Raw genomic sequence first — 45,036 nt, forward strand, 5'->3', positions numbered from 1 at the left:
GCGGGCCCCCGTCAATTCCTTTGAGTTTTAGCCTTGCGGCCGTACTCCCCAGGCGGGGTGCTTAATGCGTTAGCTACGGCACCGCAGGGGTCAAATCCCGCGACACCTAGCACCCATCGTTTACGGCGTGGACTACCAGGGTATCTAATCCTGTTTGCTCCCCACGCTTTCGCGTCTCAGCGTCAGTAACCGTCCAGAAGGCCGCCTTCGCCACAGGTGTTCCTCTCGATATCTACGAATTTCACCTCTACACCGAGAATTCCGCCTTCCTCTCCGGTACTCCAGCTTGGAAGTTTCGAATGCACTTCCTAGGTTGAGCCCAGGGCTTTCACATCCGACTTTCCAAGCAGCCTACACGCGCTTTACGCCCAGTAATTCCGAACAACGTTTGCACCCTCTGTCTTACCGCGGCTGCTGGCACAGAGTTAGCCGGTGCTTGCTAAAGAGGTACCGTCATCATGCCGTCTATTCGACGACACTTATTCGTCCCTCTCCACAGAGCTTTACAACCCGAAGGCCTTCATCACTCACGCGGCGTCGCTGCGTCAGGCTTTCGCCCATTGCGCAAGATTCCCCACTGCTGCCTCCCGTAGGAGTCTGGACCGTGTCTCAGTTCCAGTGTGGCTGATCATCCTCTCAGACCAGCTACCCGTCTTCGCCTTGGTGAGCCGTTACCTCACCAACTAGCTGATGGGCCGCAGGCCCATCCCCTGGTGCGAGCTTGCATGCAGAGGCCCGCTTTTACCCCTGCCTCTCGCGAGGCCGTGGTCTTATGCTGTATTAGCCCTCCTTTCGGAAGGTTATCCACCACCAGAGGGTAGGTTACCTACGTGTTACTCACCCGTGCGCCGCTTTACCGGGGCCGAAGCCCTTTCTCGCACGACTTGCATGTGTTAGGCGCGCCGCTAACGTTCGTTCTGAGCCAGGATCAAACTCTCCAGTTAAACTTGCTGGAGGTCACCTCGGTCCGGCTAAAGACCGGGTGACGGCTCATGCCTCATTGGCATGACGTGTTGCCTCGACCGTGCTTGCGCAGGTCAAAGGCGAGGGCCACGTCACCACACGTTAATGCGTGTTGCGTACAATCCAGTTTTCAAGGACCGAGCCGAGGTGCTTCGCAAAGCTCTCCTCGTTCGCTCGACCAAACGCCGCGCCCAAAGGGCCGACGTCGGCGGCAATCTCAGCAATTATCTCGCAAATTCTGCATATGCCTATGCGGAGCACTACGAGATGCCCACAAACCCAGGTAATCTCTTTCGAGATCCTTCAGGCTCGAGGACCTGCCGAGGACGGCACCTTGCGGCGCCCTGCGTCTCTCAGCGAGGGGCGGCTCTTTAAACCGCCTCATTCGCCTTGTCAACATCTTTTTTCCGAGGGCCGAGAATCTTTTCAGATTCTCTGGACCCTGGGTCCTCACCGAGGACGGCACCTTGCGGCGCCCTGCGTCTCTCAGCGAGGGGCGGCTCTTTAAACCGCCTCATTCACCTTGTCAACATCTTTCTTCCGAGGGCCGAGAATCTTTTCAGATTCTCTGGACCCTGGGTCCTCGCCGAAGACGGCACCTTGCGGCGCCCTCTGTCGCGACGAGGGGGCCGTGTCTATCCCCCCTCGGTCCTGTTGTCAACGGACAATGATCCGCGAAGGACGAAAATATTCTCCGTACCCTTCCATCCGCGGACCTGCCGAGGACGACACCTCGCGGCGCCCTCTGTCCCCCAGCGAAGTGTAGTCGTAACCACTTCCACCCTGGTGTCAACCACCCGACGATCTCGATGACGAGGGGCGGGGAGGCTGACGACGCTCCTCCGACTGTCAACAACGAGAGGAGAGAGGAGAGGACCTCGATCAACGAGGCTTCCGCTCGTCGTGCGGCGGAAGCGCGCCCTTCGGCTCTTGCGGTTCAGGGGCCTCCTCCGGCAGCCCCTGCTCCACGAACTGCTTTGCGATCGACGCGCCAACTTCACCGGCGCCCGTGGTCGATCGCTCCGGTGAGAGGGCCACGCCGCCTCGGCCCGATTCGTCGTACGAGCCACCGCCGAGCGAACCAGGCGGGCGTATCTCCGCGTCGGGCGGGTGCGGCCTGCCGAACGGGTAGATTCCTTTCGATTGATCGACCTCGTCCGTACGGCCTTTCCCCTGCGTGAGAGGGTTGTTCGTTTCATCGTCGCGCACCATCTCGTCCTCCACCGTGCACACGGGTTGCACCCGGCCTGCGCATCCAGTGCCCGGGGGCGGCGTGCATTCGATATGCCGGCAGTGGAATGCGCGCGAGCTCTTCCTTGACAAATGAGAATCGCTCGTATATCGTGGGCGCGGCTGCTGCGAAGTGCGCTTTCCTCGGGCGCGCTCCGGAGTTCAAACGAACCGGGGAAAGGGTCGCGGGTCGGCGATGGATCGTCGGCGTGCGAGCGTGAGGAGACGTGCGTCCTCTGGATTGGATGCGCTCCCAGGCTCGACGTCGCGGCGACGTACGACCTGCGCGATAGGGTTCGTTCGTTCGCAGGGCGCTCGCACGGCAGAACGTGCGCGCGTCTGGGAAAGCAGCCATGGGCAATCTCAGGTTGGATGCGGTCGTGCGCCGAGAGGACAGCGCGCTCGCCCGCATCGAAAGTCGTTTTGGTGTTCCGATCACGCTCATCGCGCGGCCCGATGTCTCCGTCGAGGCAGAGGGCATCGCGGAGCTTCTCGAATTCGTTTCGATTCAGGACACGCTCCTCTCCATCTGGGAAGAGGAGCGCAAAGGCCGCATCGCGCCCTTTTGGGGCGAAGGGCCGGGCCGTCTCGCGGCCGTGGTGCTCACGCCGGATTTCCACAAAGGATCCGGCATCCCCGTGGGCACGGTGGCCGACGCGCGTGGATTCGTCGTCCCACGCGCCGTGGGCAACGACGTCTGCTGCGGCATGCGCCTCGCAGTCACGGACGTGACCCACGACGAGCTCGTGCCACACATGGCCGCCTTGAAGAAGCGCCTGCGGGCCATCTTCTTTCAGGGCCAACGAAACATCCCCATGTCCCCCCGCCAGCGCGAGGCGCTGCTCCGGGACGGGCTCTGGGGGCTCGCCGAGACCGCAGCCGATAACCAAGGCACCGGGATCTGGCAGTACTACGACCCCGCGCGGGAGCTCCACGATCTCGAGCGGGTTCATTTCAACGGCGCGTTGCCCACCGAGGACACGTTCGCCTTCGCGAGCTTCATCCGCGCCTCGGGCGCCAAAGACGGCCGGGACATCCAGATCGGATCCGTCGGCGGCGGGAACCATTTCGTGGAGTTGCAGCGCGTGGACGAGATCGTAGACGGCCACGCGGCGCACACGTTCGGCCTCGGTCGCGGGGCCGTGACGATCATGGCGCACTCGGGCTCCGTCGGGCTCGGCCACGTGGTGGGCGGCCATTTCATGGCACGCGCCCACGAGCTGTACCCGAAAGGCCTACCCCACCCAGCGCACGGCTTTTACGTGATGCCGACCTGGGGGCCGCTCGCCGCGGAGGCGGCCGCGTACCTGTCCGCGATGCGCAACGCAGCGAACTTCGCCTTTGGAAACCGGCTCTTCCTCGTGCTGATGGCAGCGCGCGCGATGAGCGAGGTCCTCGGGCGAACAGTGGAGACGCGGCTCGTCTACGATGCGCCGCACAACCTCATCTGGGAGCCGGAGGGCAGGGCAGGGCGCTTTCTCCATCGCAAAGGCGCAACGCCCGCGCCGGGGCCCGATCCATTCGAGAGCCCATTCCAGTACACCGGGCATCCGGTGATCATCCCAGGCTCGATGGGTGACGCAAGCTGGGTGCTCGCAGGGCTCGGGAACGAGGCGCTGCTCGCGAGCGCCTGTCACGGCGCAGGTCGGAGCCTGACGCGCGGGCAGGCGAGCCACGTGAGCGACGACGTGTACCGGGAATCGACGGGGAAGCTCGACGTGGTGACCCCGATCGATCCGGACGCGCCGTCCCTCCGCGGGCGGCGCGACATCCTCGAGAAGTATCACCGCCGGATGAAGGAGGAGGCGCCCTATGCATACAAGGCCATCACGCCGGTCGTGCGATCCGTCGAGGATGCCGGCGTGGCACGGCGGGTCGTGCGGCTCGCGCCGATTGCAACGGTGAAGGGATGAGCCGTTGCGCCGGGGCGCTGCCCCGGACCCCGCGGGGGCTGTCCGCCCCTCGACCCGGACCAGGCACGGCCTGGACCGAAGGTGGAAGAACTGCGCGATGCGCAGTTCTTCCAGCGGGCCCGTGGCAAGACCGTGAAGGTGTGGTTCACGCTGGCAACGGGGACACCCGTGCCGATTGAAATGCCGGCGCTGCCGTCTTGGCCGGCAGCGTCGTTGCCCGTCTCGACGCGGCCTGTTCGATGAACTGCGCATCGCGCAGTTCATCGACCCCGGGTCCAGCGCTTGCGCTGGTCCGGGTCGAGGGGCGGACAGCCCCCGCGGGGTCTGGGGCAGCGCCCCAGCGAGGCGGCTTTGTTGGCCCGCGCGCCGTGGCCTTCGTAGCGTGCGCCCTAGGGCGCGATATGGAAAACGAAGCAGTGCGGAGCCCGGTCGCGGTGGGCGAGATCCTCGCGGGGAAGTATCGCGTCGAGCGTCTCCTCGGCATGGGCGGCATGGGCGTCGTGGTCGCTGCCACGCACCTCGAGCTCCGGGACGAGCGGGCCATCAAGCTGGTCCGGTCGGAGCTCACGCATCCGCAGATCATCGAGCGCTTCTTCCGCGAGGCGCGCGCCGTCGTGAAACTCCGGAGCGAACACGTCGCTCAGGTGTACGACATCGGCCGGCTGCCCTCGGGCGCCCCGTTCATGGTCATGGAGCTGCTCCACGGCGACGACCTCTCGGCGCTGCTCAAGAAAGGAGGGCCGCTGCCTGTGCACGAGGCCGTCCTTTACGTCATGCAGGCTTGCGACGCGCTTGCCGAGGCCCACGGGCGCGGGATCGTCCACCGTGATCTCAAGCCGGCGAACCTGTTCCTCACGCACCGCGAGGATGGCTCGCCGTGCATCAAGGTCCTCGATTTCGGCGTCTCGAAGCACGTCCCCGAGGATGGCGAGTCGGAGATGACGAGCAACGGCGACATCATGGGCTCGCCGCTGTACATGGCGCCCGAGCAGATGCGCGCGGCGCGGGAGGTCGACGCGCGGGCCGACATCTGGGCGCTCGGCGCGATTCTGTACAAGCTGCTCACGGGCCGCGCGCCGTTCCAGCGGGCCACGACGCCCGAGATCTGCATGGCCGTGCTCGGCAGCGAGATGGCGCCCCTCCCGTCGTCGATTCACGGAAGGATCCCCTCCGGGCTCGAGGCCGTCATCATGCGGTGCCTCTGCAAGGACGTCGACTCGCGCTTCCCGCGCGCCCTCGACCTCAAAGCCGCGCTCTCGCCCTACAGCGAACGCCGCGAAGGCTGGGCCGAGGACGAGCGGACCTCGCTCACCGACGATCCGCGCTCGTCGCGGGTCTCGAACAGCTCGCGCCCGATTCCCAAGAACATCGACGCCATTCTGCTCGGTTGTATCGGCAAGGATTCGGGCCGCCGCGCGGCGCGGGCGAAGGGGCGCCCGACCAAGTCGGATCCGTTCTTGAAGCGCGCGGAAGCCATCGAACCGAAAGCCCTTCCGGCCGTACCTGCGGAACCGCCTTGCGATATGCCCCGGGATCCCGAGCTCTCCTGCGCGGGTGGCGGAACCGTCCCGATGGGCAGCACCGATCTGCGCAAGGCCCGGGAAATGGGATTCGGAGGGCCCCCCCAGGCCTTGCAACCCGCGACGCCCGCCTTCGAGCCCGACGCGAAGCCGACGTCGACCCTCCTCGATCCCGAAGAGACCATCGACGAAGCGACCGCGCTCGCCCCGCCGCGGCTGCCGAGCTTCCCGACGCTCCCGCCTCCGTCGGTGCGCACGTCGCTCCCGTGCGTCCCCGTGCCGAGCGCGAGTGAACCCATGGGGAACAGCATGGCCCCCTGGGATTACGCGCCGGCTCTGCCCGCGCCTCGCCGCGCGAAATCGGTGGCGTTCGTCGCGAGCGCGACGACGGCCGTGTTCATCGTCGTCGCGCTCGTCATGGCCTTCACCACGGGGGGCGAAAAGAACATTGCTGAAGGCGCGGTGCGTGGCGCGGACATGCGCCCGGCGGCCGCCGGCATGCCCGCGGAGCCCGCGATCGAGCCGGAGCTCGAAGAGGCCGCCGCGCCCGCCATCAGCGCGTCTGCGGCGGCCGAAGCGCGCGTGACGCCCTAAGGCACGCAATACGCGACGGTCCTGCCTCCGAGCATGGCCGTCTCGCATCCGCCGAAGCCCTGCGCCTGGCAGTCGACCTTCGCGGGGGTGCCCAGGTTGCAGAACGACACCGTGCTGCCCTCGCACGATTCTGCGGCGCCGAGATCGCATGTCGGCTCGACGAACCCGCATGCCGCGCCCCCGGCGAAGGCTCCGCTCTGCACGAAGCCGCAGCTTTGGCCCTCGGGCGACAGCGCGGCGCAGTCTCGCCGGCCGATCTTCCCGCCTGCGCAGGTCTCCAGCACGTCGCCGTTACAGGCCTGCGAGAAGAAGGTGCAATCCTCGCCCTTGCCGATGCAGCCGATGTCGTTGCGTTGGGGATCGAAGCCGCAGGTCTCGCCGGCGATCGTGATCCGCTTCTCCTCATCCTGCCCGTTGATGTGCACCATGTTGTACTGCGTGCGGCAATCGATCCGCGTGAGAACGCCCGCCGCGGTGCATTCGACGAGTACGTCGGGATCGTCGGCGGCGCAGGCCGCCTTCGTCGTGCCGAAGGTGCAGGTTTCGGCGCCGCAGCCGGCCCAGATGTTCTTGTTGCAGGAGAGCCCCGCGGCTGCGCAGTCCATCGCGGCGGTCGGCTTGCCGTCGGGGTCGCAAAGAACCCAGGTCTGGCCCTCGCAGATGTCGTCGGCGGGGTGCGCGGCGCACGCGGTGGCGAAGGGGTCCTTGGGCGGCGTGCAGGCGCGGACGGTGGCGCAGTCCTTCGCGGCGAGCTTGCAATCGAGGCTCTGGATTTCGAGCCGCAGAGTGCCGGTGGCTGCCCACAGCCAGGGCTCGTCGAGGACGTGGCCGAGACACGCTTGCATGCCGATGGGCTGACCTCCCTCTGCATCGCAGGCGTTGATGCGCAGGCAGTCGGCGATCCGTGGATCGAGCTCCGGCGGCGGAGGCGGAGGGGCCGGCGTCGCGGGGTCGTTCCCGGCGCATGAGAGCAACAGCGTGGACAGGAGAAGCCAAGGAGGACGGATTTTGAGCATGCGCGCTCTCTAGCGCGCCGTTTGCTCCTCGCCGAGCGGCAGCACCAAAATGGCGACACACCCTTTCGTACCGGGCCGGTTTTCCAGCCGGAGTAGCCCCCCGTGCGCCTCGGCGATCTGCCGGCTCAAGAGCAGCCCGATGCCCGAGCCTTGTGGCTTCGTTGTGAAGAACGGCACGAACAGGTTCTCCGTTTGCGGCAGCCCCGGCCCCTCGTCCTCCACGAGCACTTCCACGCGCGCCCCGACCGCCCGCCACGACACGCGCACCCCTCCGCCCGTCTCCAGCGCCGCGTCGACCGCGTTGCGAACCAGGTTGATGAGGAGCTGATCGAGCTGATCACCGTCGCCCGGCGCGACGACTGCCGGCCCCTCGTCCACATGCACCGGCAGCCGTTTCTCCAGCGCTGCCACGCGCATAACCCAAGCTCCGACCTCGACCGGACCGATCGACGGCGACGGCAAACGTGCGACGCGCGCGTAGGCCGACATGAACCGACCGAGCGCTTCGGAGCGGCGCGCGATCACCGCGAGGCCGTCGCGCACGTCGTCCTCCCAGTCGTCGGGCCGCGGGGTAAGCGAGAGCAACTTGCGTTGTCCCTCGGCGATCGACTGGATCGGCGCGAGCGAGTTGTTGATCTCGTGGCTGATCACGCGGATGAGCCGCTGGAAGGCTTGCCGCTCCTCCTCGCGCAGCGCGCGCCGCAGATCCGTGAGCACGACCAGGTGATGCGGCCGGCCGCCCTGCCGGAACGTCGTGCGCCGGAGCTCGAACGGACCGCCGCTGCCCGCGAGGACGTCGTCGAGGCGGCAAGGCGCGGGCGCCGTGAGCCAAGCCGACACGCCGAGCGACGCCGCACGCCGGCCGAGCAAGCGCGGGGTGGGCAGGCCGAGCAGGCGCTCGCCCGCGGGGTTCACGAGCCGCAGGGTCTCGCCCTCGTCGAAGGCGAAGATCGCCACGTCGATCTGCTCCATCACAGTGCGGAGCAGCGCGCTCGCTTCGAGGGCCCCGAGCGTCTTTTCGCGCACGGCATCGCCGAGCGCGTTCGCTTCCAGCATCACCTCGCCCAGCGGATCCCCTCGCCGCGCGCCGCGTGCGCGCATCGACGTGTCGCCCGCGCGCAGCGCTTCGAGCACGTTCGCCAGCGTCTGGAGCGGCCGCACCACGCGCGCTTGCACTTCGGAGGCGACGCCGGCCCACGTGAGCACGACGATCGTGGTCAGCGTCCACTTCGCGGCCGCGCCTGCGTCGCTCCGCCAGAGCAGCACGAGCGCGAGGACGACCGCGGGCAGACCCGCGAGGAGCGTGAGGAGAAAAATCCCGCGATCGAACGGCAGTCGCGGCCGCTCGGCGTTCATCCGGAGCCCTTGAGCCCGAAGTGCTGCATTCGCCGGTAGAGCGCGCTGCGGCTGAGGCCAAGGGCGCGCGCCGCGTCGCTCACATTGCCGCCGGTGCGGGCGAGCGCCCGCGCGATGAGGTGCCCCTCGGCCTCTTCCAGCGTCATCTCTTCGAGCCGGTTCGGGGCCTGCGAAGGCCGCCGCAGCATGATGTCCTGGGCCCGGATGAGGCCACTCGGCGCGAGGAGAAGCGCGCGCTCGACCGCATGTTCGAGCTCGCGCACGTTGCCCGGGAACGGATGCGCGAGCAGCGCCTCGATCGCGCTCGGATCAAACGACGCGTTCTCGATCCGGTAGCGTTTCGCGTGCGACACGAGGAAATGCCCCGCGAGCGCCGGGATGTCCTCGCGCCGCTCCCGCAGCGGCGGCAGGTGGATCTCCACCGTGTTCAGCCGGTAGAGCAGATCCTCGCGGAAGCGCCCCGCGTGCACTTCCGCCCCGACGTCGACGTTCGTCGCGGAGAGGACACGCGCGTTCACCTTGCGCACCTTCGACGAGCCGACCGGGGAGAGCTCCCCGGTCTGCAGCACCCGCAAGAGCTTCGCCTGCTGGGCGAGCGGCATGTTCGCGATCTCGTCGAGGAAGAGCGTGCCCGCGTCGGCGAGCTCGAAGCAGCCGATCCGATCTTCGCGCGCGTCCGTGAACGCGCCCTTCACGTGGCCGAAGAGCTCGCTCTCGAAAACGCCCTCGGCGAGGCCGCCCGCGTTCACCGGCACGAACGGCCCGCTGGCCCGCCGTGAGATCGCGTGCAGGTAGCAGGCGACGACCTCCTTGCCCGTCCCGTGCTCCCCCGTGAGGAGCACGTTCGCGTCCGACGGCCCGATCCGCTCGATGAGCCGCATCACCGGCGCCATCGCGCGCGAGCCCGCGACGAGCGGCGGCACCTCGCCCCGGAGCGCTGCGTTTTCCCGTTCGAGCCGCCGCATGCGCCGCAGCGCCCGCCCGAGCTCCACCTGCGAGCGCAGCGTCGCGAGCAGCCGAGCGTTGTCCCACGGCTTCTGCACGTAATCGCGCGCGCCCTTGCGCATCGCCTCGACCGCGCCCTCCACGCTGCCCCACGCCGTCATCACCACCACCGGCAACGTCGCGTCGAGCTCGCGCAGCTTGGGGAGCAGCGAAAGGCCCTCGCGGCCGGAGGTGGTGTCGCGCGTGTAGTTCAGATCGAGGAGCACGACGTCGAAGTCGCCGCCCTCCACGGCCGCGAGCACGGCGGCCGGCGACCGCGCAAGCGTTGGGGAAAAACCCTCGGCCTTCACGAGCAGGCGCAGCGCTTCGAGCACGTCGGGCTGATCGTCGGCCAGCAGGATCTTCATCGTCGTCACGGCGAGGTTACTCCGCGCGCAGGGCGATCGCAGGAGGGACACGCGTGGCGCGCCGCGCGGGGAAGTAACTCGCGAAGAGCGCCGCCCCCGCGAGCACCGGGCAGGCGATCAAAAGCGTCAGCGGATCACGCTCGCTCACGCCGTAGATCACGCTCGTCATCACCCGCGACAGCACGAGCGAGGCCGCGAGACCCACGCCGATCCCGAGCCCGGCGAGCACCAGGCTCCGCTTGAGCACCATGCCGAGGATGTCGCGTGCCTCGGCCCCGAGCGCCAGCCGGATCCCGAACTCACGCGTGCGTTGCGTCACCATGTAGGAGGTCACGCCATACAGTCCAACCGCGGCCAGGATGAGCGCCGTGATCGCGAAGACGGACAGCACCTCCAGCGCGAACCGGCGTGGCCCGAGGCGCTGGTCGACGCGTGCTTGCATGGGGATCGCGTCGTAGATCGGCTGATCCCGATCGATCGCGCGGACCTCGCTCCGCAGCGCTGACAGGAGCGACAGCGGATCCTGCGACGTGCGGAGAACGATGTTCAGGCTGTGCCGGGGGACCTGCGCGTACGAGGCGTAAAACGTCGGCGCGATCGTCTCCTCGCTCGACACCTCGCGCACGTCGCCGACCACGCCGACGATCGTGCAGAACGGGCACGTCTTCTCGTCGTCGCCGCAGGGCATGCGGACCCTGCGCCCGACCGCGTTGCCCTCGGGGAAGTACGTCTTCGCGAGCGCCTGGTTCACCACGATGGCGTGCGGCGCGTCCTCGTGGTCCTGGTCGTTCAGCATGCGCCCCTCGATCAGCGGCACGCGCATCGACTCCAGGTAGCCCGGCGTGATCTCGCGATGCACCGCGTACGGCCAGCGCTCGCCTGCCGCGGGCGTCTTGCCCTCGATGCGGAAGCTCTGGCTGTAGCGCACCGAGATCGGCAGGTTCGTGGTGATGCCGGCGCCGGTCACGCCGGGGAGGTTGTTCAAGCGAGCGAGCAAGTCACGCGCGAAGGCGGCCTTCGCCTTGTCCTCCTTGTAGCGCGGGTTCGTGATGGCAAGTTTTGCCGTCAGCACGCCCTCGGGATCGAAGCCGAGCGGCATGCGGGCCATCGCGCTGAGGCTGCGGGTCATGAGGCCGGCGCCGGCGAGCAGCATCAGCGCGAGCGCGATTTGCGCGACGACGAGCGCGTTCCGGAAGCGACCCATACGTCCGCCGGCCGTGCCGCGGCTGCCTTCCTTGAGCACGTCGGCCGGATCGACGCGGCTCGCGTGTATCGCCGGGATCACGCCGAAGACGAGCCCCGTCACGAGCGACACGCCGAGCGTGAAGGCGACGACGACACCGTCGAGGTGGATCTCCTCGGCGCGCGGAAGCCTGTCGGGATCGATCGCGACGAGCGCGTCCACGCCCCAGAGCGCGAGCAGGAGCCCGAGCGCGCCGCCGAGCACGGCGAGCACCGCGCTCTCCACGAGGAACTGCACGGCAATCCGCCCGCTGCCCGCGCCGAGCGCCGCGCGCACCGCGATCTCGCGTTGCCGCACCGCTGCCCGCGCGAGCAGGAGGTTCGCCACGTTCGCGCAGGCGATGAGCAGCACGAACGCCACCGCGCCGAGCAGGAACACGAGCGTCGTCTGCGTCTCGCCGACCATGAAATCCTTGAGCGTCTGCACCTTCACGAGGAGCTGCGACGTGCCCGGGGCCGCGCCCTCGTGCTCCTCGTTCATGCGGCGGCGCAGCGCGGTCAGATCCTCCGCTGCCTGCTCGACGGAGATCCCGGCCTTCAGCCGCGCGATGAGGTCGTAGTTCCGCCAGTTGCGGCGCTCCTCCGAGGACTCGAGCTCCGAAGGCGCGAGTGGGACCCAGACGTCGACCTTCTGCGGCAACACAAACCCGCGCGGCAACACGCCGACCACCGTGTAGGGCTCGCCGCTGAGATCCACCGAGCGCCCGACGATCGACGCATCACCGCCGAAGCGCCGCTGCCAGAGCGCGTGCGAGAGCAGGACGACGCGATCGCTCCCGGCCTTCTCCTCGTCCGGGGTAAACGTGCGGCCGGGCGCCGCTTCGATCTTCAGCACGGGGAAAAACGCCGGCGAGACGGTTGCGACGAGCAGGCGCTCGGGCGGATCGACACTCGCGAGGTTCTTGTCGCGGAGCTGGTAGGCCGCGATGGCTTCGAGCGAGCGGTTCTGATCGCGGAAGTCGTGGTACTCCGGGATGCCGAACGCCATCTGTTCGAGCCCCGCCAGTCGAAAATCCTGGTGGATGACGACGATGCGGTCCGCGTCCGGATACGGCAGCGGCCGGAGGACCACCGCGTTCACCACGCTGAAGATCGCGCTCGTCGCGCCGATGCCGAGCGCGAGCACCACGAGCGCGGCGATCGTGAAGGCCGGCGCCTTGCGCAGCATGCGCAGGGCGAAGCGGACGTCTTGCAGAAAGTCGTGCATGGCTCTCTCTCCGCGCCTCAGGCCGCCGCCCCGGGCGCGTGCGACTCCTCGACGATCCGCCCGTCGAACAAGCTGATCGTGCGCGTCGCGTGCCGCGCGAAGGCCACGTCGTGCGTCACCATCGCGATCGTCGCGCCGCCCTCGTGCAGCTCGTGCAAAAGCTGCATCACGGCCTGCCCGTTCTTCGAGTCGAGGTTCCCGGTGGGCTCGTCCGCGAGCAGGATCGCCGGGTCGCCGACAACGGCGCGCGCCACCGCGACGCGCTGCTGCTGTCCGCCGGAGAGCTGACCGGGCAGGTGCCGGGCGCGGTGCGCGACGCCCACGCGTTCGAGCGCCTTCATCACCTTCTCGCGCCGCGCCTCCGGCGGCACCTTCCGGTAGACCAGCGGCAGCTCGACGTTCTCGTACACCGACAGATCGCCGATCAGGTTGAAGGTCTGGAAGATGAACCCGATCTCCTGGTTGCGCAGGCGTGACGTCTCCGCGGCCGAGAGCCCCGCGGCGGGTTTTCCGCGCAGCGTGTACGAGCCGCCCGACGGCGTATCGAGCAGCCCCAGGATCGCGAGCAACGTCGACTTCCCCGAGCCCGAGGGCCCGATCACGCTGATCCACTCGCCCTTGTCGATCGTGAGGTGCACGCCTTCGAGCGCGTGCGTCTCCACCTCGTCGGTGGTGAACACCTTGGTGATCCCTTCGAGCGCGATCAGTCGTTCCGCCTTGCTGGCCATCGTCCCTCCTTCGTCGTCTCGTTTCGTTAGCGAAGCTTGATCCGATCGATCCCGTCCCATCGCGACATGTCCGAGAGGATCACCCGATCCCCTTGGCGCAAGCCGCCGCGGACCTCGATCGTCCCGACGGAAGCGCGTCCGAGCTCCACCCGCTCGCGCAGCGCGAGTTCGCCCCCGTCGATCAACTTGAACAGGCTCACCGCGCCCTCCGGCTGCGCCCCCGCGGGCCGCTCCACGGAGAGCACATCCGAAAGTCGTTCGATCTCGATCGTCCCCTCGACCGAGAGATCCGGCCGTGATCCTTGCGGCAGATCTCCCTCGATCGTCACCTCCACGGTGACGGTCCCCTGGTACGCGGCGGGCGCGATGCGCGCCACGCGCCCTTTCGCCAGGCCGTTGTGCGTGTCGATCGTCGCGGCCTGACCGATCTGCAGATCCTTCGCCTGAAGCTCGGGGATCCGCAGGACGGCCTTGAGCTTCTCGGGTCGGATGACGCGGGCGAGCACGGTCCCGGGCACGACCCATTGCCCGAGCTCGAGCGGCAGATCCTGCAAGAGCCCGTCGCCGCCGGCGCGCACCCGCATCGCGTCGACCTGACGCTTGCGAAACGCGGCGATGTCGCGCCGCTTCGTGATCTGCGTCTGCTGCGCGCCAATCTCGTCCCGCTTGCTGCCGTCGACGACCGCGACCCTGCGCTTCGCGAGCTCGAGCCGCGCCGCAAGATCGGCCTCGCGATCAGCAAGCTGCCGCGCGTCGAGCGCCGAGTACACCTCGCCGGCGCCGGCGCGATACGCCTCGGCGCGGCGCTGCACGTCGGCGAGCTGCGAGGCGAGATCGGCAACGGTGGCGCGCTCTGCAAGCGCCTGCGTTTCGAGGCGGCTCTTCGCCTGGAACAACTCGAGCTGCGCACTCGCCACATCCCGCTCCGACGCGAGCTCTTCGAGCACGACATCGGGATTCGTGAGCTCCAGGATCAGCGTGTCCTTGGCGACGGTGGCGCCAGGTTTGACGTGGATGCGCTCGACGCGCCCCGCGGTCTCGGCCGTGATCCACCGGACCTCCTCGGGCACGAGCGACCCGGGCCCTTTCACCTGCCGCACCATCTGGCCGCGCTGCACCGTGGCGATCCAAAGGCCGGACCGCTCGACCTCGGGGGCCGCGGCACGGAGGCGCCCGAGGCCCAGCGTGACGAGCGCGATCGCGAGGACGCCTGCCGCCGCAGCAAAGAGCGGCGCGCGACGCTTGGGGGTGGGCTTGCGCGGGATGTCCATCCGACGCGGAGGGCCCTAGCGAAGGGTGTACCAAGCGGCAGACACGGAAAAACCCGCGTAAACGAGAGCCGAGCCGGGGAGGGGTGACCGGTTCTGGGATCGGCGTCCCAAAATCGGACACCTGCTTCCGCCCTCGACCCACCTGCTGGCCCGGCCCTCACCCCCCCTCTCCGCGGCGCGGAGAGGGGGGGTTGGGGGGGTGAGGTCTGTCAGATTAGAACCGGCGCCCCGGGCGCCCCCGGTCCTCGAGCAAGCGCGCCGAATCTGGCGCGTCCGAAGGCGCCATCACGCGCGACGTCCGCGCGCCTTCCGGCGCAGAAGCCCCGTTCGTCTCCACGATCCACGAGGCAAGAACGAGCAACACGACACCAACGAGCACGATTGCAGCGACGATCGCCGTCGCCATGGGCAAACGAATACGAACGCCGTCGATCTGATTCATCTCGAGCGTCACGAACACCTCCTCGTGCAAGCAACGGATCGACAAAGGCCCCGCGGGCGCGTTCTCGCGCCGATTTCCCCGAGCCCCTCGATGTCCGTCCGATGGTCCACCGCCGCTCGAAAAAAGCGGCACCTTCATCGTCCGTCGACCGGCGCACACTTTATCGCAAGGGGCACTCAAATGGAGGGAAATCGGTGGTTTGCTGGGACATTGAATGTCCGCTACATGGCGCGCGGAGGGGGGCCCGAGGCGCCCGCGGTCGCGACGCGCGACCTTGTCCCCCCGCCTCTCCGCGCCTACACACCCACCGATGCGCCGACCTCTGTCCCCCGAAGAGCAATACACCCAGGCCGCGCGTGTCCGTGAGCTCGTCGACCTCCTCCGCGCGTTCCTCGAAGGGCGGACGGACCGCGTGGACATCGCTCGCTGGACGTGCACGGGATGGCGCGAAGCTGCGGCGGCCAAGGGCGGGTTTCCGGATCACGCCATCGCGCGCCTGGTGTTCATGTCCCTCGAAGACATCGAGCGGCGCTGGGGCGACGATTTTTTGGTGCGCCGCGAGGACGTAACGGGTTACGTCGAGTGGCTGACTACGCGGGGCTATTTGATGGCGTCGCTTCCGCTCGCCGCCGTCGCGCGCTCCATCGACTCGCTCGTGACGGAGATGCGCGGGGACACGGTCCGTTTCTTCCTGCCGGGGCTCGGCTGGCTCGTGGAGACGTGTTTCGCCTCGGCGGCCACGGGGCGTGGGTTCTGGGCCGTGTCGGACCTCGAACGCGGGAGCGGCCTGGAGATTCGCACGATCCGCGGGGACGATCCCACCGAGGCGGCGCAGGACCTCGCGGAGGCCCTCGCCCTGGACACGCCGGAGGTCCAATGGATCGAACCACGCATCGACCTCGCCGCGCTCCCGCGCTGGTCGCTCTGGCGCCAGGACGACAATGGGCAGCGTTACGAGATGTCCACGTTCCTCTCGTATTCGCGGGCCATGCGCGAGTGCGCCACGTTCGAGGCCCGCGGACACAAGCAGATGTACTGGGTGCGCCGGCAAGGGCAGGGGGACTGAAATCCCGATCGAGCCGGCCGGACCCATGCATTGCGCCCACGTGACGCCGGCCTGCCGCGCGGTACGATGCGCCCTTCATGAACACGCGCGCCGAGGAACGTCACCTTGCCGGCGAGGCCTTGCGCCTGCTTGGCAAAGAGCGCCTCGCGCTCGCCATCCACGACCCGAGCTTCCCTGCGGATCCCGACGAGGACATCGGCCGCGGCTCTCCCTACGGCCGCGCGTCGGCGCGTTTTTTCCGATTCGCCCGCGACCTCGGCTTCACCGCGGTCCTGCTCGGCCCGCAGGGCGACCTCTCCGAAGGCAACGCCTCGCCGTACGACGGCGCCTGCTTTTCGCGCGCCACCGTCTCCATCGCGCTCGCCCCGCTCGCCCGGGATCCCGCCTGGGGCGGCCTCCTCCGCCCTGAAACGCTCGCGTCGCTCGTCGCCGATCGCCCCCGCAGCCCGGCCGGCCGCGCGCATCACCGCTACGCCTCCGCCGCCGTGCGCCGCGCGCTCGACGAGGCCTTCGCGGCATTCCAGGAAAAACGTCGGTTCGGCAGCCTGCCACCCACGCTCGCCGCGTTTGCCGCCCGGCTCGACGCGTGGCGTGCGCGGAACATCGGCTGGATCGAGCGGGATGCGCTTTACGAGCGCCTCGCGATGGAGCACAGCCTCGGCCATTTCAAGGACTGGCCCGCCCTGGACGCGCGCCTCTTCGCGCCCTCGCCCGGGGACGAGGCCGCGGCGGCCGCGCGATGGTCCACGCTCCGCTCACGCTACGCGGAAACCATCGAAGCCCACGCCTTCCGCCAGCTCCTCGCGCGGGAAGAACACGCGGCCTTGCGCGCGCATCTCGCTTCCCTCGACCTCGCCCTTTACGGCGACCTCGCCGTGGGCCTCGGCTTGCAGGACGAATGGTCGAACCTCTCGATTTTCCTCTCCGGCTACCGCATGGGCGCCCCGCCGAGCCGCACGAATCCCGAGGGACAACCGTGGGGGTATCCCGTCCTCGATCCCGCCCTCTGGCCTGGCGCGGCCGGCGAATTCCTCCGCGCGCGCATGACCGCGATGTTCGAGGCTTACGACGGCGTGCGAATCGATCATCCACACGGCCTCGTCGACCCGTGGGTGTACGATGCGGCCGCGGAGGACCCGCTCGTGGCCGTCCAGCGCGGCGCGCGCCTCCGCTCCTCGCCGGACCTCTCCGATCACCCGCGCCTCGCTGCGTTTGCCATTCCGCATCCGTCGCAGATCGATGGGAGCCTGCCGCGCCATGCGGAGGCCTGGGTCCGGGACCTCGACGCGGCCCAGGTGGGCGCCTACGGAAAACTCCTCGACGTCCTGGTGGAAGCCGCCGAGGTGAGGGGACACGTCGCCAAAACGCTGTTTTGCGAGGTCCTGAGCACGCTGCCGGGGCAGCTCGAGGCGGTGCTCGCGCGGCACGGGCTTGGGCGATTCCGCGTGACCCAGAAGGCGAACCTCGACGACCCGCGCGACGTCTACCGCAGCGAAAACGCCGAGCCCGCCGACTGGATCATGATGGGCACACACGACACGCCCTCGATGTGGGAGCTCGCGGCCACGTGGCGGGCCGAAGGCAAGCTCGCGGCGCAGGCCTCGTACCTCGCGCGGCGGCTCGGGGCGCCGGCGCTGGAAGCGGCCGTCCTGCGTGACCCTGGCATGCTGGTCGCGGCGAAGCTCGCCGACGCCCTGGCGAGCAACGCTCGGAGCGCGATGCTCTTTTTCGCCGACCTGTTCGGGCTGCGGGAGCGGTACAACGTCCCCGGCACGATCAGCGACGACAACTGGTCGCTCCGCGTGCCCGAGGGGTGGGAGACGGGGTATTTCGAGGCGCGACGCCGGGGCGAGGCGCTCGACCTCCGCCAGGCGCTCGCGCTCGCGCTCCGGGCGCGGGCGTCCGGGGCGGCGGGCGACCTCGAAACGCTCGCGGCGCGGCTTTCCGCGCTGCCTTGAGCGGCGTCCGCGCTCGGTTCCGGCCTGCCACACGTGGCAGAGCGGAGACCTGCTCTCGCGGACGACCTGTCCCACGTCGTCGCCGCGAACGCCGGTCGGCGCGGGCGACGGACACAGGCGGCAGGTGACGGGGGCGACGGGATCGGCGGGCGGACACGTGTCGCGGACGGGCGGGGAGGTCGGAAAGGGCGAGTGACACACGTGGCCGCCCGCGGATCCCGGTCGGTTCGGCGAGGTGACACGTGTGGCAGGTGGCGCCGGAGGTCGCCGGAGGGAGGTGCCATGTGGGGCAGTCCGCGCGGGAGGTCGGCGAATGCGAATGACACGTGTGTGGACGTATTCGAGGGCTCGGCGACGCATTTCGCAGCAGGAACACGCAGCCGAATCAGCTTGCCGGCTCCCTCCCTGATCGTACCCTCTCGCGGATTGCCGGGCGGAGGGGGGCATTGCCTTGAACAGCGGGGACATCATCGCCTCGAGATACGTCCTCGAGCGACCGCTGGCGAAGGGCGGGATGGGGGCCGTGTGGGTGGCGCGGCACCTCGAGCTCGACGTGCGCGTGGCCCTCAAGGTCATGGCGCCCGAGCACGTCGACACCGCATTCGCGCGTGATCGATTTCAACGGGAAGCACGGGCCTGCGCACAGATCCAGCACCCGAACGTCGTGGGCGTCCACGATTACGGCGTCGCGGACGGCGCGCCGTTCCTCGTGATGGAGCTCCTCCAGGGCGAGGATCTCCAGGCCTGCCTCGCGCGCGAGGAGCGCCTTTCCTTGCCCGCGGCCATTGCCGTCATCCTGCCCGTCTGCAAGGGCCTCCGCCGCGCGCACGAGCTCGGGATCATTCACCGGGACATCAAGCCGAGCAATGTCTTCCTCGCGCGCCAGGGCGACGATACCATCGTCAAAATTCTCGATTTCGGCGTCGCGCGGATCGTGCACGACGCGGCTGGACAGACGACACGGTCGGGGGTTTTGCTCGGATCACCGTGCTACATGAGCCCCGAGCAGGCCCGGGGCCGGCGCGTGGATCATCGCAGCGATCTCTGGTCGCTCGCCGTCGTCCTTTACGAATGCTTGACGGGCCGCCTCCCGTTCGGATCGCAGGCGCTCGGGGAGCTGCTCATCGAGCTTTGCACCGAGCCGGTCCCTCCGCCCACGACGGTGGCGCCCAGCTTGCCCGCCGTCGTGGATCCTTTTTTCGCGCGGGCGCTCGCACGAAACCCGGACGAGCGATTCCAGAGCGCGGAGGCCTTCGCCGAGGCCCTCGCTTCGCTCCGATCGGGGTTGCCGACTCTCCTCGCCGGGCCGTCCCTGGTGATGGAACGAATGCCGTCGACGCCCGACGTCTCCCTCGCCCAGACCCCGCCGCCGGCCGCCTTGCCGACCGCGCCCGGCGTCGCCACCACGATCGTCGTGAGCCGCCCGCGGGCCGCCAAGATCGCGCTCGGCATTGCCGCCCCGGTCGTCCTCGGCCTCGGCGCGCTCGCCGCGTATCGTCTCTCCTCGCCGAAGGAGCCCATCGAAATGCCGACCGTGGCCCCGGCGGAGCCCTTGCCGGCGCAGCCGCCCGCATGGCCGACGCCCACGACCAGCGCGTCCTCGACGCCGACCCCGACGGTCGCGCCCACGCCTCCGGAATCGGCGCCCTCCGCCGCGCCGCCGCCGGATACGCCGCGGAAGACGGCTCCGACCTCCACGCCCCGCGCCACCTCGAAGCGCCCTTCGCCACCTTCGCCCGTGCCCACGCGCGACCCGACCTTCGGCTTCTGAATCGGGAGTTTTCATGCGCCTTCGCTGGCTTGTTCCTTTCGTTCCCGCTCTCTTTTTCACGCTCGCGCCCTCGACCGCGGACGCGCAGCCGCGACCGACGAGCGCTCCGGACAAACGCGCGATGGCCCTCGAACACGCGCACCAGGGGCTCGATGCGTATCGTGAAGGCCGCTTCGAGGAGGCCTACGAGCACTTCCGCGAGGCCCAGGCGCTTTTCCCCGCGCCGACCTTGCTCGTGCACATGGCGCGTTGCCAGCGCAAGCTCGGCAAGGTCGTCGAGGCGAAGGCGCTTTATCGAGAGGTCCTCGCCGAGCCCTTGCCCGAGGACGCGCCGCCCCCGTTCGTGGAGGCGCATCACGACGCCGAGCGCGAGCTCGCCGAGATGGAGGCCAAGCTCGCCGCGGAAAAAAAGGCCTCCGAGCGCCCGGCACCCGCGCCCTCGAAGGGTTCCCTCGTGCCCGGCGCGATTTCGCTCGGTGTGGGCGCGATTGGGCTCGGCGTCGGGGCCGTGACCGGGGCGCTTTCGATGGCGAAGGTGTCCGATGTCCGCAGCCGTTGCCCGGACGAGCCTTGCCTTTCGGCCTACCGCGCCGAGGCCGACGAGGCCCGCACGCTTGGTCACGTGTCGACGACGGCCTTCGTGGTGGGCGGCGTCGCGGCGGCGGCGGGCGTGGTCTTGCTCGTGCTCCGTCCGGGGGGCACGGCGGGCGCTTCCACGGGCGCCGTGAAGGATCTCCGTGTTTCCGTGGGGATCGGTCGGGCGGACATCCAATTTCATTATTGAGGGGCGGACATGCAGTTGTTTTCAAGTGCCCCGGCGCGCCGGGGCCTCGGCGTTCTGCTCGGCGCGGTCGGGCTCCAGGGATCGCTCGGGTGCAATTCGATCACGGGGGTCGACGCGCTTCGATTCGAGGCGTGTGCGCCGCGTTTTACCGGTCTGACCTCGACGGACGAGCACGGCGGACCCGGGGGAAGCCCGTTTCTGGACGAATGCCCGGAGGGCGAGGTCCTCGTAGGTCTACGAAGCGGCATGAATGGCCCGTTCGTGTCGGGCATCATGGCTCTATGCGGGACGGTGCGCGCCTCGGAGACGCACCCCTATACGATGACCCTCGCGCCGGGCACCACCGTCCCGATCATGCGCGGCTCGGCCTCGACCACGGGACCCGAGATGTGCCCGCCGGACACGATGGTCGTCGGGTTCGAGGGCACGACCGGGCCGTTCGGGGACAACGAGGTTCTGTGGAGCCTCAGGCTCCATTGCGCGCCGCTCCTCGCGCGCGGCACGCCCGAGGCGCCGTCCCTGTCGCTCGGGGAGGGCACGCGCACGGAATCGTTCGGCGGCGCGGAGGATCAGGGAGAGGCCTTCGATCCGACGTATTGCCCGGCGAACCAGGTCGCGCGGGCCATTCTCGGGCGCTCGGGCGCGCTCGTCGACGCGTTTGGCCTCGGTTGCGCGGAGCCCTCGCTCGCCTGTCCCGCGTCCCGCGCCGCATCGGAGGAATGACATGCGAGGCTTCCACTTACTTTTCGAATCGTTCAAGCCCAAAACCCCGCGGGAGGACTTGTCCGTCCGCACCTTTTCGGTGCGCGAGGCGATCTCCGAGCCGTTCGAGGTCTCCATCCTGGCGCGCTCCCACGACGCGAGCATCGACCTCGAGACCATCGTGGGCAAACCCGCCGCCTTCGTGATGGAGCGCGGCGACCATTTTTCCATTGGCCAGGCGCGCCGCCGGTGGGAGGGCATCTGCACGCACATCGAGCAGGTGCGCGTCGAGGATTCGGAGACCGGCGAATCCACCTACACGCTGACGATCATGCCCAAGCTGTGGCTGCTCGGGCAGCGGCTCGGGTATCGGGTCTTCCAGCACCTCTCCATTCCGGACATCGTCGACAAGCTGCTCGGCGAGTGGAAAATCCAGCACAAGTGGGCCATCGATCGGGCGGCGTATCCCCGGCTCGAATACCGGGTCCAGTACGGCGAGAGCGAGCTCTCGTTCCTGACGCGCCTGCTGGAGGAGGCCGGCATTGCGTACTCGTTCCCCGACGAGGACGGCGCCGGCACCATGCTCCAGTTCTCGGACGCCCTCGCCGCCGGCAAGCCGCACCCGCGCTCGCCCTTGACCTTCGACGACGCGCCGAACCGCACCGCGCCGAAGGAATACGTCACGGCCGTGCAGATGAGCCACCGCGTGCGGCCGGGCGCGTACGTCGTGCGCGACCACGATTTCCGCCGGCCCGATTTCCCGAGCCAGGGCGAGGCCCCGCCTGCGAAGGATCCGGAGCACCGGTACGAGCAGTATCATTACCGCCCCGGCGCGCTTCTCGTCGAGACCACGAAAGGCGCCGGCGCCACGCCCGTCGCGGATGACAAAGGCATGGCGCGGCGCGACGAGGGATTCGGCATCACCCGCGCGACGCAGAGCCTCCAGGCGGAGCGCCACGAAAAACGGGTCGTCACCTACGCGACCAACTCGATGATCCTCGCGCCGGGGGTCATTTTCCTGATCCAGGACCACCCGCACCAGGCGCTCGCGCAGCAGCGCTTGCTCGTGACCGAGCTTTGCCTCTCGGGCAGCGTCGTGACGGAATGGGAGATGAGCGGCCGGGCCGTGTTCGCGGCCGATCCTTATAGGCCGCCGATGACGACCCCCAAGCCACGGGCGCTCGGGATGGAGAGCGCGGTGGTGGTCGGGCCGCGGGGGCAGGAGATTCATACCGACGAATTCGGCCGGATCCGGGTCCAGTTTCCCTGGGATCGAGAGGGCAAAAACGACGACGACAGCTCGTGCTGGATCCGCGTGAGCCAGGGCTGGGCGGGGACGGGGATGGGATCGATCATGATTCCACGCGTGGGGCAGGAGGTCCTGGTGGGGTTCCTCGGCGGTGATCCGGATCAGCCGGTCGTGGTCGGGCGTGTCTTCAATGGGAAAAACCTCGTGCCGTACAAGCTCCCCGAGCACAAGACGCGGAGCACGCTGAAGAGCGCGTCGTCGCCCGGCGGGAACGGGTCGAACGAGATCATGTTCGAGGACGCGCGCGGGAAAGAGCTCGTCTACGTGCAGGCGCAGCGCGACCTTTATGCGCGGGTGCTCGGGGACGAGCACGAGAGCATCCAGGGCAATCACCGCGTGCTGGTCGGCGGGCGGCAGGACCTCGTGATCAAGGCCGAGAAAAAGGAGCTCGTCGCCGGGCGAAGTGATTTGCACGTGCGAGGGGACGAGCGCCGGCAGGTGGACGGCAAGGCGTCGATCACGGTGGGCGGGAGCCGGCACGAGAAGGCAGAGCAGAGCCACGCCATCGAGGCCGGCAAGGAGATTCACCTCGCGGCGGGATCGTCGGTCGTGATCGAGGGCGCGCTCGACCTGACGCTGAAGGGACCCGGGGGGTTCATTCGAATCGACGCGGGTGGAGTCTCCATCGTGGGGAACATGGTGCGAATCAACAGCGGCGGCATGCCCGGCGCGGGGAGCGGGGCACGACCGGACGTGCCCGAAGATGCCATCGAGGCCGTGGTGGACGTGCCCGGCGCGGGCGCGCCGTGAATCGGGGAGGGGGACGATGCCGCCTGCAGCGCGCGTGACCGATTTGCATGTATGTCCTTTCATGCCGGCGGGTGGGCCCGTCGCGGCGCCTTGTGATCCGCGCGTGCTCATCGGGCACATGCCCGCGGCGCGTGTAGGCGACGTGGCGACGTGCGCGGGGCCGCCGGATGTAATCGTCGCGGGAGAACCGACGGTGCTGATCGGATATCGGCCGGCCGCGCGGCTCGGGGATCCGACGGCGCGCGGGGGGACGATCACGATGGGCTGTCCGAACGTGCTGATCGGCACGTCCGCGCAGGCACGCACGCTCGAACGCGCGGCGCAGGAGGGGACGCCGCTCTGCGAGCCATGCGCGTGATCGTCGAGGTGCAATGGGGGCGGCTCGCGTCGCAGCGAGCGGTCATCGCGCCCGGCGGCTCGCTGCGCGTGGGGCGGACGGAGGTTTCCGATTTCGTGGTTTCGCACGATCGGCAGATGTCGGGCCTCCATTTCGAGGTGTCGTGGGACGGGGCGTGTTGCCTCGTGCGGGATCTCGGGAGCGATATGGGGACGTGGCTCGACGGGCAGCCCGTGCACGAGGGGGAGGCACGGAACGCGTCGTGGATTCGCGCCGGGGATACGGTGTTCATGGTTTTCTTCGAGGGAGCGACCTCGCGCCCGCGGCCGGCGGATTCGCCCGAGGTGACCGCGCGCAAGGCGCAGGCGTTTTCCGTGTTGCGAACTGAAAAAACGCCGCTGTTCGCACTCCTCGACGCGGCACGTGACAAGCGCATCCGCGAGCTCTTGCGAGAATCCGTCGACGAATCCCGATCGCTTTACGAAGGCGCGCAAGGCGACGCGCTCGCCGACGTGGCGCCCTATCTCGTGCGCCTGTCGCCGGAGAGCGCGCTCATGGGAAAACTCCTTGATGAGGGATGGGGCCAGAGCTGGGGCGTGTATCTGACGAGCTCTCGTCCCTTCGTGGACGTGCGGCGGCATCTCCGGCGGCTCACGATGGTGGAGGCGGAGGGCGAAGTGAAGCGGCTTTATTTCCGGTTTCAGGATCCGCGGGTGCTCCGGCGATTTCTGGCGATGAGCAACCTGCGGCAGCGAGGGGAGCTGTTCGGCTCGATCCTCGAGGCCTTTTTGATGGAGGGGGAGCAAGGCGAGGTGCTTCGCGCTTCGCGCCCATCGGCGCCATGAGGTTCACAGGGGACCAGATGGCGCAATGGCAGGTCCAAGAGCCGAGCGTCCAGCGGTGTGTGCATGGCCAAACGCGGCTCCGCGGCTCTCCCGTATACCAGCGAGAATCGTTCGTGTACCAAGGGCAATCTCGCGAGCGTCCTTCACGCGTGACCTTCGAGCTCGGCGCGGGCGGGGCGAGGGGACGCAAGCGCCCGCGCGAGGAGCTCGAAACGCCGCTCGCGCTCGTGGGGCCCGGCGGCGCGGCCGACCCAATGGTCTTTCACATGGATCGATTCCACCTCGTCGCGCACCGGTGGGGCGGGAGCAAGGAAAGTGAAAACCTGGTCCCGGCCTATGCCGGGTTCAACCGGACGGAATGGAGCAACTTCGAGGACGAGATCGACAGGACCGTGCAGGCGCGCGGCGGTCCCGTACGGGTGACGATCACGCCCGGCTACGACGACCCGAGGGATCCGCGCGTGCCCGTGCGCTTTCACGTGAAGGTCGAGGAGGAGCTCCTCGACGGCGTCTTCGTGCAGCGCCATAACGGCTGGTTCGTGCCGACGCCCCCGACGGCGCAGCGTGCCGAGGACCGGTGGCTCGAGGACTTGGTGAATCAGCACCGGGCAGCGTTTGTGGCCTCGGGCTTCAGCGCGCACATGCTCCTCGATCCCTCGGGCATGCCGCTCAATCTCCCGAACGTGCCCGGCCGCCACGCCATTCTGGATTATTTGCACGTGCACGGGCACCTCGCGGGGACGGCTGTGGCGGGGGTGACGCTCGGAAACAACAAGGAGTTCACGGCTGCGCAGCGGGATTTGATCCTCATGCACAACCGCATCCTCAACCGAAGCGGATTCGTGGTCTCGGAATCACCCACGGACCCGGCACAGGGCTGGCCCGCGCCGCCGGGCCGCCGCCCTGGCACGCTGCTCGACGGCAGCACGCACGCCGCGCCCCAGGTCGATCACATGTATCCCCAGGCGCACAACGGATCGAACGCGTACAGCAACGCGATGGTGATGAGCGCGCAGCACAACAACGAAAAGCGAAACAGCGTGACGCCCGACGTCCAGGCGGAGGCCGCGCTCAACCGGCGACGCTCCGAGCGGCCGCGGCGCGGCCCGCCGGCGTGAGCCGCTGCGCTGGGGCGTTGCCCCAGGCCCCACCAGGGGCTATCCGCCCCTGGACCCGGACCAGCGCAAGCGCTGGACCCGGGGTCGATGAACTGCGCGATGCGCAGTTCATCGAACAGGCCAGGTCAAGACCAATGACGACCCTGCCAGCCAAGACAGCGGCGCTGACGACTCAACAGGCAACGTGCCCGTCGCCAGCGGGCAACGCACCTTCCTGGTCTTGCCACCGGCCTGTGGGAAGAACTGCGCATCGCGCAGTTCTTCCCCAAATGGTCCAGGGCTTGCCCTGGTTCGGGTCGAGGGGCGAATAGCCCCCGCGGGGTCCGGGGCGGCGCCCCGGCGCAGCGGCCCCAAGAAGAGACTCATGCTCGGGTGTGAGCCCGATTCAGAACGCGCGCCGGCTCGTCCGGTGCTGGCAGCCCTGACATTCGATCGCGCCGAACAGGCTGTCCCCGAGGGATCCTCCCGGCGAGTTCAGCACCTTTTCGAGGGTCGACCACGCGACCATCGTGTCGCGATGCGGCGTGTTCGGATCGCGGTAATACACGTGGTCATTGGCCTCGTCCACGCCCGTGACGACGATGGCATGCAGGCCGCCCACGCGGCATTTCGTCTCGATCTTGTAGACGTACCTGCTGTTCATCAGGGGATCCAGCACGTAATCGTTCTCGAAGGTGTCCCCGAGCCGGTGAATCGAGGCGTACAAGGGCCCGTGGTCGGCGAGCATCGCGGCGACGAACGGCAGGCCGTAGGCGTGGTTGCCGAGCGGCAGGGGCCGGACGACGTCACGGAAGAACGCGTCGAGGATGTCGAAGCGATGGGTCGATGGGCTGCTCTGGATCTTGTTCCGCGCCTCGCGCAGGAGCGCGCGCCGGTGTCCGTCCGGCTCGCGTTGCATCATCTGGGTCAGGCGCTCGGCGACGGCGGGGTTATCGTAGCGCTTTTTCTCGGCCGCGAGCTGGGTGATGACCTGCCGCGCGAGGTGGAGCGAGCGCCACTCGTTTTCGAGGCGCCCGGCCGCGTCGATGAGCTCGTGGAAGCGGAGCATCATCTTGGCCGCGTAATACCAGCACGTGGGCCCTTTCTGCGCCGCGACCGCTGGAATCTCGTAAAGAATCGACATGTGCCGTCACCATCCGTCCGTGGTCCCGACCCGCGCGATCGCCACGCCCCGCAAGGCCACCGGAGACGCCTCGCGCGCGTCCGCCGAGAGATGCGCTTCGGCGACCATGCGCGCCGTGAACTTCGTGAACATTGGCAAAAGCTCCGCGAGCGCTTCCGGGACGTACACGGGTAGCTCGCGTTCGCCTCCCGGGAGTTGCCATGCGCCGCGCAGGTGCTTCGCTCCGAACACGGCCCGCCGCTGGTAAAGGCGGTCTTCGAGCAGGATTCGCTCCACCCGCGCCGCGATCTCCGCCGGCGAGACCACGCGTTTTTTGGCCTGCGTATACGCCGCATCGATCACCGCCCCGAGCTCCCGCGCCGCGACGGGATCACGAACGGCATCCGGGGCGCTCAGGTATTCACGCGCCGCCGCGAGCGCCTCTTTCGGCCGCTCGTCTCCGCCCGCGATCGGACCCACCACCGCCACGAGCGCCCGCAGCGCTTCGATTGCATCGAACGATAGCGAAAGCTCTCCCTCGACCAAAACGAGCGGCGCGACGAACCGACCATCCTTGCGAATGGCGGCCCGCACCGCCTCTCGGATCGCTTCCTCGCCCAGCGCCGCTCCGTGCGCGAGCACCTCGAACATCTCGCGCCGCTCTTCCACCTCGGCGGGCTCGAAGCCGAGATCCGGATCGTCGATGTCCGGATCGAGGGGCTCGTCCGCGAGCGCATCCACGATCTCACGCCACGCAGGCTGCTTGCGGATGCGTGGCAAGCTTCGCGGATCGAACCACAGAAGATCGAGCACCCGCGACGGCACCGCCCATTCTTTCGGGGTGGCCAGGGCCGGCTGCATCGCCGGGGTAGCGTCGACGAGATCGGCGGCCGCATTCGACGCGGAAAGCGCGCTTCTCGGCGCGAGCGGCGTGCCGGACGGGTAGAGGACCGGCGGCGGAATGGGCGGAGGCGGCGACGCCGTGAATTCGGAGCGCCACGCAGACATGGATCCCGTGCGAAACGGGAGCGCCGGCCGCGCGTCGCTCACGTCGGGCGGGAGGGCGATCGTCGAGGCGGGCGACGGCGCGGGTTTGCCGGAGGAGGGCGGGCCCGCCGTGCGATGCGGCGGATCGAACCACGTTATCGGCTCGCCCGCGGCCTCCACGCCCGCCACCACGCGCAGCGCTTCGAGGGCATTTTCGTGGGGAAGCATCATCCACCGCCGACAAACCACCGTGCACCGCTGCTCGTCGCCGTCGATGCGCAGCGTATCGATGCAGAGGTCCATGGGCTGGCCGTCCGGGATGCCGAAGGCCGAGAGGCCATGAATCCGCGCGACGCCGCGCAGGCCAGGCAGACGCGTCACGAGCCGGGGCAGCGAGGGGTGCAGGCCTTCGAGCACGACGAGCTCGTCGCCCCGGAGAAAATCGGTCTGCTGATCGAGGGGCGCGCTCTGGAAATAGGCGCCGTCGAAGCCTGAATGGATCTCGGCGACCCGGCCTTCCAGAATGCTCCGCGAGGTCGAACCGAGGAGGCGCTTGCGCGCGGGCCAGGCGCGCGCGATCGGCCCGAAGCCCGCAGGGCGCCGCGGGTCGCCCGGGGTGAGAATCGTCGGTTCGCCCTCGTCGATTCCAAGGGGGTTGTCCGGGACGCCCGGTCCTCCGAACGCGCGCTCGTACACGATGGGCATTCGCTGCGAGGCACGCGCATCCTTCAAAAGGATCGTCTTGTCGAGCAGCACCCGCTCGCCCGCGTGGATCTGGAGGCGCGCGCTCGGCGCATAACCATGCCCCGTGAAGAGCACGTCGGCGCGCGCCAGGTAGGGGACGAGATCACTCGTGAAACGTACGCTTCGCGCGGGATTGTCGCCGTGGTGGACCTCCTCCCGCAGGATCGGCTGGGGCGAGGCGCGCGACATGGGCGCGTCGGGCGCGAAGGCGAACGTCGCCTTGGTGATCACGGTGGCGTGCAAGACGCCGCCCGCACGAAATGCCACGACGGCCGCCTCGGCGCCCGGGAGGGGCGAGATCGCGGCCACCCCATCGACAAGCATGAACGAGCGTATCACGAATACACGCGCGCCGCTCCCGGCCGCACGAGCGGCGCGCGCGCGAATTGTAATTGCGTTCCGGGCAGGTTATCCGCCCGATGTCCTTGGTGGTGAAACGATGTTCGTCATTCGCCCGCGACGGCCGAGACCTTCGGGCTGCCCTTGCGGAGTGGGATTTCGCGGGTGAAGAGCGCGAGGACGAGCGCGATGAGGCCGAGCGGGAACGCTCCGTCGAAGACACGCGTGACGGCCCGCGCGAACGAGACACGCACGGCGCGATCCCCCGCGCGGCCAAGCTCGAGGGCACGTGTTTCCTCGCGCGTGAGTGCGCCAATGTCTGCGGAAGGTTCGCGGCGGAGGGCGTCGTATTTCGCGTGCACCTCGTCCGCGAAGCGATCCCGCGAAGACCGGGGGACCTCGCCCGCGCCCTCCTCGACCACGCCGCCCTTGCGCAGGCGATCCGCGTCGAAGACGGCGTCGAACTGAGGCCGCACCGCAGCCGGGACCTCGGCGCGCACCGGCCCGAGCCGCTCCGTGAGCCCGTGCGCGAGCGTGGTCGCGAGGACGATGCCGAAAATCGCGCTACCCACGACCTGCCCGAGCTGCTGGAAAAACTGCCGACCCGCGGTCGCCGTGCCGACGTGCTGGAACGGTACGGCATTCTGGATCGAGAGCGTGAGCATCGGCATCACCGGGCCCATGCCGCAGCCGAAGACGAAGACGCAGAGGCCAATGCTCGTGAGCGTGCTGTCCGCACTGAGCGTGCGCAGGAGAAAGAGCCCGACGCACGTGAGCACGAGGCCGCCGACGATCATGCTCTTGTAGCGGCCGGTGCGGTGCACGAAACGCGCGGTGATGACGGAGGTCGAAACGACGGCGGCCGTGAGCGGGAGCATGGCCATGCCCGCGGCCCGCGCCGTCGCGCCGAGCGAATTGACCGCGAGCACGGAGATGAACAAGAGGGCCGCGAAGAACGCGGCGCCGATGCACATCGAAGTGAGCGTCACGAGGACGAAGATGCGATTGCGGAAGAGCGCGAACGGGATGATCGCGTGCGGGTTGTTCCGCTCGACGAGGTAAAACAGGACGAGGCCCACGAGCGAGAGGCCGAGCATCCCGAGCACCTCGGGCGCGAGCCAGCCCGCGAGTGGTCGATCCCCGCGCAGCGTCAAGAGGAGCGGCACCGTGGCGACGATCAAGAAAAGTGCGCCGATCCAATCGACCTTGCTCTCGAGGCCGCTGTGGAGGCGCGGCATTTTCGCGAGGATGAACGCGACGGCCAGGGCGCCGAGCGGAAGGTTGATGAAAAAGACCCAGCGCCAGCCGACGCCGTCCGTGAGCGCGCCGCCGAGGACGGGGCCGATGATGCTGGCGAGCGCAAAGACGGCGCCGAAGATGCCCTGATATCGCGGCCTCTCCGCGGGCGCGAAGATGTCGGCCGGGACCGCGAACGCCGTGGAGGTGATCGCCGCGGCGCCGAGGCCCTGGACGCCGCGGGAGACGACGAGCGCGAGCATCGAGGGCGAGAAGCCGCACAGGACCGAGCCCACGAGGAAGATGGCGATGCCCGTGAGAAGGACCGTCCTCCGACCCAGGCTGTCCGAGAGCTTGCCGTAAATGGGCACCATGGTGGTGCTGGCGAGCAGGTAGGATGTCGAGGTCCAGGCATAATACTCCATGCCGTGGAGCTCGCCGACGATACGCGGCAAGGCCGTGGCGACGATGGTCTGATCGAGCGCCGCGAGGAAAAGCGCCATCATCACGCCCGCGAGCACGAGGGCCTTCGTGCGGGGCGCGAGGAGGCTCGCGTAATCGATGCGCTCGCCGGTAGGCATGTGGGTCGTAGGGGCCAGAGGGGCGGTCATGATATCACGCAGCGCGGTGGGCAGGGGCCACGCCTCCGAGCGTGTCCCTGAATGCGAGCTCTTCGAGCGCACGGGCCGCGACCTTGTCCTGCTTGAGTTTCTGGATCTCGGCGGAGGCGCGGCGGGCGCGGGCGCGGAGGGGTTCATCCGCGAGCAGCGCCGAGAGCTCGGCGCGGATCGTCTCGGGCGTGGCCTTGTCGAGGGGCAAATGGCGGCCGAGCCCTGCGCGCTCGACGAGCGCCGCATTGAGGATCTGATCGCCGAAGAGCGGGATCACCAGCATGGGCAAACCATGCACCAAGGCGCGACCCACGGTGCCCCAGCCGCCGTGCGTGATGAGCGCCCGCGCCTCCGGGAAGACCTTGTCGTGCGGGATGTACCGCTCGATGCGGACATGCGCGCCGAGGCCCTCGGGGACGTCGCCCGCGCTCGCCGCCGTGCCGAGGACGGGGACGCCGAGCGGCGCGACGGCTTCGAGCACACGCCGGAACAAGCCGTCGTCGCGGCCCGTGGTCGTGGTGCTGACGACGACGGTCCCGGGCTCGACGCGTGGCGCTTCTCCACGCGGCCCCGCGGAGACGTTGAACGTCGTGGGGCCGACGAAGACCTGGCGATCACGAAGCGGAATGTCCCCGGCGAGGCCGCGGTACGACATGATGATGTGCAGGTGGGGCGAGGCCATCGCGGCGATGAGCTCCGCCGTGCCGCGGGCATACGGGGGAAGGCCGAGTTTTTCGCGGTCGGCGCGAAGGGAGACGAACTGGTTCAGGAGGGCGTGGGGCACGGCGGGGACCTTGCCGAGGCGGCGCCATTTCGACGACGCGTCGAGCAGCAGCGGCAGCTCGTCCCGCGTGAGGACCGTGCCCATGTTGCCGGCGCTCGCCCAGGGGATCCCCGCGCGCTCCGCGGCGAAGGCAGCGCCGTAATCGATGAAGTCGTACACCACGCAATCGACCCGCTCGCGGCGCAGCAAGGGCTCGAGCTCCTGCGCGAGCAGGACGTTTCTGGCCTGGAAAAAACCGCGCATGAACGGGAACCGCAAAAGGCGCGGGATCCATGTCGGCAAGGAAAGATGCTGCGCGTGCACTGCAAAATCCTGCAGATCGACGACTTGCTCGTACGGGACGAGCTCGGCGCCGGCCGCCTTCACGTCACTCGCCCGGTCGGCCTTCGTCTTGAAGAGCACCCGGTGGCCGCGCGAGGTGAGCTGCTCCGCGAGGTCAAGGACACGCAGGAGGTGGCCCGACGCGGTCGAGCTGGTGAGCAGAAATGTCCCGGTCCTCGGTGCATCGTCGAACATCGCTCCATTCCTCCCCGCGGCCCCAACCGCAACTCGAAGTTGCGATGATGTAGCAGCTCACGTCTCTACCGCAACGACCCGTTGCGATCCGGGTCGACAACGCCGCGAAGTTGGCTTCCACTGAGCTCTGTGATGCGATCGGAGCCTCGTGGACAGCAGGTCATGAAGGAGAAGCCGAGCCCTACCGAACGGCGCGCGCTCGTCCGGGGGGAGCCGGTCGTGCGAGGGGTCCTCGCGGCCGCGCTGGAGGTGCTGGCCGAGGTCGGCTACGAGGCGCTGCGGATCGAGGACGTGGCCGCGCGCGCCAGGGTGAACAAAACCACGGTCTATCGGCGCTGGCCGACGAAGCAGGACCTCGTGCGGGCGGCGGTCCGATCGATCACGGTCGATCGCGCGATCACGCCGAACACGGGCTCGCTTCGCGGGGACCTGCTTCTCATCGCGCGCCAAATCGCCGCGCAGGCGAGCTCGCCCGAGGTGCAGGGCCTCCGGCGCCTGCTCTTCGGCGAGGATCGGGACCCCGAAACCGTGGCCATCGCTCAGTCGCTCCGCGAATCGATGGAGGCGCTGCCTCGCCCCGTGATCGAAGCGGCCGAGGCGCGAGGCGAGCTCGCCCCCGGCATCGACGCAAACCTGATTTTCCGCTCGCTCGCAGCGACCATCCACCACCGGCTCGGCATGGAGCGCCGGCCGATCGACGAGGGGTTTCTCGCGCAGCTCGTCGAGCTCTTGCTCACGGGCGCCCTCGCCCCGGACAAACGGACGTAGACGCGCGGCTCAGACGCGCGGCGGGAAGACGAAGCGGCTCTGGTTCTCCGCGAGCCACGTGGCGAACGAGCGGAGGTTCGGGTTCAGCGCGCGCGTCCGCGCGAGGTCCCGCAGGCCGCAATAATCGGCCATGAAATCTCGTTTGAACTGAAACATGTTCCCGAGGTCGTCGGCGCCGGGGAAATCGAGGCGGCGGTACGCTTCCGGCTCGATGGCGTGGTATCGCACCTCCTCGCCGGCGATCGCCGAGAATGCGGCGGCGAGCTCGCTCCCGGTGAGGTGGTCGCTTGCGACGCCGAGGCGCTGCCCGATCATCGCGGGGCCGCGCTCGAAGACGCCGTACGCGCAGCGCCCGATGTCCTCCGTGGCGATGCCCGGCAGCTTGGCCGTGCCCATGGGCAGGGTGAGCGTGAGGCGGCCCTGGCCGTCTCGCTGGGGGCCCATGCCGAGGTGAAGGAAGTTTTCCCAGTAAAACGAGGTGTGAAAGAACGTGGTCGGGACGCCGAGCTCGGTGAACGTCGCGTCGGCCTCGCCTTTCGCATCGGTATGCGGGACCTTGTATTTCCCCCGCAGCGTCGGCATGCGATCGTCCGAGAGCGGCACCCACTTGCGCGAATCCTCGATCGTCGACCAGATCACGTGCTCGACGCGCGTGGCCCGCGCCGCCCGGGCCATCGCGCGCGCTTGTTTGGTCTCTCTCTCCGGGGAAAAGTGGCTCCAGAAGAAGGTGACGCAGTACGCGCCGTAGGCGCCCTCGAACGCGCGGCGCAGGCTGGCCTCGTCATCGAGATCGGCGAAGGCGATCTCGGCGCCGAGGGCGCGAAGCTCCTTCGCGGCGGTCGAATTGACATTGCGCGTGATTGCGCGGGCGCGGAATGCGCCGCTCGGGTGGGCGGCGATGGCGCGGACCAAACCTCCGCCCTGCGCGCCCGTGGCGCCGACGACGGCGATGACGCGTTTCGTGAAGCTCATGATTCCCTCCTCAGTCCTCGGCGCGCACTCTGGCATGGTTCGTCGCGCATAGGAAGTCGGAGCCGAGCCCCACGGCGTCTAAGGAAAAATCATCGTGTGAGGTAGAATGTCCCGAGACACATTTCGTCCGTCGTTCCTTCTCCCCAGGTCACGTCCTTCGGCGGCATCTTCACCCCGTCCACGACGGGCTGGTTCTCCGCGGTATTGTCCCAGTGGCACTCGAGGGAGAGCTTGTCGCCGGGATTCAACGTCATCGGTTTGACGAATTCATAGGCGCCCTGCCAGTGGAAATTCCACTTCGGGATGTCGAGCAAGCACTCGCTGCTGCCATCCGCGCGTTCGATCCGAAGCGAGCCGTACGCGCCCAGCGTATGCATGTGCAGGCCGGCAGAATACACCGTGAGGGGCCCGGGGTTCGGCGCGAGAGCCGTCGGGTCGGCGGCGAACGCGTGCTTCACGTCGGCCTCACCCGCCGGGATGAGCATTCCATTGCCTTGCAGCCACGAGGGGTTGGCCCAGGGCTGGATCTTCGCCTCCTTGGTCACCGATTTTTCGAGGCGGAAATCGACGGACGTGCGATCCGGCTCGGCGCCCGCGGCGAGCGTGTTGTAATGGATCTGCAGCACGATCTTCGAGCCCGGATCCACGCGAATGCCCGTGCCCTCCGCCGTGTCCGCGCCGAGGCTGCCCGGCGCCCAGCTACCGAGCCAGCTCGCCTTCACGTTTGCCCCACCATAACAAGTATATCCCGGCCCGTCCTCGGCCGCGTCGAGCGCCTCGAGCTCGGCGACTTGCGCGGGCTCCACGAGGTACGCGATCACGTGGTGGACGACCCGCGCGTTGCCCGGGTTCGCCCGGAAGCCGGCCACGTAGGACGTCTCGGCGTCGGGCCAGTCGACGACGAAGCAACGATAATCGTCGGGCGCCTTCGTGGGCGTGTACTCGACCGGCATTTCGAGCGTGCGATCGACGCGGGAGAGCGGGTTCCCGGGACCCGGGTCGATCGGCGCGCCCTCCTTCGCCGGATCCCCCTCGATCCCGCCGCCGTCGGCCCACGTGCCGAGGAGCGTGATCTGATCGTCCGTGAGCGAGCGATCGCCGAGGTAATCGTTACAGCCCTTGGCCGCGGGCCACGGCGGCATGGTCCGCTCCTCGGTCGTCTGCTTGATGAGGCCGCGGAGCGGGGCGGCGTCGGCGTACGTCTCGAGCGAGAAGGGCGCGATGCCGCCCTGGGTATGGCAGTTATTGCATTTCGCGTCGAGGACGGGCTTGATATGCTCCCAGTAGGTGACCGCGTCCGCGGGCGGGCCGCCCGCCGCGCCCCCGCTGCCCCCGTCGCTCCCGCAGCCCACGACGAGCGGGAGCGCCGAAAGCATCCCCGCGCAAACCATTCGTTTCATCACATCTCCTCCTGCAGGAGATCGCCTCAGCGCTCCCGCAAAGCCCATGTGACACCACGGACGCCATGAAGTAAAAATCTCGCGCCGGTTTCCGCGAGGTGGTAATCTTCGCGTGATGGGCCTCTACGTCGGGCATTTCGATTTCACCGTCCCCTTGCTCTGGACGGTCCCCGCGCTGTTTTCGCCCGAAGATTGCGCGAAGATCCTCGACGGCGCGAGCGACGGCACGTGGCTGCCGGCCACCGTGAACGCCGAGGAGGGCCGCGTCGTCGATACCCGCATTCGTTCGAGCACCACGGCCGTGCTGCGGGATCCCGCGCTCGCGGACGAGCTCTTTCGGCGGGTTTCGCCCCACGTGCCGGAGCGCATGACCACCGAGCTCGGCGCGCGCGGGCGCGTGGCCATGCATCTTTCGGGGATCTTCCTGCCGCTCCGGATTTATCGGTACGAGGTCGGCCAGCATTTCGGCCTGCACCAGGATCAATCGTACGCGGGGGAGGGCGGGACGCGCAGCCTGCTCACGCTGATGGTCTATCTGAACGAGGGGTTTGCCGGCGGAGAGACCGAATTCCCCGAGCAGGAGCGCACGATCGTCCCGGAGACCGGCGACGCGCTCCTCTTCCAGCACATGCTCCTCCACGCGGGAAAAGCCGTCACGGACGGCACGAAATACGTCCTCCGCTCCGACGTCCTGTACCGGCCGGCCTCTTGAGTCGGGTGCGGACGGATTGCCGCACCGGGTCGAGGCCGTAGCGCGTCGCACCAGGGTAAGAAAAGAAATTGCTGCATCGCAGCAACATGGACTGTGCTTCGGCCGCCGATCGCCGTACGATCGTAGGCTGTGAAGCATCAGGCGCCGCCGCCCCGCCAGGGCCTCTACGACCCGCGCAACGAGCACGACGCGTGCGGGCTCGGGTTCATCGCCCACATCAAGGACAAGAAGAGCCATGCGATCGTCGCGCAAGGCCTCGAGATCCTGAAGAACCTGACCCACCGCGGCGCCACCGGCGCCGACCCGCTGCAAGGCGACGGCGCGGGCATCCTGCTGCAGATCCCCCACACGTTCTTCGTGCGCGAGTGCGCGCTCTCCGGCATCACGTTGCCCGAGCCCGGCGAGTACGGCGTGGGCATGATGTTCCTGCCGCAAGACCCGGGCGCGCGCGCGGCCTGCGAGCACGAGGTGGTGCGCGCCATCGTGGCCGAAGGCCAGGAGGTGCTCGGCTGGCGTGACGTGCCCGTCGACAACACCGGCCTCGGCGAGGGCGTGAAAGCGAGCGAGCCCGTCATCCGGCAGGTGTTCGTGGCGCGCGGCCTCTCCACGCCGGACGTCGAGGCCTTCGAGCGCAAGCTCTACATCATCCGCAAGCGCGCGGGCCACGCGATCCGCGCGCTCCGGATCTCGCGCGCGGGGCAGTTCTATGTGCCTTCGTTTTCAGCGCGGACGATCGTGTACAAGGGCATGCTGCTCGCGCACCAGGTCGGCGAGTTCTACGTGGACCTGAAGGACAAGGCGGTCGAGTCCGCGCTCGCCATGGTGCACCAGCGGTTCTCGACGAACACGTTCCCCTCGTGGGATCTCGCGCATCCGTTCCGGCTCATCGCGCACAACGGCGAGATCAACACGCTGCGCGGCAACGTGAACTGGATCCGCGCGCGCCAGCAGAACATCGCCTCGAAGCTGCTCGGCGACGGCCTGCAGAAGATCTGGCCGCTCATCTACGACGGCCAGTCGGACTCGGCCTCGTTCGACAACGCCCTCGAGCTGCTCTACTTCGGCGGTTATTCGCTGGCGCACGCGATGATGCTGATGATCCCGGAAGCGTGGGCCACGAACCCGCTGATGGACGAGCGTCGGCGCGCCTTCTACGAGTACCACGCGGCGCTCATGGAGCCCTGGGACGGGCCCGCGGCGATCGCGTTCACGGACGGGCGGCAGATCGGCGCGACGCTCGATCGGAACGGCCTTCGGCCCGCGCGGTATCTGCTCACCGACGACGACTACGTGATCCTCGCCTCCGAGGCGGGCGTGCTCGACATCCCGGAGCGCAAGATCGTCAAGAAATGGCGCCTGCAGCCGGGAAAGATGCTGCTCATCGATCTCGCCGAGGGGCGCATCATCGACGATCAGGAGCTGAAGACGAAGCTCGCGAAGCACAGGCCTTACCAGAAATGGCTCGATCGCACGCAGCTCCGGCTTGAGAACATCCCGATGCCGGACTACGTGCCGGTGCCCGACAGCGACAAGCTGCTCGATCGGCAGCAGGCGTTCGGCTACACGCAGGAGGATCTGCGGCTCGTGATGGCGCCGATGGCCGCGACGGGCGAGGAAGCGATCGGCTCGATGGGCGACGACACGCCACTCGCCGTGCTCTCCGATCGGCCGAAGCCGCTCTACGGCTACTTCCGGCAGCTCTTCGCGCAGGTGACGAACCCGCCGATCGATCCGATCCGCGAAGAGACCGTGATGTCGCTCGTCTCGTTCATCGGGCCGCGGCCGAACATCCTCGCCCTCGACGAGAGCGGGCCGAACATGCGGCTCGAAGTGCACCTGCCCATTCTCACGTTCGAGGACATGGAGAAGCTGCACCGTGCCGAGGAGCTCACGAAAGGGCATTTTCGGTCGGTGGTCCTGTCGATCTGTTACCCGGCCGCGTGGGGCGCGGACGGGATGGAGGCGGCCCTCGGAAAACTCTGCGCGGACGCTGAAGACGTGGTGCGCGGCGGCGGGGTGAACATCCTGATCCTGTCGGATCGGGACGTCGACGAGGACCACATCGCGATCCCGGCGCTGCTCGCGGTGAGCGACGTGCACCAGCACCTCGTGCGCGCGGGCCTGCGGACGCGGACGGGGCTCGTGGTCGAGACGGGATCGGCGCGCGAGGTGCACCATTTCGCGCTGCTCGCGGGCTACGGCGCCGAGGCGATCCACCCGAACCTCGCGTTCGCCACGCTGGGCATGCTCGGCGATCTCTTGCCGCCCGGAATGACGCATCACGATGCCTGCGCGCGGTACATCAAGGCGATCGCGAAGGGGCTGCTCAAGGTCATGTCCAAGATGGGCATCTCGACCTACCAGTCTTATTGCGGCGCCCAGATCTTCGAGGCGGTCGGGCTCGCCTCGGCCTTCGTGGATCGTTATTTCACGGGGACGGCGACGGTCATCGAGGGCGTCGGTTTGCAGGAGATCGCCGAGGAGACCGTGCGCCTGCATCGGCGCGCCTACAGCGACGCGCCGGCCTATCGGAACACGCTCGACGCCGGCGGCGACTACGCCTACCGCACCCGCGGCGAGGCCCACATGTGGACGCCCGACGCGATCGCGAAGCTCCAGCACGCGACACGCATGAACAACCCCGCGACGTACGAGGAATACGCGCGGCTCGTGAACGACCAGAGCGAGCGGCTGATGACGCTGCGCGGTTTGTTCGAGATCAAAGAATCGGAGCACCCGATCCCGCTCTCGGAGGTGGAGCCGGCGTCCGAGATCGTGAAACGTTTTTCCACGGGCGCGATGTCGCTCGGCTCGATCTCGAAGGCCGCGCACACGACGCTGGCGATCGCGATGAACCGGATCGGCGGCAAGTCGAACACGGGCGAGGGCGGCGAGGATCCCGCGCGGTACGTGCCTTTGCCGAACGGCGACTCGATGCGCTCGGCGATCAAGCAGGTGGCGGCGGGTCGCTTTGGCGTGACCACGGAGTACCTCGTCAACGCCGACGACATCCAGATCAAGATGGCCCAGGGCGCCAAACCCGGCGAAGGCGGGCAGCTCCCCGGGCACAAGGTGTCGAAGTACATCGCGCAGATCCGGCACTCGGTGCCCGGCGTGGGCCTGATCTCGCCGCCGCCGCACCACGACATCTACTCGATCGAGGACCTCGCCCAGCTCATTCACGATCTCAAGAACGTGAACCCGCGGGCGCGCATCAGCGTGAAGCTCGTGGCGGAGGTCGGCGTCGGCACGGTGGCCGCGGGCGTGGCCAAGGCGCACGCGGATCACGTGACGATCTCGGGGCACGACGGCGGCACGGGCGCCTCGCCGCTTTCGTCGATCAAACATGCGGGCGGGCCGTGGGAGATCGGCCTGGCCGAGACGCAACAGACGCTCGTCCTGAACCGGCTGCGCGGCCGCATCGCGGTGCAAGCCGACGGGCAGATGAAGACGGGCAGGGACGTGGTGATCGCGGCCCTGCTCGGCGCGGACGAGATGGGCTTCGCGACAGCGCCGCTCGTGGTGGAGGGCTGCATCATGATGCGCAAATGCCACCTCAACACGTGCCCCGTCGGCATCGCCACGCAGGATCCGGAGCTCGTGAAGCGGTTCGCCGGGCAGCCCGAGCACGTGGTCAATTACTTCTTCTTCGTCGCCGAGGAGGTGCGCGGGTACATGGCCCGGATGGGCTTCCGCACCTTCGCGGAGATGGTGGGGCGCTCGGACAAACTCGACACGCGGCGCGGAATCGCGCACTGGAAGGCCAAAGGGCTCGATTTTTCGCGCGTGTTTTACCGGCCCGAATCCCCGCCGGGCGTTTCGATCCGCTGGACGGAGCGGCAGGATCACAGCCTGGAGCACGTGCTGGATCATCGGCTCATCGACGAGGCGCAGCCGGCGCTCGTCAACCAGGTGCCGGTCGCGTTCGACGTGCCGATCCGCAACATCCACCGCGCGGCCGGGGCGATGCTCTCCGGCGAGGTCGCGCGGCGGTACGGGCACGCGGGGCTCGCGGACGACACGATCCGGATCCGAGCCCGCGGGACGGCCGGCGGCAGCTTCGGCGCGTTCCTCGCGAAGGGGATCACGCTGGAGCTCGAAGGGCAGGCGAACGATTACGTCGGAAAAGGTTTGTCCGGCGGCCGGATCATCGCGTATCCGCCGCGCGATTGTCCGATCGTGCCGGAGGAGAACATCATCGTCGGCAATACCGTGCTGTACGGCGCGATCTGCGGCGAGGTGTACTTCCGGGGCGTCGCGGGCGAAAGGTTCGCGGTGCGGAACTCCGGCGCGACGGCGGTCGTCGAGGGGATCGGCGATCACGGATGTGAATACATGACCGGCGGCACCGTGGTCGTGCTCGGCAAGACCGGGCGCAACTTCGGCGCGGGCATGAGCGGCGGCGTGGCCTACGTGCTCGACATGACCGGGGATTTCCGATTGAGGTGTAACCTCTCGATGGTGGCCCTCGAGCCGGTCCTCGACGCGGAGCACATGCCACAGGGGGCGGTCCGGCACCTCGGGCGCGCGGACGCGGAGATCGTCCAGAGCCTGCTCGAAAAGCACTTCTTCTACACGGGCAGCGCGCGGGCGCGGGCGATCCTGGACGATTTCCACGCATACCGGGCCCATTTCGTGAAAGTGATGCCGCACGAATACCGCCGCGCGCTCGCCGAGCACGCGGCCGAGGAGGCCGCGAAGGCCGCTCCCGCTGCAGTGACGGAGGTCGTGGCCCATGGGTAAGGTAAAAGGCTTCCTGGAGATCCAGCGCAAGGATCCCGAGGTCGTGCCGGTGCCGCTGCGTATCCAGCGGTACGAGGAGCTCGTCCTGCCGATGGCGCCCGTCGAGGTGAGCCGGCAGGGCGCGCGTTGTATGGATTGCGGGATTCCGTTTTGCCATAGCGGCTGTCCCGTCAACAACGTCATCCCCGACTGGAACGACCTCGTCTACCGCGGCAACTGGCGCCACGCGCTCGAGGTGCTCCATTCGACGAACAATTTCCCCGAATTCACCGGGCGTGTCTGTCCCGCGCCGTGTGAGGCGGCCTGTACGCTGAACATCAACGATCAGCCGGTCACCATCAAGACGATCGAGCAATCGATCGTCGACCGGGGCTGGGACGAGGGCTGGATCGTGCCGCAGCCCCCGAGCCACAAGACGGGCAAGCGCGTCGCCGTGGTGGGCTCGGGGCCGGCGGGGCTCGCGTGCGCGCAGGAGCTCGCGCGGGCCGGGCACGAGGTCACGGTGTTCGAGAAAAACGATCGCATCGGGGGCCTGCTCCGGTACGGGATCCCCGATTTCAAGCTGGAGAAGCGGCACGTCGATCGCAGGCTCGATCAGATGCGGGCCGAGGGCGTGGTGTTCCGGACGGGCATGCACGTGGGCGTGAACCTGCCGGCGAAGGAGCTGCTCTCCGGGTTCGACGCGGTCGTGCTCGCGGGCGGCTCGGAGGCGCCGCGACCGCTCGAGGTGCCGGGGCGCGACCTCGACGGGATCCATTACGCGATGGACTACCTGACCCAGCAGAACAAGCGGATCGCCGGGGACGAGGTGGCCGGACAGATCCTCGCCACGGACAAACACGTGGTCGTGCTGGGCGGCGGCGACACCGGGTCGGATTGCATCGGAACGGCGGTGCGGCAGGGCGCCCGATCCGTCACGAACTTCGAGCTCATGCCGGAGCCGCCCGAAAAGGAGGACAAACCCCTCACGTGGCCGTACTGGCCGATGAAGCTGCGCACGTCGAGCTCGCACGCGGAGGGCTGTTCCCGCGATTTCGCCATCGCGACGAAGTCTTTTTCCGGCAAGAACGGGAAGGTCGAGGCGCTTTCCGCCGTGCGGCTCGACTGGAAAAAGGACGCGACCGGCGCCCTACGGGCCGAGGAGATCCCCGGCTCCGCATTCGACGTCCCGGCAGATCTCGTGCTGCTCGCGCTCGGATACGTGCACCCGGTGCGCAAGGGAATGCTGGAGGAGCTCGGGGTGGCGCTCGACGCGCGCGGAAACGTGAAGGCTGATATGCGGAGTTACCAGACCTCGAACCCGAAGGTCTTTGCCGCGGGGGACATGCGTCGTGGTCAATCGCTGGTCGTATGGGCGATCCGCGAGGGGCGCGACGCGGCGCGGGCGGTGGATACCCATTTGCGGCAGCATTCGAACGGGGTCTGACGCCGTGATACCTTGCGCCGGGTGAAGGCGCGTTACGAGCTGTACTACTGGCCGTCGATCCAGGGGCGCGGGGAGTTCGTCCGGCTCGCGTTCGAGGAGGCGGGCGTCCCGTACGTCGACGTTTCGCGCTTGCCCGCGAAAAAAGGCGGCGGCGTCCGCGCGATGATGAAGCTCCTCGAAGGCGGGGGCCGCGGGCTCGTGCCGTTCGCGCCGCCGTTCCTCAAGGTCGGAGATTTTCTGCTGGGGCACACGGCGAACATCCTGCTCTACCTCGGCCCGCGGCTCGGACTCGTCCCCGACGACGAGGAGAGCCGCCTTTTTGCGCATCAGCTACAGCTCTCGATCACGGATTTCGTCGCCGAGATCCACGACACGCACCACCCGATCGCGTCGAGCCTTTATTACGAGGACCAGAAGGCCGCGGCGAAGAAGCGCGCGTCGCTCTTCCGGAAGGAGCGGCTGCCCAGGTTCCTGGGGTATTTCGAGCAGGCGCTCGCCAGGAACGGGGGCGCACATTTCATCGGCTCCGCCCTGTCGTACGTCGACCTCTCCATGTTCCAGGTGATCGAGGGCCTGCGGTACGCGTTCCCGAACGCCATGGCACGCGCCGAGCGAAGCACGCCGAAGCTCGCGGCGCTCGCGGCAGCGGTGGCCGCGCGCCCCCGGATCGCGGCCTATCTCGCGTCCCCGCGGCGGCTGCCCTTCTGCGAAGAGGATGTTTTCCGACATTACCCGGAGCTCGACGCGAAGCGGTGAAGCGCGCCCGAGTGCCCAAGACGGCGCTTGTTTTGCCGGCCGATCGGTGGTGGGCTAGAAGACGCTGGGGCGGCGAGGAGCCGGGCAGGAAGCCTTGGGGTGAGCAGCGGCGGCATGACGGGAGGGACGATCACGGAGTCCGAGCGGTTTTACCGAAGCATCTTCGAGCACGCGTTCGACGGGATCCTCGTCGCGGACGACGAGGGGCGCCTCCTCGACGTAAACCCGTGCGCCTGCGAGCTTTTGCGTGCCTCTCGCGACGAGCTCTTGCGATGGACCGTGTTCGATCTCCGGCCCCCCGAGGTCGCGGCCGAGCTCCGGGAGGCGTGGCCGGCGTTCCTCGAAGCCGGGCGCTTCAAGGCCGAGGGGCCGTTCCGGCGTGCCGATGGGACCACGTTCATCGGCGAGTTCGCGGCGCAGGCTCATTTCGTGCCGGGCAGACACATGTCGACCCTCCGCGACATCAGCGCACGAACGCAATCCGAGGAGGCGCTGCGCCTGAGCGAGCAGCGCCTCACCCGCGCCCAGCGGATCGCCCACATCGGGAGCTTCGAGTGGGTGGCCGCGGCGGACGAGACGACCTGGTCGGACGAATGTTTCCGTCTCTTCGGCCTCCCCCCCTCGCATGACAAGAAAACCTACGGGGATTTCCTCGGGTTCGTGCACCCGGACGACCGCGCGCGCGTGGACGAAGCGGTGCAACGAGCCCTCCACGGGCTCGCTACCTATTCGATCGATCATCGCATCCTCGCCGCCGACGGGGTCGAGCGGATCGTGCACGCGGAGGGCGACGTAATCCGCGACGAGGCGGGGCGCACGATCGGCATGACCGGGACGGTGCAGGACGTGACCGCGCAGCGGAAGGCAGAAATGGCGCTGCAGAAGAGCGAGCTTCTCTTCCGGCAGGTGCTCGAGACGTTGCCCGTCGGGGTCTGGGTCGCCGACGAGCACGGCAAGTCCGTCCTGGCGAACCCCGCGGCGAAGCGCATCTGGGGCAGAGCGCTGCTCGCCGGGCCGGAGCGACTCGGCGCGTTCAAAGGGTGGTGGGTCGATACGGGCAAGGAGGTCGAGCCCGACGAATGGGCGCTCACCCGCGCGGTGCGGACGGGCGAGACCGTGCTGAACGAGCTCATCGAGATCGAGGCCATCGAAGGGCACCACAAGATCGTGCTGAGCTCGGCGGCGCCCGTGCGTGATCCGGAGGGGCAGATCCTCGGGGCATTCGCCATCAACGACGACGTGACCGAGCAGCGCCGGCTCGAAGCGGAGCGCGAGGACCTCGTGCGCGCCCTGTCGACCGAAAGGCGATGGCTCCGGACCGTGATCGACCGTTCGCCGATCGGGATCGTGCTCTGCGAGCTCCCCAAGGGTCCGCGGTTCATCCTGAACCGGAGGTCCGAGGAGCTGCTCGGCGTGACCGGGCCGATCGAGGATCCGCTCAGCCTCATGCGGCAGCGGTTGCACCTGCCGGACGGCTGCCCCGTGCCCGAAGGGGATCTGTCGATCGAGCGGGGCATGCGCGGCGAGGTGGTGACCGGGCGGGAGCTGCTCATCCGCATTCCGGACAAACCCGACGTGCCGATCCTGACGAATGCATCGCCGATTCGCAACGACGACGGCCAGATCCTCGGGGCCGTCGTGACCTACGAGGACATCACGCCGCTGAAGGAGCTCGAACGATTGCGGCAGGAATGGACGAGCGTGGTGGCCCACGACCTGCGCCAGCCGGTCACGACGATCATGACCCTCGCGGGGATGCTCGCGCGCTCGCCCGATCCCACGGCGCGCCGCCGCGCCGAGCGCATCGTGACGAGCACGGAGCGGCTCGAGCGGATGATCGGCGATCTGCTCGATCTGTCGCGGATCGAGGCGCACCGGCTGGAGCTCGTGCGCGCGCCGACCGACATCCCGGAGCTGCTCGGGCACGTCATCGAGACGACCGAGGCCCGCGATCGCGTGACGCTCTCCATCCGCGACGAGCTGCCCGTGGTCCCCGTGGATGCGCAGCGGATCGAGCAGGTCGTGGAGAACCTTCTCTCGAACGCGCTCAAATACGGCGCCCCCGGGACGCCAATCGAGGTCGTCGCGGAAAGGCGTGGCTGCGAGGTCGTGATCTCGGTGCGCAATCAGGGGCCGGGGATCACGGCCGAGGACATGCGCGCCCTGTTCGAGCGATTCCAGCGGGGTCGCGCGAGGGGCGGGACGATCAAGGGGCTCGGGCTCGGGCTTTACATCGTGCGAGGGCTCGTGGAGGCACACGGAGGGCGGGTCGAGGCCGAGAGCGTTCCCGGGGAGACCACCACGTTTTCGTTTTCCCTGCCCGTCCCCGAGACCTGAGACCTGAGATACCGGGACCCCCACGCAAGAAAAATCGTCAGTCCGTAACCGACGCAGCGGCGAGCTGCGGCGTGAAGGGTCGACGGTTTTTCGCGACGCTGTAGACCGCACCGAGCAGCTTGCGCATGG

31 protein-coding genes and 1 rRNA gene are annotated in these 45,036 nt (G+C 68.4%); 17 read left to right on the forward strand and 15 right to left on the reverse strand.

All coding sequences use genetic code 11. The annotated features are described in order from the left end of the window. Both KEG38_RS49375 and KEG38_RS49380 read right to left on the reverse strand, forming a co-directional pair. Window positions 1-944: ribosomal RNA gene (locus tag KEG38_RS49375) — 16S ribosomal RNA — on the reverse strand; the annotation flags it as partial. 901 nt (window positions 945-1,845) lie between these two features. Further along, window positions 1,846-2,205, reverse strand: coding sequence for a hypothetical protein (locus KEG38_RS49380; protein ID WP_272427907.1), 360 nt, complete (start codon window positions 2,203-2,205; stop codon window positions 1,846-1,848). 368 nt (window positions 2,206-2,573) lie between these two features. Between KEG38_RS49380 and KEG38_RS49385 the strand changes: the two genes are divergently transcribed. Both KEG38_RS49385 and KEG38_RS49390 read left to right on the forward strand, forming a co-directional pair. Beyond that, a complete protein-coding gene (locus KEG38_RS49385; protein WP_272427908.1) occupies window positions 2,574-4,106 on the forward strand; it encodes an RtcB family protein in 1,533 nt (510 codons plus the stop codon). Window positions 4,107-4,507: 401 nt separating this feature from the next. Continuing rightward, window positions 4,508-6,220 carry a serine/threonine-protein kinase gene (locus KEG38_RS49390; protein WP_272427909.1) on the forward strand — a complete coding sequence of 571 codons (1,713 nt, stop codon included), beginning with the start codon at window positions 4,508-4,510 and terminating at the stop codon, window positions 6,218-6,220. Here KEG38_RS49390 and KEG38_RS49395 read toward each other — a convergent pair. The 7 genes from KEG38_RS49395 to KEG38_RS49425 form a co-directional block, all read right to left on the reverse strand. After that, window positions 6,217-7,236, reverse strand: a complete 1,020-nt coding sequence (locus KEG38_RS49395) for a hypothetical protein (RefSeq protein WP_272427910.1) — start codon at window positions 7,234-7,236, stop codon at window positions 6,217-6,219. The two genes, KEG38_RS49390 and KEG38_RS49395, sit on opposite strands and share 4 nt — an antisense overlap. 9 nt (window positions 7,237-7,245) lie before the next feature. Further along, window positions 7,246-8,592, reverse strand: a complete 1,347-nt coding sequence (locus KEG38_RS49400; protein ID WP_272427911.1) for a sensor histidine kinase — start codon at window positions 8,590-8,592, stop codon at window positions 7,246-7,248. Then, window positions 8,589-9,944: a sigma-54-dependent transcriptional regulator gene (locus KEG38_RS49405; protein ID WP_272427936.1), complete on the reverse strand. Its 1,356-nt coding sequence runs from the start codon at window positions 9,942-9,944 to the stop codon at window positions 8,589-8,591. The genes KEG38_RS49400 and KEG38_RS49405 overlap by 4 nt, the downstream gene beginning before the upstream one ends. 16 nt (window positions 9,945-9,960) lie before the next feature. Beyond that, on the reverse strand, window positions 9,961-12,393 hold the full coding sequence (locus KEG38_RS49410) for an ABC transporter permease (protein WP_272427912.1): 2,433 nt from the start codon (window positions 12,391-12,393) through the stop codon (window positions 9,961-9,963). A 17-nt stretch (window positions 12,394-12,410) separates the two neighbouring features. After that, complete coding sequence (locus KEG38_RS49415; protein ID WP_272427913.1) at window positions 12,411-13,121, reverse strand: ABC transporter ATP-binding protein; 711 nt, start codon at window positions 13,119-13,121, stop codon at window positions 12,411-12,413. Window positions 13,122-13,147: 26 nt separating this feature from the next. Beyond that, window positions 13,148-14,392 carry an efflux RND transporter periplasmic adaptor subunit gene (locus KEG38_RS49420; RefSeq protein WP_272427914.1) on the reverse strand — a complete coding sequence of 415 codons (1,245 nt, stop codon included), beginning with the start codon at window positions 14,390-14,392 and terminating at the stop codon, window positions 13,148-13,150. Between the two features lie 214 nt (window positions 14,393-14,606). Further along, window positions 14,607-14,846: a hypothetical protein gene (locus KEG38_RS49425; protein WP_272427915.1), complete on the reverse strand. Its 240-nt coding sequence runs from the start codon at window positions 14,844-14,846 to the stop codon at window positions 14,607-14,609. Between the two features lie 298 nt (window positions 14,847-15,144). Here KEG38_RS49425 and KEG38_RS49430 point away from each other — a divergent pair, with 298 nt between their 5' ends. From KEG38_RS49430 to KEG38_RS49470, 9 genes are all read left to right on the forward strand, one after another. Next, the gene (locus KEG38_RS49430) at window positions 15,145-15,900 is read left to right on the forward strand and encodes a hypothetical protein (RefSeq protein WP_272427916.1); all 756 of its coding nucleotides are present in this window, start codon (window positions 15,145-15,147) and stop codon (window positions 15,898-15,900) included. Window positions 15,901-15,977: 77 nt separating this feature from the next. Next, on the forward strand, window positions 15,978-17,858 hold the full coding sequence (locus KEG38_RS49435) for a 4-alpha-glucanotransferase (RefSeq protein ID WP_272427917.1): 1,881 nt from the start codon (window positions 15,978-15,980) through the stop codon (window positions 17,856-17,858). A gap of 451 nt (window positions 17,859-18,309) precedes the next feature. Further along, window positions 18,310-19,629, forward strand: coding sequence for a serine/threonine-protein kinase (locus tag KEG38_RS49440; RefSeq protein WP_272427918.1), 1,320 nt, complete (start codon window positions 18,310-18,312; stop codon window positions 19,627-19,629). Between the two features lie 13 nt (window positions 19,630-19,642). Beyond that, the gene (locus KEG38_RS49445) at window positions 19,643-20,413 is read left to right on the forward strand and encodes a tetratricopeptide repeat protein (RefSeq protein ID WP_272427919.1); all 771 of its coding nucleotides are present in this window, start codon (window positions 19,643-19,645) and stop codon (window positions 20,411-20,413) included. 9 nt (window positions 20,414-20,422) lie between these two features. Then, window positions 20,423-21,136, forward strand: a complete 714-nt coding sequence (locus KEG38_RS49450; RefSeq protein WP_272427920.1) for a hypothetical protein — start codon at window positions 20,423-20,425, stop codon at window positions 21,134-21,136. Between the two features lies 1 nt (window position 21,137). Then, the gene (locus KEG38_RS49455; protein WP_272427921.1) at window positions 21,138-23,174 is read left to right on the forward strand and encodes a type VI secretion system Vgr family protein; all 2,037 of its coding nucleotides are present in this window, start codon (window positions 21,138-21,140) and stop codon (window positions 23,172-23,174) included. A 16-nt stretch (window positions 23,175-23,190) separates the two neighbouring features. Then, window positions 23,191-23,532, forward strand: a complete 342-nt coding sequence (locus KEG38_RS49460) for a PAAR domain-containing protein (protein ID WP_272427922.1) — start codon at window positions 23,191-23,193, stop codon at window positions 23,530-23,532. Continuing rightward, a complete protein-coding gene (locus KEG38_RS49465; RefSeq protein WP_272427923.1) occupies window positions 23,523-24,356 on the forward strand; it encodes a DUF4123 domain-containing protein in 834 nt (277 codons plus the stop codon). The genes KEG38_RS49460 and KEG38_RS49465 overlap by 10 nt, the downstream gene beginning before the upstream one ends. A 149-nt stretch (window positions 24,357-24,505) precedes the next feature. Continuing rightward, window positions 24,506-25,474 (forward strand): DNA/RNA non-specific endonuclease, encoded by a 969-nt coding sequence (locus KEG38_RS49470; protein ID WP_272427924.1) that lies wholly within the window; start codon window positions 24,506-24,508, stop codon window positions 25,472-25,474. A gap of 385 nt (window positions 25,475-25,859) precedes the next feature. Here the strand turns inward: KEG38_RS49470 and KEG38_RS49475 are convergent, their stop codons facing one another. From KEG38_RS49475 to KEG38_RS49490, 4 genes are all read right to left on the reverse strand, one after another. After that, window positions 25,860-26,597 carry a papain-like cysteine protease family protein gene (locus KEG38_RS49475; RefSeq protein ID WP_272427925.1) on the reverse strand — a complete coding sequence of 246 codons (738 nt, stop codon included), beginning with the start codon at window positions 26,595-26,597 and terminating at the stop codon, window positions 25,860-25,862. A gap of 6 nt (window positions 26,598-26,603) precedes the next feature. Then, window positions 26,604-28,631, reverse strand: coding sequence for a DUF2169 family type VI secretion system accessory protein (locus tag KEG38_RS49480; RefSeq protein ID WP_272427926.1), 2,028 nt, complete (start codon window positions 28,629-28,631; stop codon window positions 26,604-26,606). 122 nt (window positions 28,632-28,753) lie between these two features. Beyond that, window positions 28,754-30,463: an MDR family MFS transporter gene (locus tag KEG38_RS49485; protein WP_272427927.1), complete on the reverse strand. Its 1,710-nt coding sequence runs from the start codon at window positions 30,461-30,463 to the stop codon at window positions 28,754-28,756. 34 nt (window positions 30,464-30,497) lie between these two features. After that, window positions 30,498-31,793: a glycosyltransferase gene (locus KEG38_RS49490; RefSeq protein WP_272427928.1), complete on the reverse strand. Its 1,296-nt coding sequence runs from the start codon at window positions 31,791-31,793 to the stop codon at window positions 30,498-30,500. 132 nt (window positions 31,794-31,925) lie between these two features. Between KEG38_RS49490 and KEG38_RS49495 the strand changes: the two genes are divergently transcribed. Further along, complete coding sequence (locus KEG38_RS49495; protein ID WP_272427929.1) at window positions 31,926-32,561, forward strand: TetR/AcrR family transcriptional regulator; 636 nt, start codon at window positions 31,926-31,928, stop codon at window positions 32,559-32,561. A 9-nt stretch (window positions 32,562-32,570) separates the two neighbouring features. On the opposite strand, the gene KEG38_RS49500 is transcribed toward KEG38_RS49495, so the two are convergent. Beyond that, entirely contained in the window at window positions 32,571-33,533 is a 963-nt protein-coding gene (locus KEG38_RS49500) for an NmrA/HSCARG family protein (protein WP_272427930.1), read from the reverse strand. Window positions 33,534-33,622: 89 nt separating this feature from the next. Next, window positions 33,623-34,933 carry a monooxygenase gene (locus KEG38_RS49505; RefSeq protein ID WP_272427931.1) on the reverse strand — a complete coding sequence of 437 codons (1,311 nt, stop codon included), beginning with the start codon at window positions 34,931-34,933 and terminating at the stop codon, window positions 33,623-33,625. Between the two features lie 115 nt (window positions 34,934-35,048). On the opposite strand from KEG38_RS49505, the gene KEG38_RS49510 reads away from it, so the two are divergent. From KEG38_RS49510 to KEG38_RS49530, 5 genes are all read left to right on the forward strand, one after another. Next, on the forward strand, window positions 35,049-35,645 hold the full coding sequence (locus KEG38_RS49510) for a prolyl hydroxylase family protein (RefSeq protein WP_272427937.1): 597 nt from the start codon (window positions 35,049-35,051) through the stop codon (window positions 35,643-35,645). A gap of 129 nt (window positions 35,646-35,774) precedes the next feature. Beyond that, entirely contained in the window at window positions 35,775-40,388 is a 4,614-nt protein-coding gene (gene gltB / locus KEG38_RS49515; RefSeq protein WP_272427932.1) for a glutamate synthase large subunit, read from the forward strand. Continuing rightward, on the forward strand, window positions 40,381-41,814 hold the full coding sequence (locus tag KEG38_RS49520; RefSeq protein WP_272427933.1) for a glutamate synthase subunit beta: 1,434 nt from the start codon (window positions 40,381-40,383) through the stop codon (window positions 41,812-41,814). The genes gltB and KEG38_RS49520 overlap by 8 nt, the downstream gene beginning before the upstream one ends. 21 nt (window positions 41,815-41,835) lie before the next feature. Continuing rightward, entirely contained in the window at window positions 41,836-42,570 is a 735-nt protein-coding gene (locus tag KEG38_RS49525) for a glutathione S-transferase (RefSeq protein WP_272427934.1), read from the forward strand. A gap of 114 nt (window positions 42,571-42,684) precedes the next feature. Then, entirely contained in the window at window positions 42,685-44,907 is a 2,223-nt protein-coding gene (locus KEG38_RS49530; protein WP_272427935.1) for a PAS domain-containing sensor histidine kinase, read from the forward strand. Window positions 44,908-45,036: the final 129 nt, after the last annotated feature.

Origin of the sequence: Polyangium jinanense, from assembly GCF_028435265.1 — a bacterium.
Classification (GTDB): domain Bacteria; phylum Myxococcota_A; class Polyangia; order Polyangiales; family Polyangiaceae; genus Polyangium; species Polyangium jinanense.

What these genes read in the sequence shown, in the direction of transcription:
- KEG38_RS49390 (WP_272427909.1), top strand. Translation starts at nt 4,508, where the DNA reads ATGGAAAACGAAGCAGTGCGGAGCCCGGTCGCGGTGGGCGAGATCCTC.
- KEG38_RS49395 (WP_272427910.1), bottom strand. Translation starts at nt 7,236, where the DNA reads ATGCTCAAAATCCGTCCTCCTTGGCTTCTCCTGTCCACGCTGTTGCTC.
- KEG38_RS49400 (WP_272427911.1), bottom strand. Translation starts at nt 8,592, where the DNA reads ATGAACGCCGAGCGGCCGCGACTGCCGTTCGATCGCGGGATTTTTCTC.
- KEG38_RS49405 (WP_272427936.1), bottom strand. Translation starts at nt 9,944, where the DNA reads ATGAAGATCCTGCTGGCCGACGATCAGCCCGACGTGCTCGAAGCGCTG.
- KEG38_RS49410 (WP_272427912.1), bottom strand. Translation starts at nt 12,393, where the DNA reads ATGCACGACTTTCTGCAAGACGTCCGCTTCGCCCTGCGCATGCTGCGC.
- KEG38_RS49415 (WP_272427913.1), bottom strand. Translation starts at nt 13,121, where the DNA reads ATGGCCAGCAAGGCGGAACGACTGATCGCGCTCGAAGGGATCACCAAG.
- KEG38_RS49420 (WP_272427914.1), bottom strand. Translation starts at nt 14,392, where the DNA reads ATGGACATCCCGCGCAAGCCCACCCCCAAGCGTCGCGCGCCGCTCTTT.
- KEG38_RS49430 (WP_272427916.1), top strand. Translation starts at nt 15,145, where the DNA reads ATGCGCCGACCTCTGTCCCCCGAAGAGCAATACACCCAGGCCGCGCGT.
- KEG38_RS49435 (WP_272427917.1), top strand. Translation starts at nt 15,978, where the DNA reads ATGAACACGCGCGCCGAGGAACGTCACCTTGCCGGCGAGGCCTTGCGC.
- KEG38_RS49445 (WP_272427919.1), top strand. Translation starts at nt 19,643, where the DNA reads ATGCGCCTTCGCTGGCTTGTTCCTTTCGTTCCCGCTCTCTTTTTCACG.
- KEG38_RS49450 (WP_272427920.1), top strand. Translation starts at nt 20,423, where the DNA reads ATGCAGTTGTTTTCAAGTGCCCCGGCGCGCCGGGGCCTCGGCGTTCTG.
- KEG38_RS49455 (WP_272427921.1), top strand. Translation starts at nt 21,138, where the DNA reads ATGCGAGGCTTCCACTTACTTTTCGAATCGTTCAAGCCCAAAACCCCG.
- KEG38_RS49460 (WP_272427922.1), top strand. Translation starts at nt 23,191, where the DNA reads ATGCCGCCTGCAGCGCGCGTGACCGATTTGCATGTATGTCCTTTCATG.
- KEG38_RS49465 (WP_272427923.1), top strand. Translation starts at nt 23,523, where the DNA reads ATGCGCGTGATCGTCGAGGTGCAATGGGGGCGGCTCGCGTCGCAGCGA.
- KEG38_RS49475 (WP_272427925.1), bottom strand. Translation starts at nt 26,597, where the DNA reads ATGTCGATTCTTTACGAGATTCCAGCGGTCGCGGCGCAGAAAGGGCCC.
- KEG38_RS49480 (WP_272427926.1), bottom strand. Translation starts at nt 28,631, where the DNA reads ATGCTTGTCGATGGGGTGGCCGCGATCTCGCCCCTCCCGGGCGCCGAG.
- KEG38_RS49485 (WP_272427927.1), bottom strand. Translation starts at nt 30,463, where the DNA reads ATGCCTACCGGCGAGCGCATCGATTACGCGAGCCTCCTCGCGCCCCGC.
- KEG38_RS49490 (WP_272427928.1), bottom strand. Translation starts at nt 31,793, where the DNA reads ATGTTCGACGATGCACCGAGGACCGGGACATTTCTGCTCACCAGCTCG.
- KEG38_RS49495 (WP_272427929.1), top strand. Translation starts at nt 31,926, where the DNA reads ATGCGATCGGAGCCTCGTGGACAGCAGGTCATGAAGGAGAAGCCGAGC.
- KEG38_RS49500 (WP_272427930.1), bottom strand. Translation starts at nt 33,533, where the DNA reads ATGAGCTTCACGAAACGCGTCATCGCCGTCGTCGGCGCCACGGGCGCG.
- KEG38_RS49505 (WP_272427931.1), bottom strand. Translation starts at nt 34,933, where the DNA reads ATGAAACGAATGGTTTGCGCGGGGATGCTTTCGGCGCTCCCGCTCGTC.
- KEG38_RS49510 (WP_272427937.1), top strand. Translation starts at nt 35,049, where the DNA reads ATGGGCCTCTACGTCGGGCATTTCGATTTCACCGTCCCCTTGCTCTGG.
- KEG38_RS49520 (WP_272427933.1), top strand. Translation starts at nt 40,381, where the DNA reads ATGGGTAAGGTAAAAGGCTTCCTGGAGATCCAGCGCAAGGATCCCGAG.
- KEG38_RS49530 (WP_272427935.1), top strand. Translation starts at nt 42,685, where the DNA reads ATGACGGGAGGGACGATCACGGAGTCCGAGCGGTTTTACCGAAGCATC.